Source organism: Pseudomonas sp. LD120 (genome assembly GCF_009861525.1).
Classification (GTDB): domain Bacteria; phylum Pseudomonadota; class Gammaproteobacteria; order Pseudomonadales; family Pseudomonadaceae; genus Aquipseudomonas.
In genome coordinates this window covers 113184-170124 of the sequence record NZ_WVHL01000005.1, presented here as the reverse complement: position 1 = coordinate 170124, position 56941 = coordinate 113184, and the positions used below count along the sequence as shown (strand labels likewise).

54 protein-coding genes and 1 pseudogene (2 of these 55 only partly in view) are annotated in these 56941 nt (G+C 60.4%); 18 read left to right on the top strand and 37 right to left on the bottom strand.

Features of this window, described 5'->3' with window-relative positions; all coding sequences use genetic code 11:
• Nucleotides 1-327: the 5' portion of an Lrp/AsnC family transcriptional regulator gene (locus tag PLD_RS15070; protein WP_159894005.1), read on the bottom strand. The gene continues 147 nt to the left of window position 1, outside the view; the window shows 327 of its 474 coding nt (coding positions 1-327); it begins with the start codon at nt 325-327; the stop codon falls past the left edge of the window.
• 144 nt (nt 328-471) lie between these two features.
• Here PLD_RS15070 and PLD_RS15065 point away from each other — a divergent pair, with 144 nt between their 5' ends.
• Nucleotides 472-1101 (top strand): LysE family translocator, encoded by a 630-nt coding sequence (locus PLD_RS15065; RefSeq protein ID WP_159894003.1) that lies wholly within the window; start codon nt 472-474, stop codon nt 1099-1101.
• Between the two features lie 419 nt (nt 1102-1520).
• Here PLD_RS15065 and PLD_RS15060 read toward each other — a convergent pair whose 3' ends face one another.
• From PLD_RS15060 to PLD_RS14945, 24 genes are all read right to left on the bottom strand, one after another.
• Nucleotides 1521-3656 carry a hypothetical protein gene (locus PLD_RS15060; protein ID WP_159894001.1) on the bottom strand — a complete coding sequence of 712 codons (2136 nt, stop codon included), beginning with the start codon at nt 3654-3656 and terminating at the stop codon, nt 1521-1523.
• The gene (locus PLD_RS15055; RefSeq protein WP_159893999.1) at nt 3643-4845 is read right to left on the bottom strand and encodes a DUF3142 domain-containing protein; all 1203 of its coding nucleotides are present in this window, start codon (nt 4843-4845) and stop codon (nt 3643-3645) included. Before PLD_RS15055 ends, PLD_RS15060 begins: the two co-directional genes overlap by 14 nt.
• Before the next feature lie 135 nt (nt 4846-4980).
• Nucleotides 4981-7020, bottom strand: coding sequence for a pyridoxamine 5'-phosphate oxidase family protein (locus tag PLD_RS15050; RefSeq protein ID WP_159893997.1), 2040 nt, complete (start codon nt 7018-7020; stop codon nt 4981-4983).
• A gap of 25 nt (nt 7021-7045) precedes the next feature.
• Entirely contained in the window at nt 7046-7675 is a 630-nt protein-coding gene (locus PLD_RS15045; RefSeq protein WP_159893995.1) for a glutathione S-transferase family protein, read from the bottom strand.
• 125 nt (nt 7676-7800) lie between these two features.
• Complete coding sequence (locus tag PLD_RS15040) at nt 7801-8703, bottom strand: LysR family transcriptional regulator (protein WP_159893993.1); 903 nt, start codon at nt 8701-8703, stop codon at nt 7801-7803.
• Between the two features lie 72 nt (nt 8704-8775).
• Complete coding sequence (locus PLD_RS15035; protein WP_159893991.1) at nt 8776-9096, bottom strand: hypothetical protein; 321 nt, start codon at nt 9094-9096, stop codon at nt 8776-8778.
• A gap of 98 nt (nt 9097-9194) precedes the next feature.
• Nucleotides 9195-11027, bottom strand: a complete 1833-nt coding sequence (gene glmS / locus PLD_RS15030) for a glutamine--fructose-6-phosphate transaminase (isomerizing) (protein WP_159893989.1) — start codon at nt 11025-11027, stop codon at nt 9195-9197.
• Between the two features lie 10 nt (nt 11028-11037).
• Nucleotides 11038-11805: a DeoR/GlpR family DNA-binding transcription regulator gene (locus PLD_RS15025; protein WP_159893987.1), complete on the bottom strand. Its 768-nt coding sequence runs from the start codon at nt 11803-11805 to the stop codon at nt 11038-11040.
• A gap of 185 nt (nt 11806-11990) precedes the next feature.
• Nucleotides 11991-13358: a bifunctional UDP-N-acetylglucosamine diphosphorylase/glucosamine-1-phosphate N-acetyltransferase GlmU gene (glmU, locus tag PLD_RS15020; RefSeq protein ID WP_159893985.1), complete on the bottom strand. Its 1368-nt coding sequence runs from the start codon at nt 13356-13358 to the stop codon at nt 11991-11993.
• Nucleotides 13359-13473: 115 nt separating this feature from the next.
• The gene (locus PLD_RS15015) at nt 13474-13899 is read right to left on the bottom strand and encodes a F0F1 ATP synthase subunit epsilon (RefSeq protein ID WP_011064380.1); all 426 of its coding nucleotides are present in this window, start codon (nt 13897-13899) and stop codon (nt 13474-13476) included.
• Between the two features lie 45 nt (nt 13900-13944).
• Complete coding sequence (gene atpD, locus PLD_RS15010) at nt 13945-15321, bottom strand: F0F1 ATP synthase subunit beta (RefSeq protein ID WP_011064381.1); 1377 nt, start codon at nt 15319-15321, stop codon at nt 13945-13947.
• 27 nt (nt 15322-15348) lie between these two features.
• On the bottom strand, nt 15349-16209 hold the full coding sequence (atpG, locus tag PLD_RS15005) for a F0F1 ATP synthase subunit gamma (protein WP_011064382.1): 861 nt from the start codon (nt 16207-16209) through the stop codon (nt 15349-15351).
• A gap of 50 nt (nt 16210-16259) precedes the next feature.
• Nucleotides 16260-17804 carry a F0F1 ATP synthase subunit alpha gene (atpA, locus tag PLD_RS15000; protein ID WP_159893983.1) on the bottom strand — a complete coding sequence of 515 codons (1545 nt, stop codon included), beginning with the start codon at nt 17802-17804 and terminating at the stop codon, nt 16260-16262.
• A 21-nt stretch (nt 17805-17825) separates the two neighbouring features.
• The gene (locus PLD_RS14995) at nt 17826-18362 is read right to left on the bottom strand and encodes a F0F1 ATP synthase subunit delta (RefSeq protein WP_102862413.1); all 537 of its coding nucleotides are present in this window, start codon (nt 18360-18362) and stop codon (nt 17826-17828) included.
• A gap of 12 nt (nt 18363-18374) precedes the next feature.
• Complete coding sequence (locus tag PLD_RS14990) at nt 18375-18845, bottom strand: F0F1 ATP synthase subunit B (RefSeq protein WP_011064385.1); 471 nt, start codon at nt 18843-18845, stop codon at nt 18375-18377.
• Nucleotides 18846-18902: 57 nt separating this feature from the next.
• On the bottom strand, nt 18903-19160 hold the full coding sequence (gene atpE / locus PLD_RS14985; protein WP_002555987.1) for a F0F1 ATP synthase subunit C: 258 nt from the start codon (nt 19158-19160) through the stop codon (nt 18903-18905).
• A gap of 133 nt (nt 19161-19293) precedes the next feature.
• Entirely contained in the window at nt 19294-20166 is an 873-nt protein-coding gene (atpB, locus tag PLD_RS14980) for a F0F1 ATP synthase subunit A (protein ID WP_159893981.1), read from the bottom strand.
• Between the two features lie 16 nt (nt 20167-20182).
• Entirely contained in the window at nt 20183-20590 is a 408-nt protein-coding gene (locus PLD_RS14975) for a F0F1 ATP synthase subunit I (RefSeq protein ID WP_016964883.1), read from the bottom strand.
• Between the two features lie 147 nt (nt 20591-20737).
• Complete coding sequence (locus PLD_RS14970) at nt 20738-21610, bottom strand: ParB/RepB/Spo0J family partition protein (protein WP_159893979.1); 873 nt, start codon at nt 21608-21610, stop codon at nt 20738-20740.
• A gap of 9 nt (nt 21611-21619) precedes the next feature.
• The gene (locus PLD_RS14965; RefSeq protein WP_159893977.1) at nt 21620-22417 is read right to left on the bottom strand and encodes a ParA family protein; all 798 of its coding nucleotides are present in this window, start codon (nt 22415-22417) and stop codon (nt 21620-21622) included.
• Between the two features lie 18 nt (nt 22418-22435).
• Nucleotides 22436-23071, bottom strand: a complete 636-nt coding sequence (gene rsmG / locus PLD_RS14960; protein ID WP_178116224.1) for a 16S rRNA (guanine(527)-N(7))-methyltransferase RsmG — start codon at nt 23069-23071, stop codon at nt 22436-22438.
• A gap of 5 nt (nt 23072-23076) precedes the next feature.
• A complete protein-coding gene (gene mnmG / locus PLD_RS14955; protein ID WP_159893973.1) occupies nt 23077-24969 on the bottom strand; it encodes a tRNA uridine-5-carboxymethylaminomethyl(34) synthesis enzyme MnmG in 1893 nt (630 codons plus the stop codon).
• Nucleotides 24970-25651: 682 nt separating this feature from the next.
• Nucleotides 25652-26473, bottom strand: coding sequence for a phytanoyl-CoA dioxygenase family protein (locus tag PLD_RS14950; protein WP_159893971.1), 822 nt, complete (start codon nt 26471-26473; stop codon nt 25652-25654).
• Between the two features lie 10 nt (nt 26474-26483).
• Nucleotides 26484-27890 carry an amino acid permease gene (locus PLD_RS14945; protein ID WP_159893969.1) on the bottom strand — a complete coding sequence of 469 codons (1407 nt, stop codon included), beginning with the start codon at nt 27888-27890 and terminating at the stop codon, nt 26484-26486.
• Nucleotides 27891-28564: 674 nt separating this feature from the next.
• Between PLD_RS14945 and PLD_RS14940 the strand changes: the two are divergent.
• A pseudogene (locus PLD_RS14940) lies at nt 28565-29232 on the top strand (phosphatase PAP2 family protein).
• A gap of 275 nt (nt 29233-29507) precedes the next feature.
• On the opposite strand, the gene mnmE reads toward PLD_RS14940, so the two are convergent.
• From mnmE to rpmH, 5 genes are all read right to left on the bottom strand, one after another.
• Nucleotides 29508-30878 (bottom strand): tRNA uridine-5-carboxymethylaminomethyl(34) synthesis GTPase MnmE, encoded by a 1371-nt coding sequence (gene mnmE, locus PLD_RS14935; RefSeq protein WP_159893967.1) that lies wholly within the window; start codon nt 30876-30878, stop codon nt 29508-29510.
• A 79-nt stretch (nt 30879-30957) separates the two neighbouring features.
• The gene (gene yidC, locus PLD_RS14930; RefSeq protein WP_159893965.1) at nt 30958-32658 is read right to left on the bottom strand and encodes a membrane protein insertase YidC; all 1701 of its coding nucleotides are present in this window, start codon (nt 32656-32658) and stop codon (nt 30958-30960) included.
• Between the two features lie 2 nt (nt 32659-32660).
• The gene (gene yidD, locus PLD_RS14925; RefSeq protein ID WP_003213574.1) at nt 32661-32906 is read right to left on the bottom strand and encodes a membrane protein insertion efficiency factor YidD; all 246 of its coding nucleotides are present in this window, start codon (nt 32904-32906) and stop codon (nt 32661-32663) included.
• Nucleotides 32899-33300, bottom strand: coding sequence for a ribonuclease P protein component (rnpA, locus tag PLD_RS14920; RefSeq protein ID WP_218575872.1), 402 nt, complete (start codon nt 33298-33300; stop codon nt 32899-32901). The genes yidD and rnpA overlap by 8 nt, the downstream gene beginning before the upstream one ends.
• A gap of 16 nt (nt 33301-33316) precedes the next feature.
• Nucleotides 33317-33451, bottom strand: a complete 135-nt coding sequence (gene rpmH, locus PLD_RS14915; protein ID WP_003213577.1) for a 50S ribosomal protein L34 — start codon at nt 33449-33451, stop codon at nt 33317-33319.
• A 565-nt stretch (nt 33452-34016) separates the two neighbouring features.
• On the opposite strand from rpmH, the gene dnaA reads away from it, so the two are divergent.
• From dnaA to PLD_RS14865, 10 genes are all read left to right on the top strand, one after another.
• Complete coding sequence (gene dnaA / locus PLD_RS14910) at nt 34017-35558, top strand: chromosomal replication initiator protein DnaA (RefSeq protein WP_159893961.1); 1542 nt, start codon at nt 34017-34019, stop codon at nt 35556-35558.
• A gap of 38 nt (nt 35559-35596) precedes the next feature.
• Nucleotides 35597-36700 carry a DNA polymerase III subunit beta gene (gene dnaN / locus PLD_RS14905; protein WP_009046209.1) on the top strand — a complete coding sequence of 368 codons (1104 nt, stop codon included), beginning with the start codon at nt 35597-35599 and terminating at the stop codon, nt 36698-36700.
• A 20-nt stretch (nt 36701-36720) separates the two neighbouring features.
• Nucleotides 36721-37824, top strand: coding sequence for a DNA replication/repair protein RecF (gene recF / locus PLD_RS14900; protein ID WP_159893959.1), 1104 nt, complete (start codon nt 36721-36723; stop codon nt 37822-37824).
• Between the two features lie 4 nt (nt 37825-37828).
• Nucleotides 37829-40246, top strand: coding sequence for a DNA topoisomerase (ATP-hydrolyzing) subunit B (gene gyrB / locus PLD_RS14895; RefSeq protein ID WP_159893957.1), 2418 nt, complete (start codon nt 37829-37831; stop codon nt 40244-40246).
• A gap of 113 nt (nt 40247-40359) precedes the next feature.
• On the top strand, nt 40360-40875 hold the full coding sequence (locus PLD_RS14890; protein ID WP_159893955.1) for an Imm21 family immunity protein: 516 nt from the start codon (nt 40360-40362) through the stop codon (nt 40873-40875).
• Nucleotides 40876-41358: 483 nt separating this feature from the next.
• Nucleotides 41359-41871, top strand: coding sequence for a DUF4265 domain-containing protein (locus PLD_RS14885; protein WP_159893953.1), 513 nt, complete (start codon nt 41359-41361; stop codon nt 41869-41871).
• Nucleotides 41868-42251, top strand: a complete 384-nt coding sequence (locus PLD_RS14880; RefSeq protein WP_159893951.1) for an Imm10 family immunity protein — start codon at nt 41868-41870, stop codon at nt 42249-42251. Before PLD_RS14885 ends, PLD_RS14880 begins: the two co-directional genes overlap by 4 nt.
• 57 nt (nt 42252-42308) lie before the next feature.
• Nucleotides 42309-42794 (top strand): DUF4265 domain-containing protein, encoded by a 486-nt coding sequence (locus tag PLD_RS14875; protein WP_159893949.1) that lies wholly within the window; start codon nt 42309-42311, stop codon nt 42792-42794.
• A 23-nt stretch (nt 42795-42817) separates the two neighbouring features.
• Nucleotides 42818-43159 carry a hypothetical protein gene (locus PLD_RS14870; RefSeq protein ID WP_159893947.1) on the top strand — a complete coding sequence of 114 codons (342 nt, stop codon included), beginning with the start codon at nt 42818-42820 and terminating at the stop codon, nt 43157-43159.
• An 11-nt stretch (nt 43160-43170) separates the two neighbouring features.
• A complete protein-coding gene (locus tag PLD_RS14865; RefSeq protein WP_178116180.1) occupies nt 43171-43494 on the top strand; it encodes a hypothetical protein in 324 nt (107 codons plus the stop codon).
• A 27-nt stretch (nt 43495-43521) separates the two neighbouring features.
• Here the strand turns inward: PLD_RS14865 and PLD_RS14860 are convergent, their stop codons facing one another.
• On the bottom strand, nt 43522-44250 hold the full coding sequence (locus tag PLD_RS14860) for a response regulator transcription factor (protein ID WP_159893943.1): 729 nt from the start codon (nt 44248-44250) through the stop codon (nt 43522-43524).
• 232 nt (nt 44251-44482) lie between these two features.
• Here PLD_RS14860 and PLD_RS14855 point away from each other — a divergent pair, with 232 nt between their 5' ends.
• The 3 genes from PLD_RS14855 to PLD_RS14845 all read left to right on the top strand — a co-directional run bounded on the left by PLD_RS14855 (nt 44483) and on the right by PLD_RS14845 (nt 48502).
• Nucleotides 44483-44770 carry a hypothetical protein gene (locus PLD_RS14855; protein ID WP_159893941.1) on the top strand — a complete coding sequence of 96 codons (288 nt, stop codon included), beginning with the start codon at nt 44483-44485 and terminating at the stop codon, nt 44768-44770.
• Between the two features lie 399 nt (nt 44771-45169).
• Entirely contained in the window at nt 45170-46168 is a 999-nt protein-coding gene (locus PLD_RS14850) for a FecR domain-containing protein (protein ID WP_159893939.1), read from the top strand.
• Nucleotides 46169-46186: 18 nt separating this feature from the next.
• Nucleotides 46187-48502: a CHASE2 domain-containing protein gene (locus PLD_RS14845; RefSeq protein WP_159893937.1), complete on the top strand. Its 2316-nt coding sequence runs from the start codon at nt 46187-46189 to the stop codon at nt 48500-48502.
• A gap of 304 nt (nt 48503-48806) precedes the next feature.
• Here PLD_RS14845 and PLD_RS14840 read toward each other — a convergent pair whose 3' ends face one another.
• The 4 genes from PLD_RS14840 to glyQ all read right to left on the bottom strand — a co-directional run bounded on the left by PLD_RS14840 (nt 48807) and on the right by glyQ (nt 53215).
• Nucleotides 48807-49577, bottom strand: coding sequence for a 1-acyl-sn-glycerol-3-phosphate acyltransferase (locus PLD_RS14840; protein WP_159898153.1), 771 nt, complete (start codon nt 49575-49577; stop codon nt 48807-48809).
• Between the two features lie 82 nt (nt 49578-49659).
• Entirely contained in the window at nt 49660-50199 is a 540-nt protein-coding gene (gmhB, locus tag PLD_RS14835) for a D-glycero-beta-D-manno-heptose 1,7-bisphosphate 7-phosphatase (RefSeq protein ID WP_178116179.1), read from the bottom strand.
• Nucleotides 50200-50210: 11 nt separating this feature from the next.
• A complete protein-coding gene (gene glyS / locus PLD_RS14830; protein WP_159893933.1) occupies nt 50211-52265 on the bottom strand; it encodes a glycine--tRNA ligase subunit beta in 2055 nt (684 codons plus the stop codon).
• The gene (gene glyQ, locus PLD_RS14825; protein ID WP_003177094.1) at nt 52262-53215 is read right to left on the bottom strand and encodes a glycine--tRNA ligase subunit alpha; all 954 of its coding nucleotides are present in this window, start codon (nt 53213-53215) and stop codon (nt 52262-52264) included. Before glyQ ends, glyS begins: the two co-directional genes overlap by 4 nt.
• Nucleotides 53216-53296: 81 nt before the next feature.
• Between glyQ and PLD_RS14820 the strand changes: the two genes are divergently transcribed.
• The 3 genes from PLD_RS14820 (at nt 53297) to PLD_RS14810 (ending at nt 55103) form a co-directional block, all read left to right on the top strand.
• Nucleotides 53297-53860 carry a DNA-3-methyladenine glycosylase I gene (locus tag PLD_RS14820; RefSeq protein ID WP_159893931.1) on the top strand — a complete coding sequence of 188 codons (564 nt, stop codon included), beginning with the start codon at nt 53297-53299 and terminating at the stop codon, nt 53858-53860.
• Between the two features lie 44 nt (nt 53861-53904).
• Nucleotides 53905-54792 carry a lysophospholipid acyltransferase gene (locus PLD_RS14815; RefSeq protein WP_159893929.1) on the top strand — a complete coding sequence of 296 codons (888 nt, stop codon included), beginning with the start codon at nt 53905-53907 and terminating at the stop codon, nt 54790-54792.
• Between the two features lie 71 nt (nt 54793-54863).
• Nucleotides 54864-55103: a PilZ domain-containing protein gene (locus tag PLD_RS14810; RefSeq protein WP_159893927.1), complete on the top strand. Its 240-nt coding sequence runs from the start codon at nt 54864-54866 to the stop codon at nt 55101-55103.
• A gap of 172 nt (nt 55104-55275) precedes the next feature.
• Here PLD_RS14810 and PLD_RS14805 read toward each other — a convergent pair whose 3' ends face one another.
• Together PLD_RS14805 and trkA are read right to left on the bottom strand one after the other, a co-directional pair.
• Nucleotides 55276-55593 (bottom strand): tetratricopeptide repeat protein, encoded by a 318-nt coding sequence (locus tag PLD_RS14805; protein ID WP_159893925.1) that lies wholly within the window; start codon nt 55591-55593, stop codon nt 55276-55278.
• 104 nt (nt 55594-55697) lie between these two features.
• Nucleotides 55698-56941: the 3' portion of a Trk system potassium transporter TrkA gene (gene trkA, locus PLD_RS14800; protein WP_159893923.1), read on the bottom strand. It continues 130 nt past the right edge of the window; the window shows 1244 of its 1374 coding nt (coding positions 131-1374); the start codon falls outside the window, past its right edge — the gene reads right to left on this strand; the stop codon is at nt 55698-55700.

Below are 56941 nucleotides of genomic sequence, written 5' to 3'. Positions count from 1 at the left end.
CTGCAACAGAAAATCCGACTCGCCAGACACCAGGAACGCCGAGATCACTTGCGGAAGTCGCAACACCGCCTGGCGGAAGGCTTCGGCCTCGGCGTCGTTGTGTCGCTCCACCTTGACCCCGACGAACACCGTCAATCCCAGCCCCACTTCATCGCGGTCCAGGGTCGCCTGGTAGCCGCGGATCACCCCGGCCTCCTCCAGCATTCGCACCCGGCGCAGGCAGGGTGACGGCGACAGGCCGATCTCCTCAGCCAGTTGAACGTTGCTCAAGCGGCCATCACGCTGCAGGGCGGCGAGAATCTTGCGGTCGTAGGCATCGAGTTTCATGTTTGGCATATCCGGCTGGTCATTCCATTGAGAACTGAAATTTTATGCCAATTTCCACCCCATTGCTGGCTGATTACGCAAGCACCTGCCCGGCCCCATGGCCCTAAACTGAGCCCACCGACTCGACGAACAAAAGGGGGCAACGTGGCGCAACTGTGGCTGTATTTTCTGGCGTTGGCGGTGGTCTATCTGCTGCCTGGCCCCGACATGATCCTGCTGCTGCAGACCGGCGCCCGCCAGGGTAAGAACCAGGCCCTGGCCACCGCCCTGGGCCTGGCGATCTCCCGGGGCTGCCATGTGGCCCTGGCCGCCCTGGGCCTGGCGGCGCTGTTCAAGGCCGCGCCCTGGACCTTCGACCTGGTGCGCCTGGCGGGCGCCGCCTACCTGCTGTGGATCGGCATCCAGTGCCTGCGCGCCAACCTGCTGCCCAGCCTCGACAGCGCCGGCGCGGCAGCCACGCCCCTGCGCTGGCGCCAGGCGATCCAGCGCGGCCTGCTGACCAACCTGCTGAACCCCAAGGCGCTGCTGTTCTGCTCGGTGCTGCTGCCGCAGTTCATCAATCCACACACCGGTGCCGTGGGCGCGCAATTCTTCACCTTGGGTCTGCTGCTGGTGGCGGTGGGCGGGCTGTTCGACTGCTGCTATGCACTGACTGGCGCCGGACTGGGCCGCTGGATGCAGCGCAACCCTTCGGCGCAGCGCTTGCAGCAATGGCTGTTCGGCAGCCTGCTGATCGGCTTTGCCGTGCGCCTGAGCTTTGTCCAACAGGCCTGACGACGGCCAGGACCGCGACTGCATCGATCTTTGCTATATCGATCTCTGTAGCCGCTGCTGAGCCATAGCGAAGCTGCGAAGAGGCCGGCAGGGCTTTGTTTGGTAACCCCAGGCCCCCGTGTTCCTTCGACGGAGTGCCGCTTAGACCATTCGCAGCCTGCGGCAGCGGCTACACCAGGCGAAGCTGCGAAGAGGCCGGCAGGGCTTTGTTGGGTAACCCCAGGCCCCCGTGTTCCTTCAACGGAGTGCCGCTTAGACCATTCGCAGCCTGCGGCAGCGGCTACACCAGGCGAAGCTGCGAAGAGGCCGGCAGGGCTTTGTTGGGTAACCCCAGGCCCCCGTGTTCCTTCGACGGAGTGCCGCTTAGACCATTCGCAGCCTGCGGCAGCGGCTACACCAGGCGACGCTTTGCCGGGGTTTTATGCCGTCTTTGCGCGGCGGCGCCACATCAAATAGGCGGCTCCCAGTACCACGCCGGCCCCCGCGCCCGCCGCCAGCTTGTGCTCGCTCAGCGCCGAGCGAGAGACCGACAGCCACTGGGTCAGGTAGCGCTTGTTGGCGCTGCCGAAGTCCGGCTCCTGGCAGTTCATGCCGAAATTGCCGGCCCATTCCACAAAGGGACCGTTCTTCACGTAGCGCCGGTAGTAAGCGACCTCGGCATCGCTGCCGCGGGTCCAGCGCGCCGCCTTGCACAGCACCGCGGCATAGGCCTGGCTGGTGTGAGGCAGGAAATCCGCCGCTCGGTTGCCCAGTTCACCGGCCACGTAGCGGTAGTGGTAGCGCATGTCGGGCTCGGCGGTGGTGGCTTGCTGACGCTGCACTTCATCGGCGCTGACAAAGGGCCCGGCCTGTACCGGCGGGATCTCCAGACTGTAGCTGCCCCAGAGGCTGTGATAGTCAGGACCCATTTCGTAACCCAGGATCTCCATCCCCGCCGCCCGGGCCAGCTTGCCAGCCTGGTAATAAGCCTCGGCCCGGCGCGTGGGCAGCCAGGCCGACTCGGCCCGGTGCCGGTACTCGCCGTAGGCCTTGGCGATGGCCTGACGCTCGGGGGTGTAGAAGTAGCCCCAGCCCTCTTCGTAGCGGCCCTCACGCAACAGCCTCCGGCCAAGCAGTTCGCGCACCTGGGCGGCAATCGGCAGGCTCTCGTAGTAGGCATCGGGTTGCTTGGGCGTCGGCGGTGGCGCGGGAACCTGAGTGTCGACGAACCGCTTGAGTTCATCCAGGGTCAGCACCCGCTCCGCCACGGTGGCTGCGTCGTGCCAGTAGATGTCGCCACTGCGGTAGAGCAGCTCGAAGGCTTGCACGTAGTCGCCACGATCCAGGGCCAGCAAGGCGCTCTCGCCTTCAACCCGGCAGCCGGGCTTGAGGTCTTCGTAATTGCCGTCGTAATCACCGCGAACCCCCCAGCTCTCGTCTCGGGGGAAGGCTGCGGCGGCCTTGGCGTAGGCCGCCGCAGCCGCCACCTTGTCGCCGTTGCGCAGGGCCATCTTGGCCCGCAGCCACCAGGCCAGGCCGCCGTCGCCGGCATGCTCGAGCAGCTGCTGGGTGGTGGCGAAATCGCCATTCTGATAATTCAGCGCCGCCAGCCGGTCGGCGTTGTCGAAGCTGCCGGCGGTGCCCTGGGTCAGCAGCTTGATCAGCTTCAGCTCGGACTCCGGCCGCTCGCCGAAGGACCAGCCCTGGTGCGAGACCAGCGAAGCGGTGAGCAAGCGCGCCACCAAAGGCTGCTTGAGCTGCTCCCGCAATTGCGCGTCCGACAAGCCGCCCAACTCGCCCACCACCTGCTTCAGCGAGCTGTAGCCGACGTCCGAACCCAGCAGGTTCTGGCTGGCATAGAAGTCGATGGCCTCGCTCCAGTGGTTCTGGCTCTTCAGAATGCGCGCCTCTTCCCCCAGGCTGGCGATGCCCAGGTCCAGGGGGTCGCTGAAGCCGTCGATATTCAGTTGGCGGGTCTGGGCGAAGGCCCGGCGTGCCGCCAGCAAGGTGTCGCTGCGCCCCTGATCATCCAGCTCGTTGGCTTCTTCACTGATGGCTTGCAGGGCCCGGCCCAGGGAGTAGGCGGCCCAGGTACTGCGCAGGGCGCGCTGCTCGGCGGGCAGCGCCAGCACCTGGCGGAAATACTCCGCCGCCAGTGCATGATCCCCGGCGCCAAAAGCCACGGCGCCGGCGGTGTAGAGGTTGATTTCCGGCGGCAGGCTGGCCCCTTGCTGCTGTGCCAGGCGCGCGTCATCGAGCTTGCGCAACTGGCCAACCAAGACTTGCTGTGCCGGGGCCAAACCTTGCCGTTCGGCCCAGTCGCGCGCTTGCACCGAGTAGCTGTCGGGCAGGCTGTAATCGACTTGGAAGGCGCTCTGGGTGATCGCCTTGAGCCCGGCGATGGGCTGCCCCAGGCGACTGATTTCGAAGCGGAAACTGCCTTCGGGCAACTGCGCCAGATGCTGTGGCCGGTCGTCCAGCAGGCGCATGGGGAAAGTCGGCCCACAGGCCAGGGCCGGGGCCAGGGGCAGGCACAGGCTCAGACACAGCAGGTGACGGGATCTAGGGACGAACATGCGCAGCTCCTTGGTCGATTTTTGTGCAGCGGGCCCAGCCCACGGCGCGGCTGGCGCCTGCGGCCAGACGGCCGCTGCGTTGCCGGGTCAACAGCAACTGGCCGTCGCGCAGCTGTGCGGAATAGCCGCCCAGCCCGTCGAATCCGTCGCATTGGGCAACAGCCAGGGTCAGTTGTTCAGGCAGCGGACGGTCGAGGTTGCCCGAGTTGCTCAGACGGATATCGAACAGGCCGCCCTGTTCCTCCAGGCGGATGCCCAGTTGGCCGGCCAGCGCATCGCCCCGGGCCACCGCCCGCAGGGTCTCCAGGCTCCAGGCCCGCACATCGCCCTTGAGCGGCAGGCGAAACCAGATCAGACCGGCCAGATGGGGCGGCGGATCGGCGCGCAGGCTCCGGCCCAGTTGGCTCAGTTGCTCGGGATCGGCCATCAGCTCCTGGCGCTCGCCCGCCCGCTGCAGCGGCGCCTCGCTTTCCACCAGGGGCGCGCCTTCGGCCCCGGGGAGTAAGGCGACGCCGTAGGCGGGCAAGGCCAGATAGAAGGGTTTGGCGCTGATCCGCGCCCACCGCCGGGCCCATTGCTCGGCTTGCAGTGGATCGAACAGGCCGCGCCGTGGATCGCTCACGGCGTGCACCTGGAGCACGCTGCTGTCGACCCTGGCCAGCACGCCGGGCAACTCGCGACTGTCGAGCCAGGCCGGCAAGGCGGTGATGCTCAGGGCCAGGTTGGTCGGCAGCGCCGCCCGCAAGTGCTCCAGCAGCTTGGCGTAGGCAGGTAGGCGCGCGGTGCCGGCATCGTGGTCGATCTCGACCCCGGCCAGGGTCAGGCCCTGCTCCTGCCAGTGCGCCAGCAGTTGCTGGACTTGGCGGATGATCTCGTCCTGATCCAGGGACGGCAGTTGACCGTCGAGGCGCACCACCGCGATCAACGGCCGCCCATCCTGCTTGAGCAAGGCAGCGTCGATCCGCGCACGGCTCCAGCCGGCCTGTGGAAAAGCCTGCAGGGCCAGGACCCGGACTGTGGAGAAGTCGGCCCGGGACTGGGCCAGCGCGGCGGCGTGGGCCGGGGTCCACTGGCGTTGCCAGATGTAGAGTTGCTGGTCCAGCGCCGGCTGATGGTCATTGCCGCAGGCGCTGAGCAGCAAGGCGCAAAGCAACAGGGCACAGAAGCGGAGAAAGGCCCGGGGGAGCATGAATCGTTGATTCCCTTTAACGCGAAAAAGACCCTGGAGCGCCGGGTGCGAGGCCAATACCCGGCCTTGAGATCGCGCCAGCCTACTCAGGGCCGGGGCCGGCGGCAATCGCTGGCGAGGAGTTTTTTTGCCCTGCTACAGGTCGAGGATCAAAGGCGCGGCGTCGTTATCCACAGCCGCCGGAACGGCGCAGCAAATCAGCACCTGGCCGGGTTCGGGCCTCTGCGCTGGCACCTGTGGATAACTGACCTGACCGCTGATCAGCCGGGTCTGGCAGGTGCCACAGGAACCACCCCGGCAACTGAACTCCGGGCGCAGGCCGGCGCTTTCCGCCAGTTGCAGCAGGCTGCCGCTGGCGGGCTGCCAGCTCAGCTCTCTAGCCGCCTGCTGGAAACGCACCAGCACCGCTGCGGTGGCCGCCGGCGGCTGGTCGAAGGCTGGCGCCAGGGGATCGGGCCGACGGCGCAGGGTCGAGGGGCCGAAGGTTTCGGCGTGGATCTGCTCATCGTTGATGTCCAGGTCCCGCAGGCTGTCGTACAGATCCTGAGTAAAGGCGCCGGGGCCGCAGAGCACGAAGTCGGCACTGTCGAAGTCCAGATCCGGCTGTGCCAGTAGCTGTTGAACGTGCATGCGGCCAACCCCATCGAAATCGACGCCCGGCCGCGCCTGCGCTTCCGGCTGGCTGAGCAGGCGCAGCAGCCGCAACGCTCCCCCGGCCTGCGCCTGCAGGGCTTGCAGCTCGGCGGCAAAGGGTTGCTCGGCGAGACTGCGCGAACTCTGGATCAGCCAGCAGGGCCGGCTGCGGCGGGTACGCAGGCCCTGGTACACCACCTCCCGCAGCATCGATAGCAAGGGAGTGATACCAACCCCGGCCGCCAGCAGCACCAGCGGTCGCGATGCCAGCGGATCGGCGCTGAAGCGGCCCTGGGGCGAACGCACCTCCAGCAGGTCGCCCACCTCAAGCTGCCGGTGCAAATGGCTGGAGAAGCGCCCTTCACGCTTGACGCTGATCCGCAAGAAAGCGTCGGATGGCGCACTGGACAGGCTGTAGGTACGGATCAGCGGCTGGCCGTCGATCGTCAACCGCAACGGCAGGTGCTGGCCCGCCAGGAAGCCTGGCGCTCCGGCAGTGTCGGCCGGCTCCAGGTAGAACGAACGGATGCTGCGGCTTTCGTCCTCGATACGCGTCACCCGCAAGGGCCGCCATTGCTGACCCAGGGCCGCCGCCCGCAGCCGTGCCTCGGCCTGGGGCCAGTTGCCGGTCAGCAGGCTGTTGGGGGAAAAGTCCCGAAGCTCCCCGCGCAGGGACAGGGCGCCCGGTCGGCGGACCATCTGCTCCGGGTAAAAGCGCCACACCCGCTCGGCGCCCTGAAAGGCGGCGATCAGCGGCCCGTCGAGAATGAGCTCGGTGCGCCCGCTGAGCTGCAGCAGCTCGCCGCTGCGAAAATCGATGAACAACAAGCCCGCCCGCGGATTGAGCAGCAGGTTGCCCAGGGTGTTGAAGTGCAGGTTGCCGGCAAAGTCGGGAATCGTCAGGCAGTTACCCTCGACCCGGACAAACCCCGCCTGCCCGCCACGGTGCGACACGTCCACCGCGCGCTGGCCATCAAGGTCGACGTAGCTGGCCACGAAGAAGGTGTCGGCAGTGCCGATCAGCGCCCGGGCCGCCGGGTCCAGGTCCTGGCGACGCTGAACCGGACGACTGGCGGGGTCGCTCAGGGCCACCTGCCGCAGCTCGCGCAGTTGGATGTACTGCGGGCAATTGCCGAAGGACTGCTCCACCTTCACGCTGAAACCGTCGCGATCCAGGGTACCGATCCGGCCATTGAGGCGGTTGCGCCGCCGGGTATGCAGCTCGATCCCCAGCAAGCCCACCGCCGCCCCTTCGTGCAAAACCAGCGGATCGTCGGCGGTGGGCAGGCTGTCCAGGCGCAACAGACCGGCCTGGGGCGCTTGAGCGAAGCCGGGTGGACCTTCCAGCACGCTCGCCCAGGGATGGCCCTGCTCATCCACCGCCCCCACCAGGATCAACGGCAGTTGCTGGTAGAAATGCCGGTGCTGGTCGGGCATTGCCGGACGGATGATCTTGGCGCCGAAGGCTTGCATGCGCTCGGCCACCCCGGTCAGGGTCTGAAGCTGCCGCTCGCCGGCATGCCAGGGTGATTGGGTGTTCATGGGCAAGCCTCCGCCGGATCCGCCGTCAGGCGCTTTTCAAACCCGCCGCAGTGGACGGCATGGGGACAAAACCGGGCAGCGCCTCGATCCGCGCCAGCCAGGCCCGTACATGGGGGTAAGGCTCCAGTGACACGTTGCCTTCCGGGGCGTGGGCGATGTAGCTGTAGCCCGCGACATCGGCAATGGTTGCCTCCTGCCCTACCAGGAAGGGCCGGCTCGCCAGCTCCTGGTCCATGATCTTGAGCAAGGCGTGGGCCCGGGCGATGACTTCCTCGGCATTGAACGAGGCGCCAAACACCGTGATCAGCCGCGCCGCCGCCGGCCCAAAGGCGATCGGTCCTGCCGCCACCGACAGCCAGCGCTGCACCTGAGCCGCGCCCACGGGATCGCTGGGCAACCAGCGGCCCTGCCCATAACGCTGGGCCAGATACACCAGGATGGCGTTGGAATCGGCCAGCACCACGCCCTGATCATCGATCACCGGCACCTGGCCAAAGACGTTGAGGGCGAGGAAGTCCGCCTGCTTATGAGCGCCCTTGGCCAGGTCAACCAATAGGGTTTCGCAGGGCAGGTCCAACAGGGACAGCATCAGTTCGACCCGATGGGCATGCCCGGAACGGGGAAAGTTGTAGAACTTGATAGGTGGCTGAGACATGGTCGACTCCGCTAACGAGGCGCGGTCGAAGTGCCGCGCTGGGAGCCCTATCTTGGTCCTCGGAGAAAAACAACAGAATCACCAGAAATCGCAATCCATCCTTTCATCCAGCGCAATAAAGCCGATCAGGGATTGAGCGATGGGTGTTCTCGCAAGGCCTGCACGGCGAAGTCGACGAAGCTGCGCACCCGCGCCGGCGCCTTGCGCCCGCCCTGGTACACCACATGGATCGGCAAGGGCGCCAGCTCGAAGGCCTGGAGGACGATTTCCAACTGCCCCGCCGCAACCTGGCCGGCGACCTGATAGGACAGCACCCGGGTCAGCCCCAAGCCCAGGCAGGCGGCACTGATAGCCGCCTGATTGGCGCTGACCAGCAATCGCGGGTCGGGCCGCACGCTCAGTACCCGGCCGTTGTCATTGAACTGCCAATTGCGTGTCTGACCAATGGACGAGGGCGCAATCACCGGTGCCTGGCGCAGCTCATCGGGATGTTGCGGACGCCCATGGGCCGCCAGGAACTGCGGCGCGGCGCACACCACCCGGCGCACCTCACCAACACGGATACTGTGCTGACCGCTGTCGGCCAGCTCGCCGATGCGCACCGCCACATCGATGCCCTCCTCCACCATGTTCGCCACCCGGTCCAGCAACAGGGCGTTGACGCTCACCTGTGGATAACGTTGCAGGTAGCGCACCAGCAGAGGCGTGACGAACAAATCGCCGAACAACACCGGCGCGGTCAGGGTCAACTGGCCCCGGGGCTGAGCATGGATACCGGCGGCCGAGGCCTCGGCATCCTGGACCTCGGCCAGAATGCGCCGGCAATCCTCCAGATAACGTTGCCCGGCATCGCTCAGGTGCACACGGCGGGTGGTGCGGACCAACAGTTGAGTGCCGATTCGCTGTTCCAGGGCCGCAACCGCCCGAGTCACGCTGGCAGCCGACAAGTTCAGACGCCGCGCGGCAGCGGCGAAGCCCTGCTCCTGAGCGACACACACGAACACCTGCATTTCCTGGAACCTGTCCATTGCCTACCTCGGCTGTCAGCGCCCCGGGGCTGGGACGCCGGGCCCTCCGCAGCATAATCCAGGTCCCCGATTTCAGGGGAGACACCAGGTGCCGACATCGTGCCGATCGAATCCCGGGCACGGGTTGTTCTTGGCAATCAGCCGGTAAGGTTGATCTTCAGCGTAGGAAAAATAGAAATAGAACTGCCGATCTTCCCCGTACAACCAATAGGAAGAAGAGCCCTGATTGATCAGAGTCGGATCAAAGGTCCAGATCGACGATTCAGCAGGAATGAAGTTGTGCCGGTCCATCATCAGCAACAGGCTGTTGGACAGCACCGGCGTCAGCCCGCCGAGCAATAGAACAGCCAACAGCAAAGCAATCGTCCATCCATGACAAAAACGCAACTGCATAGGTTTTCCACAGAGCAATGAAAAAGTCCCGGTCGGTGTGCAGACTGGGACTTTTTCGGGTTGGGTTCAGCGCTGCGGTGCAATCAGCTGTGGATAACTCACTCCACCGTCACTGACTTGGCGAGGTTGCGCGGCTGGTCGACGTCGGTGCCCTTGAGTACGGCAACGTAGTAGGAAAGCAGCTGCAGCGGGATGGTGTAGAGGATCGGCGAGAGGATGTCGTGGATGTGCGGCATCTGGATCACGTGGGTGCCTTCGCCATTGGTCATGCCGGCCTGCTCATCGGCGAACACGATCAGCTCGCCGCCACGAGCCCGCACTTCCTGCAGGTTGGACTTGAGCTTTTCCAGCAGCTCGTTGTTCGGCGCCACGGTGACCACCGGCATGTCGTTATCCACAAGCGCCAGGGGACCGTGTTTGAGCTCACCGGCCGGGTAGGCTTCGGCGTGGATGTAGGAAATCTCCTTGAGCTTGAGCGAGCCTTCCATCGCCACCGGGTACTGGGCGCCACGACCGAGGAACAGGGTGTGATGTTTGTCGGCGAACAGCTCGGCGGTCTTTTCCACCACGCCGTCCATGGCCAGGGCTTCGCCCAGGCGGGTCGGCAGGCGCCGCAGTTCTTCCACCAGTTCGGCTTCGACGCCGGCTGCCAGGGTGCCACGCACCTGGCCCAGGGACAGGGTCAGCAGCAGCAGGCCCACCAGCTGGGTGGTGAAGGCCTTGGTCGAGGCCACGCCGATCTCGCGGCCGGCCTGGGTCAGCAGGGTCAGGTCGGACTCACGCACCAGGGAGCTGATGCCGACGTTGCAGATCGCCAGGCTGGCGAGGAAACCCAGCTCCTTGGCGTTGCGCAGGGCCGCCAGGGTGTCGGCGGTTTCGCCGGACTGGGAAATGGTCACGAACAGGGTGTCGGGCTGCACCACCACCTTGCGGTAGCGGAATTCGCTGGCCACTTCCACCTGACAGGGGATGCCGGCCAGTTCTTCCAGCCAGTAACGGGCGACCATGCCGGCATGGTAGCTGGTGCCGCAGGCGACGATCTGCACATTGCGCACCTTGGCGAACAGCTCGGCGGCTTGTGGACCGAAGGCCTGGACCAGCACCTGATTGGCGCTCAGGCGGCCTTCCAGGGTGCGCTGCACCACGGACGGCTGTTCATGAATTTCCTTGAGCATAAAGTGGCGGTACTCGCCCTTCTCTGCCGCTTCGGCGCCGTCGCGGTACTGCACCGCTTCACGCTCCACGGCCTGGCCGTCGATGTCCCAGATCTGCACGCTGTCGCGGCGAATCTCAGCGATATCGCCCTCTTCCAGGTACATGAAGCGGTCGGTGACCTGACGCAGAGCCAGTTGGTCGGAAGCGAGGAAGTTCTCTCCCAGGCCTAGGCCAATCACCAATGGGCTGCCGCTGCGGGCTGCGACCAAGCGGTCCGGCTGGTTGGCGCTGATCACCGCCAGGCCGTAGGCGCCGTGCAGTTCTTTCACGGTGGCCTTGAGGGCTACAGTGAGATCACCCAGCTCCTTGAGCTTGTGGTCCAGCAGGTGGGCGATGACTTCGGTGTCGGTGTCAGAGGTGAACGCGTACCCCTGGGCGCTGAGCTGCGCGCGCAGGGCTTCGTGGTTCTCGATGATGCCGTTGTGCACGATCGCCAGGTCGCCGGAAAAATGCGGGTGAGCGTTACGCTCGCACGGTGCGCCATGGGTGGCCCAGCGGGTGTGAGCAATGCCCAGACGGCCGACCAGCGGCTCGCTGATCAGGGCCTGTTCCAATTCGCTGACCTTGCCCGGACGGCGCATGCGTTCAAGCTTGCCGGCGTTGGTGTAGACCGCGACACCGGCGCTGTCGTAGCCACGGTATTCAAGACGCTTGAGGCCTTCCAGCAAAATGGCGGTGATATTGCGTTCAGCAACGGCGCCAACAATTCCACACATGGTTTCTCTCCTAGCTGACAGCCGCGCAAATCAGGGTTATGCCGCGGGACTGGATTTGGTCGCGGACCTCACAAGGCAGGCGATCATCGGTAATAAGGGTATGGATGCTGCTCCATGGCAGCTCCAGGTTGGGAATCTTGCGGCCGATCTTGTCGGACTCGACCATCACCACCACTTCGCGGGCCACTTCGGCCATCACCCGGCTCAATCCCAGCAGCTCATTGAAGGTGGTGGTGCCTCGGGCCAGGTCGATACCATCAGCCCCAATGAACAACTGGTCGAAATCGTATGAGCGTAGAACCTGTTCGGCCACCTGCCCCTGGAAAGACTCGGAATGCGGGTCCCAGGTACCACCGGTCATCAACAGCACCGGTTCGTGTTCCAACTCGCTCAGGGCGTTGGCCACATTCAACGAATTGGTCATCACCACCAGCCCCGGTTGCAGGCCCAGTTCAGGGATCATTGCGGCGGTGGTGCTGCCGCTGTCGATGATGATGCGCGCATGTTCACGGATGCGCTGCACGGCGGCCCGAGCGATGGCTTGCTTGCCGTGGGATACCGGTTGCGCCGGGTCGCTGACCAGTTCCTGGGGCATGGTGATGGCCCCGCCGTAACGACGCAGCAGCAGACCATTGCTTTCCAGGGCGGCCAGATCCTTTCGAATCGTAACTTCAGAGGTTTCGAAACGCTTGGCCAAGGCATCAACGCTCACTTCGCCCTGTTCATTGAGCAAGGCGAGAATATTGTGGCGACGTTGGGGAGTGTTGCGCTTCGACATGGCGGCTTAAGTTTCGATTCGAAAGATAACGGGCGCAATAAAAACCCATGATCGAAACTTCGTCAAGCGCAGGACGCAAAAAAACCAGATATCCGCTCAAGAGTTATCCACATCCACGATGTTTTGCATTCGCAGGCAAGCCACTGCTGGAGTGGCTTGCCGACCAATCAGGTCTGTGGATAACCTCAGTCTTTTTTGATCTTCTCCGGCCGTTTCCAGTCGTCGATGTTCTTCTGCCGCGCGCGGCCCACTGCCAACTGGGCCGGTGCTACGTCCTGGGTAATGGTGGAACCGGCTGCCGTGGTGGCTCCAGAAGAGATATCCACAGGCGCCACCAGTGAGTTGTTGGAACCAATGAACACGTCTTCGCCCATGACCGTCTTGTGCTTGTTCACCCCGTCATAGTTGCAGGTGATGGTGCCAGCGCCGATGTTGGTGCGCGCGCCAATCACCGCGTCCCCCAGGTAAGTCAGGTGACCGGCCTTGGCGCCCTGGCCCAGGTGGGCATTCTTCAGTTCGACGAAGTTACCCACATGGGCACGGGCCTCCAGCACAGTGCCGGGACGCAGACGAGCGAACGGGCCGGCATCGCTGCCCTCGCCCAGTACCGCGCCGTCGAGGTGGCTGTTGGCCTTGATCACCACGCCCTTGCGCAGGGTGCTGTCCTTGATCACGCAGTTGGGGCCGATCACCACGTCGTCTTCAATGACCACTTGGCCTTCGAGGATCACGTTGATGTCGATCAGCACGTCGCGACCAACGGTTACCTCGCCACGCACATCGAAACGCGCAGGGTCACGCAGGGTCACGCCCTGGGCCATCAGCCGACGCGCAGCGCGCAACTGGTAGTGACGCTCCAATTCCGCCAATTGCTTGCGATCGTTGGCGCCCTGTACCTCCATGGCGTCGTGGGGTTGCTCGGTGGCGACGATCAGGCCGTCGCTGACTGCCATGGCAATCACGTCAGTGAGGTAATACTCACCCTGGGCGTTGTTGTTGGACAGGCGACCGGTCCAGTCGCCGAGACGCCCGCCGGGAACCGCGAGAATCCCGGTGTTGCCTTCGGTGATCGCGCGTTGGGCTTCGTCGGCGTCCTTCTGCTCGACGATGGCGGTGACCTTGCCACTGGCGTCACGGACGATGCGCCCGTAGCCGGTCGGGTCATCCAGCTCGACGGTGAGCAGGCCCAGTTGCTCCGGCCCCGCTTGCTTGAGCAGGCGCTGCAGAGTCTCGACTTCGATCAGCGGCACGTCGCCGTAGAGGATCAGCACGGTGTCGGCGGTAATGAAGGGGACAGCCTGAGCCACGGCGTGGCCGGTACCGAGCTGTTTGTCCTGCAAGACGAAATTCAAATCATCGGCCACCAGGCGCTCACGCACCGCATCCGCGCCGTGGCCGATCACCACGTGAATGCGCTGTGGATCAAGCTGCCGGGCGCTGTGGATAACATGCCCGAGCATGGAGTTGCCGGCGACCGGGTGAAGCACCTTGGGCAACGCCGAACGCATGCGAGTGCCTTGGCCTGCGGCGAGGATAACGATTTCGAGAGACATGACTGGCTACCAATCCTGGAAGGTCAAACTGCGACCAAGAGGGGGGTGAATGGCGGAAAATAAAAAGGGTAGCCGAGGCTACCCTTTCTAATCAATCGCACAGAAAGCCTGCGGCTTAGCCGCCGAACTTCTTGCGGATCTGCTGGACGGTGCGCAGCTGAGCTGCGGCCTCGGCCAGACGTGCAGCAGCAGAGCCGTAGTCGAAATCTGCGCCTTTTTCATTCAGGGCCTTCTCAGCAGCCTTGACGGCTTCCTGAGCGGAGGCTTCGTCCAGGTCGGCAGCACGTTGCACGGTGTCGGCAAGAACCTTGACCATGTTCGGCTGAACCTCGAGGAAACCACCGGAGATGTAGAACACCTCGGCTTCCCCGCCCTGCTTGATCAAGCGGATCGGACCTGGCTTCAGGTTGGTGATCAGCGGTGCGTGACCTAGAGCGATACCAAGATCACCCAGTTCACCGTGCGCAACCACCATCTCCACCAGACCGGAGAAAATTTCCCCTTCCGCGCTGACGATATCGCAATGGACTGTCATAGCCATCTGCTTGCCTCAACCTAAATTAGCGCCCGTTGCCGGGCGCTGGGATTACAGTTTCTTGGCTTTCTCGATCGCTTCGTCGATGCCGCCGACCATGTAGAACGCTTGTTCTGGCAGGTGGTCGTAGTCACCGTTGAGGATGCCTTTGAAGCCAGCGATGGTGTCTTTCAGGGAAACGTATTTACCTGGAGAACCCGTGAAGACTTCAGCCACGAAGAACGGCTGCGACAAGAAGCGCTGGATCTTACGAGCGCGGGATACCAACTGCTTGTCGGTTTCCGACAGCTCGTCCATACCCAGGATCGCAATAATGTCCTTCAGCTCTTTGTAACGCTGCAGTACGTACTGAACGCCGCGAGCGGTCTCGTAGTGCTCGTTGCCGATCACGTTCGGGTCCAGCTGACGGGAAGTCGAGTCCAGTGGGTCTACCGCTGGGTAGATACCCAGGGAAGCGATGTCACGGGACAGAACGACGGTGGCGTCCAAGTGGGCGAAAGTGGTCGCTGGCGACGGGTCGGTCAAGTCGTCCGCAGGTACGTATACCGCTTGGATCGAGGTGATCGAGCCTTGTTTGGTCGAAGTGATACGTTCTTGCAGAACGCCCATCTCTTCAGCCAGGGTCGGCTGGTAGCCTACTGCGGAAGGCATACGGCCCAGCAGTGCGGACACCTCGGTACCGGCCAGGGTGTAACGGTAGATGTTGTCGACGAACAACAGAACGTCGTTACCTTCGTCACGGAACTTCTCGGCCATGGTCAGGCCGGTCAGTGCTACGCGCAGACGGTTTCCTGGTGGCTCGTTCATCTGGCCGTAGACCAGAGCAACCTTGTCCAGAACGTTGGAATCCTTCATCTCGTGGTAGAAGTCGTTACCCTCACGAGTACGCTCACCCACACCGGCGAACACGGAATAACCGCTGTGCTCGATGGCGATGTTACGGATCAGTTCCATCATGTTGACGGTCTTGCCTACACCGGCACCACCGAACAGACCGACTTTACCGCCCTTGGCGAACGGGCAAACCAGGTCGATTACCTTGATCCCGGTTTCCAGCAGGTCGTTGCCGCCTGCCTGTTCTGCGAAGGAAGGTGCTGGACGGTGGATGCCCCAACGCTCTTCTTCACCGATAGGACCGGCTTCGTCGATTGGGTTGCCCAGTACGTCCATGATCCGGCCCAGGGTCGCTTTACCGACCGGTACGGAGATGGCTGCGCCAGTGTTGTTGACGTCCAGACCGCGCTTCAAGCCTTCGGTGGAGCCCATCGCAATGGTACGCACCACGCCGTCGCCCAGCTGCTGCTGAACTTCCAGAGTGGTTTCGGCGCCTTGAACCTTCAAGGCGTCGTAGATGCTCGGTACGCTGTCGCGTGGAAATTCCACGTCGATAACGGCGCCGATGATTTGAACGATACGTCCGCTACTCATAGCTGGATCCTCTGAATATTTGAACCGTTAAACCGCGGCAGCGCCGCCGACGATTTCCGAGATCTCTTGGGTGATCGCAGCCTGACGCGCCTTGTTGTAGATCAGCTGCAAATCGCTGATCAAATCACCGGCGTTGTCGGTAGCGTTCTTCATTGCGATCATCCGCGCGGCTTGTTCAGCTGCGTTGTTCTCGACCACCGCCTGGTAGACCTGCGACTCCACGTAACGGACCATCAAGCCGTCCAGCAGCTCCTTGGCATCCGGTTCGTAGAGGTAGTCCCAGTGGTGCTTGAGTTCTTGATCCGGGGTGGCCTCCAGTGGAATCAACTGCTCCACGGTCGGCTGCTGGGTCATGGTGTTGATGAACTTGTTGGATACCACGGACAGGCGGTCAATCCGGCCTTCCAGGTACGCATCCAGCATCACCTTGACACTGCCGATCAGGTCATTGATCGACGGCTCTTCACCCAGATGGCTGATAGCTGCAACGACGTTACCGCCGAAGTTGCGGAAGAAGGCCGCACCCTTGCTACCGACCACACACAGATCGATCTCGACGCCTTGTTCGCGGTTTACCGCCATGTCCTTGACCAGGGCCTTGAACAGGTTGGTGTTCAAGCCACCACACAGACCACGGTCACTGCTCACCACAACGTAACCGACGCGCTTGATAGCACGGTCGATCATGAACGGGTGACGATATTCCGGGTTGGCGTTGGCCAGATGACCAATAACCTGGCGGATGCGCTCCGCATAAGGACGGCTAGCAGCCATGCGCATTTGTGCCTTGCGCATTTTGCTGACCGCCACTTTTTCCATGGCGCTGGTAATTTTTTGCGTGCTTTTGATGCTCGCAATCTTACTGCGAATCTCTTTTGCGCCTGCCATGTAACACCTATCAGGTTAGCAAGCGGGAGCCTTGCGGCTCCCGCTGCGGCTTACCAGGTTTGGGTGGCTTTGAACTTCTCGATACCGGCTTTCAGGCCAGCGTCGATTTCGTCATTGAAGTCACCCTTCACGTTGATCTTCGCCATCAGGTCGGCGTGATCGCGGTTGAAGTAAGCAATCATGGCCTGTTCGAAGCTACCAACTTTGGCAATCTCGACGTCCGACAGGAAGCCACGTTCAGCGGCGTACAGGGACAAGGACATGTCGGCGATGGACATCGGCGCATATTGCTTCTGCTTCATCAGCTCGGTAACGCGCTGACCATGCTCAAGTTGCTTACGGGTCGCTTCGTCCAGGTCAGAAGCGAACTGGGCGAATGCCGCCAGTTCACGGTACTGAGCCAGAGCGGTACGGATACCACCGGAGAGCTTCTTGATGATCTTGGTCTGAGCGGCACCACCCACACGGGATACCGAAACACCGGCGTTCACAGCCGGACGGATGCCGGAGTTGAACATGGCCGATTCCAGGAAGATCTGACCGTCGGTGATGGAAATCACGTTGGTCGGAACGAACGCGGAAACGTCGCCAGCCTGGGTTTCGATGATCGGCAGAGCGGTCAGGGAACCGGTCTTGCCAGTCACTGCGCCGTTGGTGAACTTCTCTACGTACTCTTCGGAAACGCGGGATGCGCGCTCCAGCAGACGGGAGTGGAGATAGAACACGTCACCTGGGTAGGCTTCACGGCCTGGTGGACGGCGCAGCAGCAGGGAAATCTGGCGGTAAGCCACTGCTTGCTTGGACAGATCGTCATAAACGATCAGCGCGTCTTCACCGCGGTCGCGGAAGAATTCGCCCATGGTGCAACCGGAGTACGGTGCCAGGAACTGCAGTGCCGCCGATTCGGAAGCACTGGCAGCAACGATGATGGTGTTAGCCAGGGCACCGTTTTCTTCCAGCTTGCGAACCACGTTGGCGATGGTCGATTGCTTCTGACCGATCGCTACGTAGACGCAGAAAATGCCGCTGTCTTTCTGGTTGATGATCGCGTCGATCGCCAGAGCGGTCTTACCGATCTGACGGTCACCGATGATCAGCTCACGCTGGCCACGGCCGACAGGGATCATGGCATCGACCGCCTTGTAGCCAGTCTGTACAGGCTGGTCTACCGACTTACGCCAGATCACGCCTGGAGCAACTTTCTCGACCGCGTCGGTCTCGGTGTTGTTCAGCGGACCTTTGCCGTCAACTGGGTTACCCAGTGCGTCGACTACGCGACCCAGCAGTTCCTTACCAACCGGAACTTCGAGGATGCGGCCGGTGCACTTGGCGCTCATGCCTTCAGCCAGACTGGTGTACGCGCCCAATACAACGGCACCTACGGAGTCTTGCTCCAGGTTGAGGGCCATACCGTAGACGCCGCCCGGAAACTCGATCATCTCGCCGTACATGACGTCGGCCAGACCGTGAATCCGCACGATGCCGTCAGATACGCTGACGACAGTGCCTTCGTTACGGGCTTGGGAGGTCACATCGAGCTTGTCGATGCGGCCCTTGATAATTTCACTTATTTCGGAAGGATTGAGTTGCTGCATTGCTCTGCTGCCCCTTCAAACTCAAGATTTCAATGCTTCGGCAAGGTTCGCGAGTTTGCCGCGAATCGAGCCATCGATAACCAGGTCGCCGGCGCGGATTACGACGCCACCAATAAGGCTGGCATCCTCCGCAGCGTGCAGTCGCACTTCCCGGCCGAGCCGTGCACTGAGAACCTTGGCGAGTTTGTCTTGCTGTTCTTGGTTCAATGCGAACGCACTGGTTACATCCACATCCACCGATTTTTCTTGCTCGGCCTTGTACAGGTCGAACAGAGCGGCGATCTCCGGCAACAGCAGGAGACGGTCGTTCTCGGCGGCAACGTGAATGAAATTCTGTGCCTGTGCATCAAACTTGTCGCCACACACTTCGATAAAAGTGTTGGCCTTTTCTGCGCTCGTCAGTCGCGGGGCCTTAAGCACGCGCTGCATGGTGTCATCTTGTGACACCGCTGCAGCCAGGCCGAGCATGGCTGACCAAGAGGCCAGCTGCTGGTGGGCCTGAGCGTGCTCGAAGGCCGCCTTAGCGTAAGGTCGGGCCAACGTGGTCAGTTCTGCCATGATCGCCCTCGCTTAAATTTCAGCAGCCAGTTTGTTAACCAGCTCTGCGTGCGCGTTTTGATCGATTGTGGCACCCAGGATCTTCTCTGCGCCGTTGACTGCCAGGCTACCCAGTTGGGCACGCAGCGCGTCTTTGACACCGTTCAGTTCCTGTTCGATCTCGGCCTGAGCCTGAGCCTTCACACGTTCAGCTTCGACACGAGCCTGTTCACGGGCTTCGTCGACGATCTGAGAACCGCGCTTCTTGGCTTGCTCAATGATTTCAGCTGCCTGAGCTTTTGCTTCGCGCAGTTGCTGACCCGCTTTATCTTGGGCCAGTTCCAGGTCACGAGCTGCTCGGCTGGCAGCGTCCAGTCCATCCGCGATCTTCTTTTGACGTTCGTGCAAAGCAGCAATGACCGGAGGCCAAATGAACTTCATGCAGAACAGTACAAAAATTAAGAACGCAACGGACTGGCCAATCAGGGTTGCATTAATGTTCACGCCAACACCTCGCTCGTTCGTTGTCCGTCACACCAATCAACTCGAATACTCGAGTGATTAACCAGCGAGTTGACCAACGAAGGGGTTTGCGAAGGTGAAGAACAGAGCGATACCAACACCGATCATGGTTACGGCGTCGAGCAGACCGGCAACGATGAACATTTTAACTTGCAGCATTGGAACCATTTCTGGCTGACGCGCAGCGCCTTCCAGGAATTTGCCGCCCAGCAGGCCGAAACCAATTGCGGTACCCAGTGCGCCCAGGCCGATCAACAGTGCAACAGCGATAGCGGTTAGACCAACTACAGTTTCCATCTTTCCTCCCGACTTTTACGTCGTATGGTTTAGGTTTTTTAGATTAAAGCGGTAAAACAAATCGTTTCATCAAGCCCGAAAAGGGCCACCTCTCGCCGCAACGAGAGGGACATCAGACTAGTCGAGACTGGTCTTAATGATTTTCTTCGTGTGCCATCGACAGGTAGACGATGGTCAGCATCATGAAGATAAAGGCCTGCAGGGTGATGATCAGGATGTGGAACACAGCCCACGCCCATTGCAGAACGACACCCATGCCGCTGAGCCACAGCAGACCGCTGCCGAACATCACAGCGATCAGGATGAACACCAGTTCGCCGGCATACATGTTGCCGAACAGACGCAGTGCCAGAGAGATCGGCTTGGCAATCAAGGTCACGAATTCCAGCAGGAAGTTCACTGGAATCAGCAGCGCCTGAACCAGGATGTTCTTGCTGCCGAACGGATGCAGGGTCAGCTCGCCGATGAAACCGCCGATGCCCTTGATCTTGATGCTGTAGAAAATGATCAACGCGAACACCGACAGCGCCATGCCCAAAGTGGCATTCGGGTCAGTGGTGGAAACCGCGCGGAATGGAATGTGCTGATCGCCGGAGATCAACATGGCCAACTGAGGAATCCAGTCAACCGGCACCAGGTCGATGGCGTTCATCAGGAACACCCAGACGAAAATGGTCAGAGCCAGCGGCGCAATTACCGGGCTGCGGCCGTGGAAGCTGTCCTTCACGCTGCCATCGACGAAGCCAACCATGACTTCAACGAAGTTCTGCAAAGCGCCCGGCACACCGGAAGTCGCCTTCTTGGCCGCCATGCGGAACAGAAGAATGAAGATCACACCCAGTGCGACAGACCAGCCGAGGGTATCGACGTGGAATGCCCAGAAGCCCATTTCCTTGGCTTCTGCTGCGGAGTGGGCAAAGCCCCAGCTCCCATTGGGTAGCTGACCGAAGGTCAGGTTCTGCAAGTGGTGCTGGATATAGCCCGAAGCGGTTGTTTCTGCTGACATGGTTGCCTCAAACGCCCTAAGGTCTCGAAAGTCTTGTTCTCATAAGCAGGGGAGCGAACCAGCTGACCAGTTGGGTCAACACGAAGACGCCGAATACAGCCAGCGGCGCCAATGGCTTCACACCTGCAAACGTCAGTGCAAACAGCACCGCAGTCAAAATCAGTTTGCCCGCCTCGCCGGCATAAAAAGACCGGACTATGGCTTGGGCCGCTCGGGCGCCGGAAAACCGAAATGCCCTGTGAGCGAAATACACATTGGGTAGCAAGGCTATCAGCCCTCCGCAGAGGCCTGAGTATCCGGCTACGACTCCACGCCATTGCCAGAGCGCCAGAGCGGCTATCAGTAAAATGACCAACTGAGCCAATAGAACTGGAAAAACCGCCAAACGATGAAACGGCAAGCGGTTTGGCGTGCGGGTTTCCATCGCTTTGCTCCTCAAGGGTCGGCTGCCAGAATTCAATAACTTGGCATAATTTGTGCCGACAAAATGCGCGCAGAGTATAGGGGCGGTTCAGCCCCTATTCAACTGCCGGGTAGTGATTTCCGACTGCACGCTACATGAGGAAATGTTTCAACGGATGTGGGCGAGAACACCCTGCAGCTCATCCAGGGAGTTATAGCCAATCACCAACTGGCCTTTCCCCTTCTTCCCGTGGCGGATCTGCACCGCAGAGCCTAGGCGCTCGGCCAGACGCTGCTCAAGGCGGGCGATGTCCGGATCTGGCTTGACCGGTTCAGCAGGCTCCTGTTTTCCACTCAGCCACTGGCGAACCAGAGCCTCGGTCTGGCGCACGGTGAGGCCTCGTGCGACAACATGTCGCGCCCCTTCAACCTGTTGATTTTCCGGTAATCCGAGCAAGGCACGGGCATGACCCATTTCCAGGTCGCCGTGGGACAGCATGGTCTTGATCACCTCAGGCAGCGCGATCAAACGCAGCAGGTTCGCCACACTGACACGGGACTTGCCCACCGCCTCGGCCACCTGCTGCTGAGTCAGCTGGAACTCCTGCTGCAGACGCTGCAGGGCCACCGCTTCCTCAATGGGGTTGAGGTCTTCGCGCTGGATGTTCTCGATCAGCGCCATGGCAATGGCGGTCTCATCCGGCACGTCACGAACCATGGCAGGAATGGTTTCCTGGCCCGCCTGCTGACTGGCGCGCCAGCGGCGTTCGCCCGCAATGATTTCAAAACGACCGGCGCCGATGGGGCGCACCACGATCGGCTGCATCACGCCTTGGCTTTTGATTGAGCTCGCCAGTTCTTCCAATGCCTGGGGATCCATGTCACGGCGCGGCTGATACTTGCCGCGCTGGATCAGATCCAGCGGCAAGTGTTGCAGTTCACGCTGATCGGCTTGCACGGCTTGTTCTTCCAGGGCACTGACAGTCGGACCACTCAACAGTGCATCCAGTCCACGTCCGAGACCTCGTTTCTTGACGGCCATGGGGATTCCTTAAGTTGGCTGGGCGGCTGCGACGCGGGATTGTTTACGTTGTCGGCGAACCATCTCGCCCGCCAGGGCCAGGTAGGCCAGCGCGCCACGGGATTGTTTGTCGTACGCCAATGCCGGCATACCGTAACTCGGCGCCTCGGCCAAACGGATGTTGCGCGGAATCACGGTGTCGTAGAGCTGATCACCAAAGTGCTCCTTGAGCTGTGCGGAAACATCGTTCATCAGGCTCAACCGCGGATCGAACATGGTCCGCAGCAAGCCTTCGATCTTGAGCTGCGGATTGAGCAGTTCAGCAATGCGCTTGATGTTATCCACAAGGTCGCTCAAGCCTTCCAGCGCGTAGTACTCGCACTGCATGGGGATAATCACCCCATCGGCGGCCACCAGGGCATTGAGGGTGAGCATCGACAGCGACGGCGGGCAGTCGATCAGGATGTAATCGTAGTTCTCACGGATCGGCGCCAGGGCGCTGCGCAGACGGCTTTCCTTCATCTGCATTTCCAGCAACACCACTTCCGCGGCAGTCAGGTCGCGGTTGGCCGGCAGCAATTGATAACCACCGTGCTCGGAGAAGTGCATGGCCTGGGCCAGGTCGCATTCGCCGATCAACAGGTCATAGACCGAGTTTTCCAAACCGTGTTTATCCACACCGCTACCCATGGTGGCGTTGCCCTGTGGATCAAGATCGATCAACAGCACCCGGCGCTTGGTCGCTACCAGGGATGCCGCGAGGTTGATGCAGGTGGTGGTCTTGCCCACGCCACCTTTCTGGTTCGCTATCGCGAATACCTTAGCCATTCTTGCTTGTGTTCCCAATCATGCCGTGCGGCGCAGTATCAGCAGATGGCGTTGGCCTTGGCAACCGGGTACAGCCAAGGCGTGTTCGCTATCAAGGTGGAAGTCTGCCGGCAATGCTAACAGCTCATCAGAGGGATGGACGCCCTTCATTGCCAGCCAGCGTGTATCGCAGTCGCCCAGGTGGCGGGTCCAGCCGGTGAAGTTCTCCATGCTGCTGAACGCCCGGGAAATGATCCCTGTGAATGGCTGTTCAGGGGTGAAGGCCTCGACCCGACTGTGGATAACTTGCAGGTTATCCAGTTTGAGTTCGAGTTTGACCTGAGTCAGGAAGCGGGTTTTCTTGCCATTGCTGTCCAGGCAGGTGACTTGCGACTCGGGAAACAGGATTGCCAGAGGGATACCGGGCATCCCGCCGCCGCTGCCAACATCCAGCCAGCGGCCGTTTTCGATGAACGACATCACGCTCAGGCTGTCGAGCAGATGGCGAGAGACCATTTCGTCCGGATCGCGCACCGCAGTCAGGTTGTAAGCCTTGTTCCACTTGATCAACAGGGCCAGGTAACCCAGCAACAGTTCGTGCTGGGTGGTGCTCAGATTGACACCGAGCTGACGTGCACCTGTGGATAACTCGTCCGCGTGTTGCGAAGTGACCATTGAACTCAAGCGCTTTGCTCCAACTGACGGCCCGCGCCGCGTTTTTTCAAGTGAATCATCAACAGGGAAATCGCTGCCGGAGTCACGCCGGGGATCCGCGAGGCCTGGCCCAGGGTTTCCGGCCGGGTCGCACCGAGCTTGCTCTGGATTTCCTTCGACAGCCCGGAAATGCCGGTGTAATCGATATCCACAGGGAGTTTGGTGTCTTCACTGGCGCGCAGACGGGCAATTTCGTCCTGCTGACGATCGATGTAACCGGCGTATTTGGTCTTGATCTCGACCTGTTCCGCGACCTGCGGATCTTCTGCGCCCTGCCCGGTCACTTCGACCAGACCAGCGTAGTCGATTTCCGGGCGACTCAGCAGGTTCAGCAGGTTGTACTCATGGGTCAGCGGTGTGCCGAATTTTTGCGCAATGGCATCGCCCTGATCGGTGCCCGGGCGAACCCAGGTGGACTTCAAGCGCTGCTCTTCTTGGGCAATGCCCTCACGCTTCTTGCAGAACGCGGCCCAGCGCAGGTCATCCACCAACCCCAGCTCGCGACCTTTTTCGGTCAGCCGCAGGTCGGCGTTGTCTTCACGCAGGATCAAGCGGTATTCCGCCCGGGATGTGAACATCCGGTAGGGTTCCTGGGTGCCCAGGGTGATCAGGTCGTCAACCAATACGCCGATGTATGCTTCATCGCGACGCGGGCACCAGCTGTCTTTGCCCTGAGCACGCAGCGCAGCGTTGGCCCCGGCCAGCAACCCCTGGGCACCGGCCTCTTCGTAACCGGTAGTACCGTTGATCTGGCCTGCGAAGAACAGACCAGCGACCACCTTGGTTTCCAGGCTGTACTTCAAGTCTCGGGGATCGAAATAGTCGTACTCGATGGCATAACCAGGGCGCACGATATGGGCGTTTTCCATGCCTCGGATCGATTGCACGATCTGCAACTGCACGTCGAACGGCAAGGATGTGGATATACCGTTCGGATAAAGCTCGTGAGTGGTCAGGCCCTCAGGTTCGATGAACACCTGATGGCTTTCCTTGTCGGCAAAGCGATGGATCTTGTCTTCGATCGAGGGGCAGTAACGCGGGCCGATGCCTTCGATGACCCCGGAATACATCGGTGAACGATCAAGGTTCGAGGCGATGATTTCGTGGGTGCGGGCGTTGGTGTGAGTAATCCAGCAACTGACCTGTTGTGGATGCTGTTCTTTCGAGCCCAGGAACGACATCACCGGAATCGGTGTATCCCCAGGCTGTTCGGTCATGACCGAGAAATCCACAGAACGGCCATCGATACGCGGTGGCGTACCGGTTTTCAAGCGGCCGACACGCAACGGTAGTTCCCGCAGACGTTGCGCCAGGGCAATCGAGGGCGGATCACCGGCGCGGCCACCGGAATAGTTCTGCATGCCAATGTGGATAAGTCCACCGAGGAAGGTTCCAGTGGTCAGCACCACGGATTCCGCAAAGAAACGCAGGCCCATCTGAGTCACAACGCCGCGGACTTGATCCTGTTCAACGATCAGGTCATCAGCGGCTTGTTGAAATATCCACAGGTTGGGCTGGTTCTCAAGAATCTCGCGAACCGCAGCCTTATACAGAATGCGGTCGGCCTGAGCGCGGGTAGCGCGCACGGCTGGGCCTTTACGGCTGTTCAACACGCGGAACTGAATGCCGCCTTTATCGGTAGCCATGGCCATCGCGCCGCCCAGGGCATCGATTTCCTTGACCAGATGGCTTTTGCCAATGCCGCCAATCGCGGGATTGCAGCTCATGGCACCGAGGGTTTCCACGTTATGCGTCAGCAACAGGGTTTTTGCCCCCATGCGTGCTGATGCAAGTGCTGCCTCGGTACCGGCATGACCGCCGCCGATGACGATCACTTCAAAACGGGAAGGGAAATCCACCACGCACCTCGTGCCTGCTTCAAGTAGGAGTAATTAGGAGTAGTTGTCGGGTTGGTTTTTGGACCAAGGCGGCAAGTATAGGGACTTCGACCTTTCTAAAGAACCCTTTGCACAAAATTTAACCAGCTGTGGATGACTGGCGGACAATAGAAATTAAAAGAGAGAAATTTATTAAATCTTTGTTTTTATGTTTATTCTTATGCACATGCCTTTCTGTGGATAGATCTCTACAGGCCTTTATATTCAATGTGTACAGAGGTTTTAAACTCTGTGGTTAGGTGCCAATGAGGCCCTTGGATAAGCGCTTTAAACCTGTGGATGAATGGGGTGGTTATCCACAGACATGGTTTTCCTCAGCTTTGAAGCCAGGTTATCAACTGAGCTGAAGGGCAGTTATTCACAGGGCTTAATTCACAGAAGTCATCCGCTCTGGCTGAAAAACGCCCACGCCGAATGGCTTCGCGGGAATCGATTCCGGCAAAGCTTCAGTCAAAAGACGTCAGATAAACGAGGCAGACAGGTCGTCTTTGACCTGTCTGTGGATAATCGATCGGTAAGGGGGCGCCGCTGTCAGGGAAGGTCTATCGGTGATGCCTGATGTTTAAGCCCGAACACCATGGACTCTTGTACCGTCGGGTTGTTTGTCCACAGCGCCCCGAGCCGAACAGTGGATAACGTTTGCTCAGGCCTGCTGCCGAGGCCAGATCTGTGGAAATAGCTCATGCTGCAGAGGCGCGCCGGCTGGCAGTTGCTCGCTCAAGCCGGGGAACTCGGGAGAGGTTCGCCAGGGCCTTGGTGTATGTCGCATGTCCTCGCCCAGAAAACGTAGGGAAAAGGCACGCCGCCGCCGATCTCCACCGACACCACCGGCTGCATGCAAGGTCAGCATGTGGAAAAACACTGCATCCCCGGGCTGCAGGTCCCAGCCAAGAATGCTCCACGCGGCTCGATCGGCCTCAATATCCGGTAGATCCGCCAAACTGCCTTCCGGAAACCATTTGGCCTGGTTGTCCATAAAGGTTCGCGGCATCAGCCAGGGCCCCTGGTGCGAGCCGGCGATAAACTCCAGGGTCGACTCCCGCGCAACTGGGTCCACGGGCATCCACATGCTGCAGTTCTGCTGCCCTTCAACGTTGTAGTAAGGCTGATCCTGGTGCCAGGGCGTGCGCTGTCGGGTATTGGGTTCCTTGACCAGCAGATGGTCGTGATAAAGCCTGACGTGTTCACTGCCCATCAACTGGGCTGCCACATGGCCAACTCGGCTCTCGAAGATGAACCGCCGATAGGCCGAGTTCTCCTGCCAGTTGCAGAAATCCTCGAAAAACCAGCCTGGATCGTCTGGTTGGCTGGCGACCTTGGCCCGCTCGCTGGGGTGCGCCAGATTGTGTTCGATACCCAGCTCCAACAGCCCCACTTCATCTGCGCTGAACAACTGACGAATGCAGATCGCACCGTCGCGCTGGAAGGCTTCTACTGTGGCAGGCGGCAACTCGAATGTTCGCATGGACGTATCCCTATTCATGAGCTTCAAGGCAGGGCTCGGTCCTCCCCCTGTGCAACGCGTCCGGTCTGATCCAGATCCAGTAGGCCAGCGACAGCAGTGCCAGCCAGCCCACTCCCACATACAACGCCAGCCGGGTATCAGGAAAGGCACCCAGCACCACGAATACAAACAGCATGAAGACCACCGCGCACATCTGCCCGACGTTGCCCAGGGGCACTGGAAAGTGCAGCGCTTCGATCTCGCTCTGGCTCATGCTGCGGCGCATGGCCATTTGCGACAGCAGGATCATCAACCAGACCCAGACCACCGAAAAGGTCACCAACGAAGCAAAGATCAGGAACAGTTCCTGCGGGATCCAGTAGTTCAGCAGTACTCCCAGCAACAACGCCACGGACATCACGAGCACAGTCATCCAGGGCACGCCGAACCGTGACGTACTGGCAAACACCGCCGGCGCCTGACCAATGGCCGCCATGCCGTACATCATGCGTCCAGCACTGAAGATATCGCTGTTGATGGCCGAGACCACGGCGGAAATCACCACGATGTTCAGCACCGTGGCCGCCGAATCTATTCCCAGGCTGCTGAAGATCTGCACGAACGGGCTGCCCTGGTTACCGATGCTCCACCAGGGGGCCAGCGTCAACAGGATCAGCAAGGTGAGCACGTAGAAGATCAAGATGCGCAGTGGGACCGAGTTGATGGCCTTGGGGATCATGCGTTGCGGATCCTTGGCCTCGCCGGCAGTAATGCCTATGACTTCGATTCCGCCAAAAGCGAACATGACAATGGTGAAGGAGGCGATCATGCCCTCGACACCATTCGGGAAAAAACCGCCGTACTCCCAGAGATTGCCCAGCCCCCCACGGCGTTGTTCGTCTCCGAGCTGGATGCCGAAGAACAGCAGGGTAAAGCCGCCGACGATCATGGCCACGATGGCACCAACCTTGAGCAGCGACAGCCAGAACTCCAGCTCGCCGAACACCCGGACGCTGCACAGGTTCAAGGCGCCGATTCCCAGGACGATGCTCAGTACCCAGATCCACCTGGGGGTTTCGGGAAACCAAAGGCCCATGTAGACGCCAAAGGCGGTGACGTCCGCCAGGCATACCATGAGCATCGAGAAGGCGTAGCTCCAGCCGGTCAGGAAACCCGGGAAACGCCCCAGGTAGGTGCTGGCGTATTGTCCGAAGGAGCCGGAAACCGGCGTCCTCACCGCCATCTCCCCCAGGGCACGCATGGTCAGGTAGATGGCTGCGCCGCCAAGCAGGTATGCCAGCAGGACCGAGGGTCCGGCTTTCTGGATCGCGGCCGCCGAACCGTAGAAAAGGCCTGTGCCGATGGCAGAACCCAACGCAATGAAGCGGATATGCCGGGTACTCAAGCCACGGTGCAATGCAGAATTCGCGCTAGCCATTTCTACTCCTTGAATGCCTGGCTGGTTCCTCAGGTGTACAAGCCTGTCCATCCTCCAGGATGCAAATCAGGGACCACTTTGGAAACTCATTTAAAAGCGGCCAAAAAAGCCGATTAGTCAGAAAAATTAAGGGGAAAATGCCTATCTTCGAAATGGCGCTGTTACTCAAGACCGCAGGTTTGTCGGCTGCAGCCTGTGAAGGGGGTAAAGGTAACGTCGCTCGCCCTTGGGCCCGGTAAAAATCGCACAGTCTGCAAATCTGCTTTGCGCGCTTGGACATACATCCATGTTCTAGCGCTTCATGGGCGGCTGTGGATAACAGAAAGCGAGCCATTCGCTGCGGCGTCTGTCCGGTGAGCACCGTCAAGCTGTGTTGGATGAGTTGCAAGTTCATGTGTAACGGGGGGAAAGCAACAACCAAACCGGACAGGCTCCCCGCCAAGAGTCCGACACCACATCAACAATGTGGCGAGGTGGTTTGTGTTTACGTGCCACTGATTCATGACGTTGGCAGACGTAGGCAAGATTACTGATCGAGGAAGACGGACAGTTTGCTCAGTGGCCGCAAAAAACGGGCATTGAACAGGCCTGAAAGTCCACGTCTCGACTGTGAGGAAGACTGTTTATGAATACGTTCCCCCCGTTCGCTGTTGCTGAGCCCATTTCTGCTGCCGGTGTTGGCAGCCCATGCCGATACAGCGGTCACGTCCTATGCACTAAAAGAGCAACTGCAATTGGCGGGCTACCTTCCCCCTCCGCCGCAGGCGAACTCTGCCATGGCGCGTGGTGACCTCAAGGGGGTTCTGGATGTGCAAAAGGGCCGTACTGCAGAACAAACACGCCGAGTACAAGCGCACGACCTGTGGGAAGACAACGTGTTTCCCTTCGCCAGGGATATTCTCGGTGACGCCTTCGACAAGGAGCGCTTGCCATTGACCCGGCAATTTTTCCTGCGGGTTCAGGAGAACCTCGTCGAGGTGTTGATGCCAGCCAGAAAGTACTTCGCAAGACCGCGCCCTTATGAACAGGAGCCAACCGTCAAACCGGTCCTGCCCCCTCCCGAAGGCAATTCCTACCCGAGCGGCCATTCCATGGATAGCTACCTCAATGCGACCCTGTTGAGCATTGCGGTGCCAGAGAAACATGGCGAACTCTTTGCTCGGGCCAAGTCTCACGCGGACAGTCGCGTCCTTGCCGGTGTGCACTACCCGAGCGACCTCCAGGGCGGGCAAATTGCCGCGGCAGCCCTGGTTGCGGCGTTGCTGGCTGATTCCAAGTAGCCGCCGATTTCGCGCAGGTCCGGCAGGAGCTTCGCAAAGCGCTGGTGCTTGCTGAGCGATAGCGGTAACGCTCGATCATACGACCCGTTGCAAACCGCGGTCATCTCCGACCGTATAGGTCTTGTCCCTGGGCTTGAGAGCCTTCAGGACGGCGTCGGTAAGTGCCGTCTTCTCCCCGTATGTCCAAGTAGCGGATGGCTCCTGCCAATACCACGACTTGGGCATCAATTCAGACGGCTGTCGGCGTGCTTCGCAGGGCTTGATAAGCAAGCAATCCAGTATTCATGCGGGTTTCAAGGCGATTTGTGGACCTTGATGAAGCCCGGTGGACGTCAGGTTACTTGCCGATGCAGAAACTGGAGAAGATTCGCCCTAGCAGGTCATCGGAACTGAAGGCTCCGGTGATTTCCCCCAGCGATTGCTGAGCCTGGCGCAGGTCTTCGGCCAGTAATTCGCCGGCACCGGCCAGGGTCAGCTGTGCCCGGCCATGTTCCAGGGCCGCACTGGCGTAGCGCAATGCCTCCAGGTGCCGACGGCGTGCACTAAAGCTGCTTTCGGAGGTCTGTTCATAACCCATGCAGGCTTTCAAGTGGTCACGCAGAAGCTCTAGCCCGCTACCGGCAGCCATGGCACTGAGGCTGATGGTGACGTGGCCGTCATCACAGGTTTCCAGGGCGATGGGTTCGCCGGTCAGATCGGCCTTGTTGCGAATCAGCGTGACCTTGGCCGGGTCTGGCCGCTGCTCGAGAAACTCTGGCCACAGGGCGAAGGGGTCCGCCGCTTCAGCCGCGGTGGCGTCCACCACCAGCAACACCCGGTCGGCCTCGCTGATGGCCTTGAGTGCCCGTTCGACACCGATTTTTTCCACCTGATCCTCGGTATCCCGCAGGCCGGCCGTATCCACCACATGCAGTGGCATGCCATCGATGTGGATATGTTCGCGCAGGATGTCCCGGGTGGTGCCGGCGATATCGGTGACGATCGCCGCCTCGCGCCCGGCAAGAGCATTGAGCAGGCTGGATTTGCCGGCGTTCGGGCGCCCGGCGATCACCACGGTCATACCATCACGCAGCAAGGCGCCCTGCCCGGCTTCGCGCAGCACTGTGGATAACTCATCGCGCACCGCGTCGAGCATGCTCAGTACATGGCCATCGGCGAGGAAGTCGATTTCCTCCTCGGGAAAATCAATCGCCGCTTCGACATAAATCCGCAAGGCGATTAGTTGTTCGGTCAAGTTATGCACACGCTGGGAAAACGCACCTTGCAGCGAGCGCAGGGCGTTACGGGCAGCTTGGGCGGAGCTGGCCTCGATCAGGTCGGCGATGGCTTCGGCTTGGGCCAGGTCGAGTTTATCGTTGAGGAAGGCACGCTCGCTGAATTCACCTGGCCGGGCCAGGCGGCACCCCAGCTCCAGGCAGCGCTGCAGCAGCATGTCGAGAACAATCGGACCGCCATGGCCTTGGAGTTCCAGTACATCTTCTCCCGTGAAGGAGTTCGGCCCCGGGAAATACAGGGCGATGCCTTCGTCCAGGACTTCTTTCCGGGCATTGAGAAACGGACCGTAATGGGCAAATCGCGGCTTGAGCTCGCGACCGCTGATGGCTTTGGCCGCCGCGCCCGCCAGGGGCCCGGAAATCCTTACGATGCCCACGCCGCCGCGACCTTGGGCGGTGGCGATGGCGGCGATGGTTTCACGAGGGACATTCATAACCCGACATCCAGACAAAAGTGACAGATAGCAAAACGCCCCACTAGGGGGCGTTTTGTGTGGTTATCCACAGCGTAGGTCAGGCCGCTTCTTTTTTGGTAGCCGCTTCGATCTTACGAGTGATGTACCACTGTTGTGCGATCGACAGGCAGTTGTTCACAACCCAGTACAGCACCAGACCGGCCGGGAACCACAAGAAGAAGAAGGTGAAGATGATTGGCATCATTTTCATCACCTTGGCCTGCATCGGATCCGGAGGCGTCGGGTTCAACTGCTGCTGAATAAACATGGTGGCGCCCATGATGATCGGCAGAATGAAGAACGGATCCTTGATCGACAGGTCGGTGATCCACAGCATGAACGGCGCCTGGCGCATTTCCACGCTTTCCAGGAGTACCCAGTACAAGGACAGGAAAACCGGCATCTGCACCAGGATTGGCAAACAGCCACCCAGCGGATTGATCTTCTCTTTCTTGTACAGCTCCATCATCGCCTGGGACATTTTCTGACGATCGTCGCCGAATTTTTCCTTCAGCGCGGCCAGTTTAGGTGCCACTGCACGCATGCGCGCCATGGACTTGTAGCTGGCAGCCGACAGGGGGAAGAAGATCCCTTTGATCAGCATGGTCAGGAAAATGATCGACCACCCCCAGTTACCCACCAGGCTGTGGATATGTTGCAGCAGCCAGAAGATGGGTTGGGCGATGAACCACAGGAAACCGTAATCGACAGTCAGCTCCAGACCTGGGGACAACTCTTTCAGTACGGCCTGGCTTTTCGGACCGGCGTACAGGATAGCGCTGGTTTCGGCCTTGGCACCTGGGGCAACGGTCATCGAAGGGCCGGTGTAGCCAATGATGTAGTTGCCTTTGCTGTCTTTACGCGCCAGAACCTGGTTGTTCTCGCCTTTTGGCGGAATCCAGGCGGTCACGAAGTAGTGTTGCAACCAAGCGACCCAACCACCCTGAACACTTTCAGTGATCGGTGCCTTGGTCTTGTCCTCGTTCACCTTGTCCATGTCTTTCATGGACACTTTTTTGTACGGTTCGGAACTTGTCCACAGGGCTGCGCCCAGGTAAGTCGCGGTGCCGGTGGCGGTGCTGGAGGACGGATCGGAACTGGCGTCACGCTTGAGCTGAGCGAACATCGCGCCAGTCCAGGGTTGTGCACTTTCGTTGTCGATCAGGTAGCTAACGGTGACGTCATACAGGCCGCGTTTGAGAGTGAAACGCTTGATGTAGTTGACGCCGTCCTTGCTGAACTTCAGGTCGACGACCAGTTGATCCTGGCCATCAGCCAGTTGATAACTTTTCTTTTCCGACGAGTAGATCGGACGACCAGCCGGGTTGGCGTCTGGACCATTGCTGCCGATCAGACCGCTTTGTGCCAGGTAAGTCCGCTCGCCGCCGTTATCGAACAACTGGAAAGGAATTTCCGGATGGTCCTGACGACGTGGATACAGTGGCAAACGCAGTTGTGCGATATCCCCACCTTGTGGATCGACAGCCAGGTCGAGCACATCCGTTTTGATCTGGATGAGGTCTTTGCTTGCCGCGACCGGCGCTTCGGCAGGTGCAGTGGTATCGCTTGCCGCGCGCGGAATGTCGTCATTAGCAGCGGAAGTGCCTGTTGGCGCATCCGGCAAGCCCGGGGCGGTCGTGCTGGAAGCAACATTCTGAGTCGGCAGGGCAGCTTGGCCATAATCCTGGTTCCATTTAAGAACCATGACGTAGGACACGATTGCCAGGGCGACGATCAGGATCGTGCGTTTGATATCCATGATTACTCGGCCATCGAAGAAGAACGGGAGGTAGGGATAGGTGGAACCGGGTCATAACCACCGGGATTCCACGGATGACAGCGACCTAAACGACGAAAGGTCAGCCAGCCACCGCGCAGAAGGCCATGATTTTCTATGGCTTCTAACGCGTAGCAGGAACAACTGGGGTAGAAACGACAGTGATTGGCCATCAGAGGACTAATGGCATAGCGGTAAAACTGGATCGGAACGAGTGCCAGTTTACGCATCAGGACTGTCTACCCCTACAGTTTCGGATTTGACTGCTGGTACCGGCTTGTTGCGCGCCAGACGTTTCCAGAGTTTGCCGAAATGCTGAATCAATTCGGGGTTTTCTACATCGCCCAAACCTTTACGCGCGACGATAACAATATCCCATCCGACCAGTGAATCCTGGTGGAGACGAAACGATTCGCGCATTAGACGCTTGAGGCGATTGCGCTCAACGGAGAGCTTGACGCTCTTTTTCCCGATCACGAGCCCCAGACGGGGATGATCAAGATCGTTGTTGCGCGCAAGGAGCAGGAGATTTTTCCCCGGAACCTTGCCGGTAGGGGAGTCAAAGACCGCCTTGAAGTGCCGGGGTGTAAGCAGGCGCTTTTCCCGACTGAAGTCCTGACTCACCTCCAGTGCCGGATTATCAAACTGCCAGACGCGCACGACCTTTGGCGCGACGACGCGACAGGACGGCACGACCGTTCTTGGTAGCCATGCGAGCACGGAAACCGTGGGTACGAGCGCGTTTGATAGTGCTTGGTTGGAAAGTACGTTTCATGTCGTGTTACCTGGTTCGTCCACAATGGGCCGGAATGGCCCCCGTTTTAAGAGACCGGCGATTCTAGAGAAAGCAAGCCTCTAGGTCAATTTCCAACCAGCTTTTCCTTTCTCTATGTATGTCCGTGTTCGGGGGGTGAGACAAGGTTGGATAGATATAAAAATAAAGAAGGAAAGTATTTAAAGCTTTTCTGTAAAGCTTATAAAAGCTAAGGCGGCCAGAATCTGTGGATAAGTTACTCTAGGCCTTCTAATCCGTACTGTACAGAGAATGACAACACGGTTGAGAAGCGGTGCTCTGCCTGTGCTGCGCTGTCGGAAAAGCTGTGTGTGGAAAGGTCAGTTATCCACAGACGAGTTATCCACTGAGTTCCCCTCCGAGTTGTGCAACGACCTTAAGTAGGGTTATCCACAGAGCTTATGCACATACCATTGGTCGTGTTTATTCAGGATAAGACGTTGATTCTTAGTGTCCTCAGGGCACGCTACATGTGGATAAGTGGACGGCTGATCGCTACAATGGCCGCTTGTTTTTGCCTCACCGGCTTTCAACTTAGGGGTTATCCGTGTCAGTGGAACTTTGGCAGCAGTGCGTGGAGCTTCTGCGTGATGAGCTGCCTGCCCAGCAATTCAACACTTGGATCCGTCCACTACAGGTCGAAGCCGAAGGCGACGAGTTGCGTGTCTACGCACCGAATCGTTTTGTTCTCGATTGGGTTAATGAAAAGTACCTGGGGCGCGTGCTCGAGCTGCTGGATGAACACGGCAACGGCAGTGCACCAGTTCTTTCCTTATTAATAGGCAGCAAACGCAGTTCGGCGCCTCGCGCCGCACCTAATGCGCCACTGGCCGCCGCTGCCTCGCAAGCGCTGCAAGCGGCGGCAGCCAATGCCACCCCGGCGACGGCTCCTGCGCCAACTCCGACACCCACTTCCGCTCCGGCCAAGAAAGCCGCAGCGCAGAAGAGTGCCGAGGTCAGCGAAGAACCCTCTCGTGACAGCTTCGACCCGATGGCGGGCGCCAGCTCGCAGCAGGCACCGGTACGCGCCGAGCAACGTACCGTCCAGGTGGAAGGTGCGCTCAAGCACACCAGTTACCTGAATCGCACCTTCACCTTTGAGAACTTCGTCGAGGGTAAGTCCAACCAATTGGCTCGCGCAGCGGCCTGGCAGGTGGCGGACAACCCCAAGCATGGCTACAACCCGTTGTTCCTGTATGGCGGCGTCGGTCTGGGTAAGACCCACTTGATGCACGCTGTGGGTAACCACCTGTTGAAGAAGAATCCGAATGCCAAGGTCGTGTACCTGCATTCCGAGCGCTTCGTGGCGGACATGGTCAAGGCCTTGCAGCTCAACGCGATCAACGAATTCAAGCGCTTTTACCGTTCGGTCGACGCCTTACTGATCGACGACATTCAGTTTTTCGCCCGCAAGGAGCGTTCCCAGGAAGAGTTTTTCCACACCTTCAACGCGCTGTTGGAAGGCGGTCAGCAGGTGATTCTTACCAGCGACCGTTATCCGAAGGAGATCGAAGGCCTGGAAGAACGCCTCAAGTCCCGCTTTGGCTGGGGCTTGACGGTAGCGGTCGAACCGCCTGAGCTGGAAACCCGGGTGGCGATCCTGATGAAGAAGGCTGATCAGGCCAAGGTTGATCTGCCCCACGATGCGGCGTTCTTCATTGCCCAGCGGATTCGCTCCAACGTTCGAGAACTGGAAGGTGCGCTCAAGCGGGTCATCGCCCACTCGCACTTCATGGGGCGTGATATCACCATCGAGTTGATTCGCGAGTCCCTGAAGGACCTGCTGGCACTGCAGGACAAGCTGGTGTCTGTGGATAACATCCAGCGCACCGTCGCCGAGTACTACAAGATCAAGATTTCCGATCTGCTGTCCAAGCGACGTTCGCGTTCGGTGGCTCGCCCGCGTCAGGTGGCCATGGCCCTGTCCAAGGAACTGACCAATCACAGCCTGCCGGAAATCGGCGATGTGTTCGGCGGCCGCGACCACACCACGGTGCTGCACGCCTGCCGCAAGATCAATGAACTTAAGGAATCCGACGCGGACATCCGCGAGGACTACAAGAACCTGCTGCGTACTTTGACCACTTGATGACTCCAACGCAGCTTATTAAGGCAAGGGACTAGACCATGCATTTCACCATTCAACGCGAAGCCCTGTTGAAACCCCTGCAACTGGTCGCCGGCGTCGTCGAACGTCGTCAGACCTTGCCGGTGCTTTCCAACGTGCTGCTGGTTGTCGAAGGCCAGCAACTGTCGCTGACCGGTACCGACCTGGAAGTCGAGCTGGTCGGTCGTGTGCAACTTGAAGAGCCGGCCGAGCCGGGGGAAATCACCGTTCCCGCGCGCAAGCTGATGGACATCTGCAAGAGCCTGCCCAACGACGCGCTGATCGACATCAAGGTCGATGAGCAGAAGCTGGTGGTGAAGGCCGGGCGTAGCCGCTTCACTCTATCGACCCTGCCGGCCAATGACTTCCCGACTGTGGAAGAAGGCCCGGGCTCGCTGACCTGCCAACTGGAGCAGAGCAAGCTGCGTCGCTTGATCGAACGCACCAGCTTCGCCATGGCCCAGCAAGACGTGCGCTACTACCTCAACGGCATGCTGCTGGAGGTGTCCGCGGGGATCATCCGCGCCGTGGCCACCGACGGTCACCGTCTGGCTATGTGCTCAATGCAGGCGGATATCGGTCAGCCGGATCGTCACCAGGTGATCGTGCCGCGCAAAGGTATCCTGGAACTGGCGCGCTTGCTCACCGAGCCGGACGGCAACGTCAGCATCGTTCTGGGTCAGCACCACATCCGCGCCACCACCGGCGAGTTCACCTTCACCTCCAAACTGGTGGACGGCAAGTTCCCGGACTACGAGCGCGTGCTGCCCAAAGGCGGTGACAAGCTGGTGCTGGGCGACCGTCAGGCCCTGCGTGAAGCGTTCAGCCGTACCGCGATCCTGTCCAACGAGAAGTACCGCGGCATTCGTCTGCAACTGGCCAATGGTCAGCTGAAAATCCAGGCCAACAACCCGGAGCAGGAAGAAGCGGAAGAAGAAGTGGGCGTGGAATACAACGGCGGCTCGCTGGAAATCGGCTTCAACGTCAGCTACTTGCTAGATGTGCTGGGCGTCATGACCACTGAACAGGTGCGCCTGATCCTGTCCGATTCCAACAGCAGTGCGCTGGTGCAGGAATCCGACAACGACGACTCGGCTTACGTTGTCATGCCGATGCGCCTGTAATCATGCTCAGCAGAAGCTAGATGTCCCTCAGTCGCGTCTCGGTCACCGCGGTGCGCAATCTGCACCCGGTGACCTTCTCCCCCTCTCCTCGCATCAACCTTCTCTATGGCGCCAACGGCAGTGGCAAGACCAGCGTGCTGGAGGCCATCCACTTGCTGGGGCTTGCCCGCTCGTTTCGCAGTGCTCGCCTGTTGCCGGTGATCCAGTATGAACAGCTGGCCTGTACCGTTTTTGGTCAAGTTGAGTTGGCCCAGGGTGGGCACAGCAGCTTGGGGATATCCCGGGATCGTCAGGGGGAGTTTCAGATCCGCATCGATGGCCAGAATGCCCGCAGCGCGGCGCAGCTGGCGGAAATCCTGCCGCTGCAGTTGATCAACCCTGACAGCTTTCGCTTGCTGGAGGGCGCACCGAAGATCCGCAGGCAGTTTCTGGACTGGGGAGTGTTCCATGTGGAACCTCGCTTCATGTCCACCTGGCAACGCTTGCAGAAGGCCCTGCGGCAGCGGAACTCATGGCTGCGGCATGGTACACTTGATGCCGCTTCGCAAGCGGCCTGGGACCGGGAACTGTGTCAGGCCAGCGCTGAAATCGATGAATACCGCCGCGCTTACATCAAAGCCTTGAAACCAGTCTTTGAGCGGACCTTGAGCGAGCTATTGGCGCTCGAGGGCCTGACGCTTAGCTATTACCGTGGTTGGGATAAGGAACGAGAACTCAGTGACGTTCTCGCGACCGCCCTGCACCGTGATCAGCAAATGGGTCATACCCAGGCCGGCCCGCAACGTGCTGATTTGCGTCTGCGCTTAGGTGGACACAACGCCGCGGACATCTTGTCCCGTGGTCAGCAGAAGTTGGTGGTCTGTGCCTTGCGCATTGCCCAGGGGCATTTGGTCAGCCAGGCCCGCCGCGGTCAGTGTATTTATCTGGTGGATGATTTGCCGTCCGAGTTGGACGAGCAGCACCGCCGCGCACTTTGTCGCTTGTTGGAAGACTTACGCTGCCAGGTGTTTATCACCTGTGTAGACCACGAATTATTGAGGGAAGGCTGGCAGACGGAAACGCCAGTCGCTTTGTTCCACGTGGAACAAGGCCGTATCACCCAGACCCACGACCATCGGGAGTGAAGGCATGAGCGAAGAAAATACGTACGACTCGACCAGCATTAAGGTGCTGAAAGGTTTGGATGCCGTACGCAAACGTCCCGGTATGTACATTGGCGACACCGATGACGGCAGCGGTCTGCACCACATGGTGTTCGAGGTGGTCGATAACTCGATCGACGAAGCTTTGGCTGGCCACTGCGACGACATCAGCATCATCATCCACCCGGACGAATCCATCACCGTGCGCGACAACGGTCGCGGTATCCCGGTGGATGTGCATAAAGAAGAAGGCGTTTCCGCAGCAGAGGTCATCATGACCGTGCTCCACGCCGGCGGTAAGTTCGACGATAACTCCTATAAAGTATCCGGCGGTCTGCACGGTGTAGGTGTATCGGTAGTGAACGCGCTGTCCGAAGAGCTGATTCTCACCGTGCGCCGCAGCGGCAAGATCTGGGAACAGACTTACGTCCACGGTGTTCCGCAAGAGCGGATGAAGATCGTTGGCGACAGCGAAACCACCGGTACCCAGATCCACTTCAAGCCGTCGGCTGAAACCTTCAAGAACATCCACTTCAGCTGGGACGTCCTGGCCAAGCGGATTCGCGAGCTGTCCTTCCTCAACTCTGGTGTCGGCATCGTCCTTAAGGACGAGCGCAGCGGCAAGGAAGAGCTGTTCAAGTACGAAGGTGGTCTGCGTGCCTTCGTTGAATACCTGAACACCAACAAGACCGCGGTCAACCAGGTGTTCCACTTCAGTGTTCAGCGTGAAGACGGCATCGGCGTGGAAATCGCTTTGCAGTGGAACGACAGTTTTAATGAGAACCTGTTGTGCTTCACCAACAACATTCCACAACGCGATGGCGGTACCCACTTGGTGGGCTTCCGTTCCGCACTGACTCGTAACCTGAACAACTACATCGAGCAGGAAGGCCTGGCCAAGAAGAACAAGGTTGCCACCACCGGTGACGACGCTCGTGAAGGCCTGACCGCGATCATCTCGGTGAAGGTGCCAGACCCGAAATTCAGCTCCCAGACCAAGGACAAGCTGGTGTCTTCCGAAGTGAAGACCGCGGTCGAACAGGAGATGGGCAAGTACTTCTCCGACTTCCTGCTGGAAAACCCCAACGAAGCCAAGTTGGTGGTGGGCAAGATGATCGACGCTGCACGTGCTCGTGAAGCGGCGCGTAAAGCCCGTGAAATGACCCGTCGCAAAGGTGCGCTGGATATCGCCGGCCTGCCGGGCAAACTGGCGGACTGCCAGGAAAAGGACCCTGCCCTGTCCGAACTCTACCTGGTGGAAGGTGACTCTGCTGGCGGTTCCGCCAAGCAGGGACGCAACCGCAAGACCCAGGCGATCCTGCCGCTCAAGGGCAAGATCCTCAACGTAGAGAAAGCCCGCTTCGACAAGATGATCTCCTCGCAAGAGGTCGGCACCTTGATCACCGCGCTGGGCTGCGGCATCGGCCGCGAAGAGTACAACATCGACAAGCTGCGTTATCACAACATCATCATCATGACCGATGCTGACGTCGACGGTTCGCACATCCGTACCTTGCTGCTGACCTTTTTCTTCCGTCAGTTACCGGAGCTGATCGAGCGCGGCTACATCTACATTGCCCAGCCGCCGCTGTACAAGGTCAAGAAAGGCAAGCAAGAGCAATACATCAAGGACGACGAGGCCATGGAAGACTACATGACCCAGTCGGCGCTTGAAGATGCCAGCTTGCACTTGAACGAAGAGGCACCTGGCATCTCCGGTGAAGCGCTGGAACGTCTGGTCAACGATTTCCGCATGGTGATGAAGACCCTCAAGCGCCTGTCGCGCCTGTACCCACAGGAGCTGACCGAGCACTTCATCTACTTGCCGGCCGTGAGCATGGAGCAATTGTCCGATCACGCCGCCATGCAGGATTGGCTGGCCAAGTACGACGCCCGCCTGCGCACCTCCGAGAAGTCGGGCCTGGTCTACAAGGCCAGCCTGCGCGAAGACCGTGAGCGTAATGTCTGGCTGCCAGAGGTCGAGCTGATCTCCCACGGCCTGTCGAACTACGTCACCTTCAACCGCGACTTCTTCGGCAGCAACGACTACAAGACCGTCGTCTCCCTCGGCGCTCAATTGAGCACCCTGCTGGACGAAGGCGCGTATGTGCAGCGTGGCGAACGTAAGAAAGCGGTCACCGAGTTCAAGGAAGCCCTGGACTGGCTGATGGCGGAAAGCACCAAGCGCCACACCATCCAGCGATACAAAGGTCTGGGCGAGATGAACCCTGACCAGCTGTGGGAAACCACCATGGACCCAAGCATGCGCCGCATGCTCAAGGTGACCATCGAAGACGCCATCGGCGCCGACCAGATCTTCAACACCCTGATGGGTGATGCGGTCGAGCCGCGTCGCGACTTCATCGAAAGCAACGCCCTGGCGGTGTCCAACCTGGACTTCTGATCCGCAGCGGCACCTAAAAAGCCAACGCCTAGCGTTGGCTTTTTTTTGCGCGGACATCACGGCGTGTCTTTGGATCATGTAGTTGTTCTGCTCAGCAGGAAGGCAAGGAGCCTATGAGTCGACTCAAGATTTCTCCCTGGCTGTCCAGTTCCGGTGGCCCCCTGGTGGTGATAGGTGAAGGCTTGGCCGGTATGTGGCGTGGCCTCGACGGCCATCCCTCGGATTACCACAGGGCGTGTCAGATTGATGACCATGCCGGCCGGCTGGAGGGTGTCGATGGCGACATTCTTGTCCTGGGTGACGAGCCTTCGGACACGGCGATTGCCACGGCAGACAACGCCTTGCTGATTATCCGATGGATTTGCGCCCCATCTGAGGCCGAGGTGCTGGCGCAGCTTGAGCGGCTTGAGTTTGGTTCACTGACCCCGATCGAGCGGTTGAGTATTGATTGGTCAAGCGACGCGCTGGTGCTGTTTGATGGGGTCGACGGCTTTGATCCACAGGTTTGTCTGCGCCTTCAACTGTTGTCGCTGTACAGTGAGGTAACGACATTCCGCTACCAGCTCACGCCCGATACTGCCCTGTTGATCCACCAGATAGAGCCTCGTCAGTGGGCCCATCCGTACTGAGGTTTGGCATGTATGGATAGGCAGCATTCCCTTTTTGATGAGCAACGCTACCCCATTGCCCGGCGGTTCGAGGCTCGGGATTGTGGGTTGTCTGGTCGCGACAAACAGCGTCTGTGCTTGTACCAGCAGGCGCAGTCCCAGGCGCTATGGGGTGTGGATTCCGGTTTCGTACCTGATGAGCGCCAGTGTCGGGACGTTCCAGGTCAGCGTAACGCCCCCCTGGATTTCAAGCGTCGGGCAGACGGCGCCGTTTTTTTTACAAGACCCTAGAGGGTGAAGAATGACTCTGGTTGTCTTGGGGCAGGCGCAGCGCAGGTGCCCAGGGAGATTTTTATAAAATACTGGGACGACTTTTTCTATCCGTCCGATGAGAATACGGGGTCCTGGTCATGCCGGGCAGTGCAGAGGTTTCATATTTCCCTTCGAGGGAACTTCTTTTACGGACAGTTTGTGAGGCCCATGGCGGCGCCTCTGTGAGATGGAATGGATAACTCGACAGCGCAGTTTCACAAGATCATTTTCAAGCTCACCCACGACGCCGACGGTTACCCTCCGGTGGAGTATGAATCGCTGTGGGGCATTCAACGCGGCGCAGGTGTCTACGAGTTGGATAACACGCCCTACTATCTCTACGGCGTGAGCAAGGGGGACTGGGTGCTGACTCGCGCCGAGGCCCAGGAGCTGATCGCGACTGGCGTGGTGCGGCAATCCGGGCACTCGACGCTGCGGGTTTTTGCCGAGCGCGAGTCAGAGCGCTTGAGCATGGTGCAGCACCTGCGCGACCTCGGCGCCCGGTGTACGGTTACCCGGGGCCTGTCGCTGGTCACTGTGGATATAGCGCCCGAGGTCAATTTTTGCGCAATTGATCAATACCTGTCCTCCATCATCGACGACCAACATATCGCCTATGAAGATGCCTGTTTGCAGCACGGGGCCATTGAGCCTGGGCGCAGGAGCGAGTGCTTAACGCTGGCTGCACTTGAGGTTCAAGCATGACGGTTGAATGGCTTGCCAGTTATTTCAGCGCAACCCTGGAAGACGATGTATGGCTTGTGGCGTTTGCCGATGCCGCCGATGAGCCGGAGCACTACCTGTTGTTGCAACGCAGCACTGAATGCGACGAACAGGACGCCGCTCTGGGCCAGGACACCTACCACCTCGAAATCTCCAGCCCTGCCCTCTGCGGCTATGGCGGGGTTGCACAAGTGCGTATCGAACAGGACCGCATCATTTTCAGCATGGCCAGCTCCGTCGCCTGGTGTGCGGGCCTGGATCGGTTGGTGCTGTTGCTGGCACCTGAACTGCAGGACGACCCGGCCATTGAACCGGCGCTTCGAGACGTGTTCATCGAGCAGTCGATCCCACTACGCGGCTGAGCGCGGCTCGGTTCCTTTCACTCTGTGTAAAAGCAGCAATCGCTTGGAAATGTGTTTATGGATGATGAAAACCAGGAAATATCGATTCGGGTTGTGGCGGGGCAAAACGACCATGGTCCGGTCTATGAGCCGCTGCATGTCCGGCAGATCGATGAGGACCGTTACGAGATTCTCTACTCACCGGGGCTGACACTGAACTTGGCCAAGGGCGACATTATCTCGATCAAGGACCCGCAGGCCCCCGCCGTAGTGCTCAAGCGAGGCGGCAACTTCTGCATCCATATTTATGCGGATCACATTCCTGAGGACGACATTACCGCCCTGGCGGCGGATGTAGCGACCGAACTGGGCGGCATGCTCGACGGGCGCTACAAAGGCAATCTGACACTGTCGGTGCCGGCGCGAAACGGCATGGACAACATCGCGCTGTTCTTCAACCGCTTCCGCCAGACCACGGGCATTGAGTGGTACTACGCCAATATCTATAAAAACCTCGATGACATCGATGACGAGACCTTGCTCAATTGGTGGCTGGATAGCTGACCGCGAACGGAGTGAAGACGAGCATGAGCTACGAATATCGGCTGCTATTTGATGACTCGCTGGACGCGCGGCAGGTCCTGTATAAACTGCGCGGCAGTGCGGATTGTGTGCGGGCTACAGAGCAGGTGGTCGAGTTCAAGGACCCTGGGCTGGGCAGCGGCGCCGACTATGATCTGCGCCTGACCTTCGAGAGCGACTATACGCTCTGGATGGAGTTGCTGTTCCGGACCGCGGCGTTGCATGAGTGCCTGGAGCCGGCCCTGCAGGGGCGCCGTTTCAGGTGTTTCGAAGACGCTGACAGCGAAGACGAGGTTGCACTCGAACAAATTTTTGCGCTGGGCAGGACTCTGCCTATTTTCCCTTGATGGCAGGCCCAATGAACGAAAGACAGCAGCTTATCTGTGAACGCTACGACCTTGCTCCCCAGGCGCCGGAGCCGATGATTGCACTGGCCACCCGCTCCCTGGCGCAGTCGCCCATCTATGGCACCCGGGTCGAGTTGCCGGAGAACGGCACGGTCAGTTGGTTTATCCACTGCGGCGAACATTCCACAGCCGTGGATTTCTACCAGCCTCTGTGTGTCGAGCATCTGCTGGAGCTGGTGCCGGAGGTGATCGATTACCTGTATCTGCCGAGCGGTACGCGTTTCATCATCGACCGCGACGGCTATGAAGATGTCTGGCAGCAGGACCCGGAATGATATCAAGCCGCTGTTGACAGCAAGCTGTCAGCTGCCCTGCTGGTCGGGCGCCGCAACACTTTCCAGCCGGTAGCCATAGCCATAGATGGTCAGCAACTGCCAACCGCGATCCGCGGTCAGTCCCAGCTTGTTGCGCAGGCGGTAGATGTGGGTGTCCAGGGGCCGCGAGGAAGCAATTTTCTCATGGGTCCAGAACCGTTCGTACAAGTACTCCCGAGACAGTGGCCGGCCCAGATTGGCGAACAGGCAGCGGGCCAGGCGGTATTCGCGCTCGGTCAGGCTGATGGGGGCGCCGGCGCGGGTGACGGTCAGTTCGGCGTCACCGAAACTCAAGTCATTGAAGGTCAGGACCTCCTCGCTGTTGCTGCGCTGCAGGCCGTGGCGGCGCAGCACCGCATTGACCCGGGCCTTGAGTTCGTTGGGACGAAAAGGCTTGCTCAGGTAGTCATCGGCGCCGGTGTTCAGGGCCTGGACGATATCGCTCTCGGCATCACGGCTGGTGAGCATGATGGCCGCCGGAGGCGAGTCCATGTGCTCGCGGGTCCAGCGCAGCAACGACAGGCCGCTGAGGTCCGGCAGTTGCCAGTCGAGAATCAGCAGGTCGAAGGTTTCCCGCCGGAGCTGACGTAGCAGGTCTTCGCCCCGTTCGAAGCGATGCAGGGTCCAGGCGGTGTCGCCGGGGCCGGGAATTTCTCGCAGTGTCTGTTCCACCCGTGCCAGTTCTGCGGGTTCGTCATCCAGTATCGCGACACGCATGCCAGGCAGTTCCTTATGGTTCGAAGAGCACCTGAGACAGAGATCCAGCGGCTTCAGGCTGGGGGAAGTTTAGGTGTGTTACCTGATTCTGAACAATTATGGCGAATTGCTCTTGAGCCCCTGCTGCCTCGGTACGCTGATATCAAATAGCCGGTAAGGCACCTGGAGCACGGGTGCCTGGGGGGCTATCGCAGCAGCACGATACCGGCTCGCTCAAGCAAGGAAAAGAACCATGGGGAACATGTTCAGCAAAGGCCAGGTCGCGCTGGTCAGAATGTTCAGCGGCGATGATCCGCTGCGCCTGGTCTGCTTGATGCTGGCGGCTTATCTGGGGATCAGTGCCAGCGGGTTGCCGTCGTCGTCCGCCTCCTGCTGTGAGGCAGCCAAGGGCGAGGCTTACTCGACGCTAGCCTCGCCCGACAGCCATGAAGCCAGCCTGACTCTGGATGCCGAACCGCTACTGGACCGGACAACCCTGCCTGCGGATTGGCAGTCACCGGCACCCCGCTGGATCTTTTAGAACGCTTGGCGATGATTCTGAACAAATATTGCAAATTCGTCGCAGCCTCTCGGCCAGCGTTACATTGTTCCTCGCTGAGTGGCACACGGGGGCACCTGGAAGTGCTCCGACACAGGGAGTGTCAACCGCCAGGCTGGCGGCACAACGCGCGCTTGCGTGCGTCGTTGAAGGGGAATGCAGGGAGTGCCTCCTCAGGACTTTGGGCCGGGCGACCTGTCGTCCCGGTTCCGACACAGGGACGTGTCACTTTCTTGGGTTCCTGTGCTCCTCCCTCTCGGTTCCGATTCGCCCCCTCTCCCTGGGCGACGCCCCGCAGCCCCCGGCATTCTGCCCATGCGCGGCCTCAGGTATGGTGTGTAGGATTTCGCCGTGGTTTTCCCAAAGGCTCAAAGCATATCCATGAATGACCTCTGCCCTTCTCCGTCCGTTGGCCGGTTGCAGGTGGCGTGCACCGCATTGCTGCTAGCGGGTCTGATCCTGCCATCCTGCGCCTTGCAGGCTGCCCCGCAACGCCTTCCCTATATAGATGACAACCAGCAATGCCGTGGCCAGCCCTTGCCGGCTACCGTCGAGCACCTGACGGGTGATGCCTGGAAGCTGGACGCCCAGGGCCGCGAGGTGGCCCTGGAAGAAGGCATGAGCATCGATGAGCAAGAAGGGGTGAAAACCTCGCCATCGGCTTTCGTCAGCCTGTCCCTCGGGGATGGTTCGCGCGTGGTATTGCCCTCCAGTTCCCAGGTCACCTTGCAACTGAATACGCAATACAGCATTCCCCGGGTGGTCCTGGAACAGGGACAGATCGAATCCTATGTGATCAAGCGCAACAGCGACCATGACCGTTTCCAAATCGTGACCCCCGTAGGCGTGTTGGGGGTACGGGGGACTCACTTCCGGGTGCGCAACGACGATCAGCAATCCCTGGTGGAAGTGCTCAATGGTCAGGTGGCGGTGAGCCGTGATGAGCCGGCCTCGGGCAAGGTTTCGGCTCGCTCAGGCACGCGCGCTGTGGATAAAACCGCAGGCCAGGAGCCAGAGCAAGTTCAGGTCATGGCGCGCCAAGGGTTGCGCATTCAGAAGCAGGGTGAGTTGAAGCCGGTGGACCTGCTGGCCGCCCCGCGTTTGCTCGGGCAAGCCGGACAAAGGGGCGACCTGCCGGTCTGGCAACTGATTCTGCAACCCTTGCCCGGAGCTCGCCGCTATCGGGCCCAGGTGGCCACCGACAAGGACTTTCTGAATATCAAGCAAGAGCAGTTCTCCAGTACCCCTCACGTCAATTTCACGGGGTTGCAGGCGTTTTTCTATCATGTACGTCTCTCGGCATTCGACGAGCATGGCCTGGAAGGAGAAACCGGGGTCTATGACATCTTTTATTACCCCAGCAGTTCCCGTGTTCAATAACCAGCCGGCACGCTGGCGATGAGGGGCTGGAAGCACCGCGATGGTCGTGAACCGACCCAGGCCCAGCGCCTGTTCCGGCGCCTGGTAAGGGAGTGGCTGGGGGTCAGCCTGATCCTGCTGCCGCTGACGGCGGTGCTGTCCCTGAGCCACGGCCTGTCGCTGAACAATCTGGTCTATGACAACGTGCGGCGGTTCACCTCATTGCCGGTGGATCCGCGCATTCTGTTGGTGACCATCGACGACTACAGCCTCCAGCAATTGGGGCGCTGGCCTTGGCCTCGGGCAGTGCATGGCCAGTTGCTGGACCGTCTGAGTGCGGCCGAGGTCAAGGGCGTGCTGTTCGACGTGATTTTCAGTGAGCCGGGCAGAACGCAGGAAAATGATACGCGTCTGGCCGCAGCCCTGTGCCGCGCCGGCAATGTGTATCTGCCGGTGCTGCGCGAGGGCGTCGCACGCTATGGCCAGGCGCTGGGGGAAATCCCGCCGGTGCCGCTGCTGGGCAACTGCGCCAGGGGCCTGGGCCATATCAATGCCGAGGCCGATGCCGACGGCACGGTACGCAGCGTCTATCTACGTGAAGGGCCGCAGCAGGCGCCGCGGGCGCAACTGAGCTGGTTGCTCTACCAGCTCACCGAAGCAGACCCACTGTCTGTCTCGATGCCGGGAGGGGAGGACATCCAGGTGGTCCAGGGTTGGCTGCGGGCCCATCCGGTGCGTATCCCGTTTATCAGCAAGGCTGCGGGGTTTCCCAGTGTGCCTTACGTCAGCGTGCTGCGCGGCGAAGTGCCGCCGCAGTTGCTGCGTGATCGGCTGATTCTGGTCGGCTCCACTGCCCCAGGATTGGGGGATCGCTACGTGACACCGCAATCCGGTACCCAGGGCACTACGCCGGGCGTCGAAATCCAGGCCAACCTGCTCAACGGCTTGTTGCAGCATCGCAGTATCCTCGCGCTGGGCGAATGGTCGGGGATGCTGCTGTCCATGGCCCTGACCGCGGCGTTGCTCGGTCTGTTGCTGTGGCGCCCGCGCCACGCCTTGTGGATAACCCTGGGCTGCATGGGCCTGGCATTGGTGGGCTCAGTGCTGATGCTGCGCGTGGGGGTCTGGTGGTCGCCGGTGGCCAGCTTGCTGGGCATGCTCTTGGCGTACCTGATCTGGAACTGGCGCCGGCTGAGCGTGATCCTGGCCTATTTCGGTTGGGAGCTGGAGCGCCTGGACAGTGAGCCCAAGGTGTTGCCGGAAAGGCGCCGTCACCAGACACCGGCCGGGGATGTGCTGCAAGGACAGATCGTTGCCCTGGAGCAGGCCCTGGGGCGAACCCGCGACACTCGGCGCTTTATCGCCGATGGCTTGGAGTACCTGCCGGTGGCGACCTTGATCAGTGACCCGGACGGCAAGATTCTGCTGGCCAATCGCAATGCCCGGGAGGTGTTTGCCCATTCACTGGTGGGACACGCGTTGATCCCGCAATTGGCGGCCCTGGGTTACCCCGGGCTGACGGACCCGACGCTGTACCCGACACTTGAGCAATTACCCGCCGTGGAGTTTCGCGATGTTCAGCAGCGCAGCCTGCGCATGGAACTGGCGCCCCTGTTGCCGGTGGACAGCGACACCGCCATTGGCTGGTTGTTGAGCCTTACCGACCTCAGCGTCGAACGCGATGCTGAACAACAGCGTGGGGTGCTGCTGCGCTTCTTGTCCCACGATCTGCGGGCGCCCCACTCGGCGATCCTTGCGTTGCTGGATGTGCAGCGGCACCAACCCGCGCCGCCCGAACAGGTCTATGCGCAGATCGAACAGCAAGTGCGGCGTGCCCTGGCGCTGACTGAGGCGTTCGTGCAACTGGCCAAGGCCGAGTCGGAGGCTTATCAGTTCGAGCCGAGCCTCTTCGCCATGCAGGTGCTGGACGCTTTCGACCAGGCCGCCACCTTGGCCCAGTTGAACAATATCCGGCTGCGCCATGACCTGGATGATGAGGCTGAGAGCCTGATCCTGGCGGACCCGTCATTGCTGACCCGAGCCTTGTTCAATCTGCTGGAGAACGCCATCAAGTACAGCCCGGCCGGCTCCACCGTAAGCGTGCAGGTCAGTTGCGCCAAGGGCTGGCTGCGCTGTGAGATTGTCGATGAAGGCCAGGGCATTGCCGCTCAAGAGTTACCGCAGTTGTTTGGCCAATATCAGCGTTTTGCCTCGGCTAAAGGCACTGAAGGGCTGGGGCTTGGTTTGTCGATGGTCAAGGCAGTGGTGGACCGGCATCAGGGGCGGATCAGTTGCCAGAGCGCGGTGGGCCAGGGTTCTCGATTCATCCTTGAGCTGCCCCTGTTGGAAGAGTGAAGGCTGAGGGATATCGATCGCGGGCAAAAAAACCGCACTTGTGCGAGTCCGATCGCAATGCTCATGCACCACCAGTAACGTCGCACGCGACCCCCGGCCATTGTGCCCCTGTCTTTGCCGTGTCTTGCCTTCGGTTGCGAGGTTTGGCGCCGCGCCCGATAAGAGGCCGGTTTTTTAGCAAGGCAAAAACTTATGCACCTTTTTCAGTATTTTATTAGCTTGAGAAATATACATATAAATCAGTGAGTTATACGTTTATTTCTGCCTCTGTGAGATAAATCGCACACAGGTTATCCACAGATCCTCAAACGGCCACTTGCTCCGTGGAGGTGGCCGCTGCGGGCAATGAGCCCATATCCCGCTGGGCCTGTTCGTTCCAGGCGGCTACGCGGTCATTGAGCTCGGCGATTGCCCGTGGACCGCTGCCCTCGGCGTACATCGGCGCGCCAATGGTTACAGTGATGGTGCCGGGGCGCTTGGCCCAGCCGGTCTTCGGCCAGAACTTGCCGGCATTGTGGGCGATCGGCAGCACCGGCAGATCGGCGTTCACCGCCAGGGCACTGCCGCTGCGGGAAAACTTACCGACCGTGCCGTATGGCACGCGGGTGCCCTCTGGGAAAATCAGCACCCAGACATTGTCCCGGAGCAGCTCGTCGCCCTTGCTCGCCACTTGCTTGAGGGCGGCCTTGGGGTTGTCCCGATCGATTGCGATGGGCCGCAGCATGGCCATTGCCCAGCCAAAGAACGGCACATACAGCAGCTCGCGCTTGAGCACTTGGCTCAGGGGCTCGAAGTAGGCAGAGAGAAAGAACGTTTCCCAGGTGCTTTGGTGGTTGGAGACGATCACGCAGGGCCGCTCGGGAACGTTTTCAGCCCCCTTCACTTGCACATGAATATTCAAAAACACCTTGGTCAGCCACAGCGCGCAGCGACACCAGTAGACATTGATAAAGCGATAGCGCGCCTTGAACGGCAGAAACGGCGCGATAAAAAAGCTCAAGGAGCACCACAGCAAGGAACTGGTGCCCAGCAGCAGGTAAAAGAAAAAGGTTCTGATGGCCTGCAGGATCGACATAGCGGCGTTTACCATTGCGGGCATGCCCGCCTGTTAAAAAGCGCTCTCCCGAACAGTCCTTGGGCAGGATGCCAGAAGAGGCCTAATTGTGGATAAGTTCAGCGGCAACGGCCGCCAGGTCATCAAAAATCAAGGTGCCTACCGGTAGGGTTTTCCCCAGAGTCTTTTCGCCTTTCCCGGTCTTTACCAATACTGGCTGAGAGTCGACGGCTTTTGCGGCTTCCAGGTCACCGAGGCTGTCACCGACAAACCATAGACCGCTCAGATCTGCCTGGTAATGTTCGGCGATGGTTTGCAGCATGCCCGGTTTCGGTTTGCGGCAGGCGCACCCTTCGTCGGGACCGTGAGGACAATAGACGATCAGCCCGACCTCGCCACCCTGCTCCGCCACCAACTCGCGCAGGCGCGCGTGCATGGCCTCGAGGGTGGCCAGATCGTAGTAGCCGCGAGCAATGCCGGACTGGTTGGTGGCGATTGCCACTGTCCAGCCGGCCTTGCTCAACTGCGCGATGGCTTCGATCGAGCCGGGAAGTGGAATCCACTCCTGCACCGATTTGATGTAGGCATCGGAGTCGTGATTGATCACCCCGTCACGATCGAGTATCAACAGTTTCACAGCCATTCCCTACTTGATCAGCTCAACACCGAAATGTCGGCCACGCCCAGGAACAGCCCGCGCAGGCGCGCCAGCAGCGCATAGCGGTTGGCCCGTACATTGGCGTCCTCGGCATTGACCATCACCGCCTCGAAGAAGGCGTCCACCGGTTCGCGCAGGGCAGCCAGGCGGGCCAGGGTTTCGCTGTATTGACGAGCGGCGGCCATCGGCTGCACTGCCTGGTCCGCTTGCTGGATCGCCGAATACAGAGAGAACTCGTTGGCGTTGTCGAAGTACTTGGCTTCGACGGTGGTCGGCACATTGCCTTCGACCTTGCTCAACAGGTTCGACACGCGCTTGTTCACGGCGGCCAGGGCAGCGGCTTCCGGCAACTTGCGGAACGCTTGCACGGCTTGCACGCGCTGGTCGAAGTCCAGGGCCGAGCCCGGCTTCAGGGCGCGGACCGACAGGTAGGTGGCGACATCCACGCCTTCGTCTTCGTAACGGGCACGCAGCCGGTCGAAGACGAACTCCAACACCTGATCGGCCAGGCCGGCGGCCTTGACCTTGCTGCCGAAGGCGCTGACGGCGAAGGCCACGGCGTCGTTCAGGTCGAGGTCGAACTTCTTCTCGATCAGAATCCGCAGTACACCCAGGGCCGCACGACGCAGTGCGTAGGGGTCTTTGCTGCCAGTGGGCAGCATGCCGATGCCGAAGATCCCCACCAGGGTGTCCAGCTTGTCGGCGATGGCCACCGCAGCACCGGTGATGGTGCTGGGCAGTTCGGCACCGGCGCCACGTGGCATGTACTGCTCGTTCAGGGCCAGGGCCACGTCTTGCGGCTCGCCGTCATTGACGGCGTAGTAGTAACCGGCGATGCCTTGCATCTCAGGGAACTCGCCGACCATCTCGGTGGCCAGGTCGCACTTGGAGAGGATGCCGGCGCGGGCTGCGCGCTGGGCGTCGCCACCGATGCGCGGGGCGATGAACGCGGCCAGCTTGGCAATGCGCTCGGCTTTGTCGTAGACGCTGCCGAGTTTTTCCTGGAAGACCACGTTCTGCAGACGCAGGTTGAAGTCTTCGAGCTTCTGCTTCTTGTCCTGCTTGAAGAAGAACTCGGCGTCGGTCAGGCGCGGGCGCACGACTTTCTCGTTGCCCTCGATGATCTGGCGCGGGTCCTTGCTTTCAATGTTGGCCACGGTGATGAAGCGCGGCAGCAGCTTGCCATCAACGTCCAGCAGGCAGAAGTACTTCTGGTTGTCCTGCATGGTGGTGATCAGGGCTTCTTGCGGCACGTCGAGGAAACGCTCCTCGAATGAGCACACCAGCGGCACTGGCCATTCCACCAGGGCGGTGACCTCATCCAGCAGGTCTGCCGGGACGATTGCCGTGCCTTCTTGCAGGGTCGCCAGTTCCGCGGTGCGCTTGCTGATGAGCTCACGGCGCTCATTGGCGTCGGCCAACACATAGGCGGCCCGCAGGTCGTTGAGGTAGTTGGCCGGCGAAGTGATGCGCACGCTTTGCGGGTGGTGGAAGCGGTGACCACGGGAGTCGCGGCCGGCCTTCTGGGCGAGGATGGTGCAGTCGATGACGTCGTCACCCAGCAGCATCACCAGCCATTGGGTCGGACGCACGAACTCTTCCTTGCGCGCGGCCCAGCGCATGCGCTTGGGAATCGGCAGGTCGTTCAGCGAGTCTTCGACGATGGTCGGCAGCAGGCTGGCGGTCGGTTTGCCCTTGATACTCTGGCTGTAGCGCAGTTTCGGGCCACTCTGGTCGATCTCGCTGAGGTCGACGCCGCACTTCTTGGCAAAGCCCAGGGCCGCCTGGGTCGGGTTGCCTTCAGCGTCGAACGCCGCTTGGCGTGGCGGGCCGTCGAGGTTGATGCTGCGATCCGGCTGCTGGGTGGCCAGCTGAGTGATCAGCACCGCCAGGCGCCGTGGCGCGGCGTACACATGCTTGGCCTGAAAGCTCAGGCCGGCGCTCTGCAGGCCTTTCTCGATGCCGGCCAGGAAGGCTTCGGCCAGGGTGTTCAGGGCTTTGGGTGGCAGTTCTTCAGTGCCCAGTTCAACCAGAAAATCTTGCGCACTCATTGTGCCGCCTCCAGCTTAGCCAACACTTCATCACGCAGATCCGGGGTCGCCATCGGGAAGCCCAGCTTGGCACGGGCCAGCAGGTAGGCTTGCGCAACGGAACGCGCCAGGGTGCGGACACGCAGAATATATTGCTGGCGCGCGGTGACCGAGATGGCACGGCGGGCATCCAGCAGGTTGAAGGTATGGGAGGCCTTCAACACCATTTCATAGCTCGGCAACGGCAGCGGCTGATCCAGCTCGATCAGGCGCTTGGCTTCGCTTTCGTAGAAATCGAACAGTTCGAACAGCTTTTCGACGTTGGCGTGTTCGAAGTTGTAGGTCGACTGCTCCACTTCGTTCTGGTGGAACACATCGCCATAGGTGACCTTGCCGAACGGGCCGTCGGCCCAGACCAGGTCGTACACCGAGTCCACGCCCTGCAGGTACATGGCCAGGCGTTCCAGGCCATAAGTGATTTCGCCGGTCACCGGGTAGCACTCGATGCCACCGGCCTGCTGGAAGTAGGTGAACTGAGTCACTTCCATGCCGTTGAGCCAGACTTCCCAGCCCAGGCCCCAGGCGCCCAGGGTCGGCGATTCCCAGTTGTCCTCGACGAAACGGATGTCGTGCACCAGCGGGTCCAGGCCCACGTGCTTCAGGGAACCCAGGTACAGCTCCTGGAAGTTCTCCGGGTTGGGCTTCAACACCACCTGGAACTGATAGTAGTGCTGCAGGCGGTTGGGGTTTTCGCCGTAGCGGCCGTCAGTCGGGCGACGACTGGGCTGCACATAAGCGGCGTTCCAGGTTTCCGGGCCGATGGCCCGCAGGAATGTAGCGGTGTGGAAAGTGCCGGCGCCTACTTCCATATCGTAGGGCTGAAGTACCACACAACCTTGCTCGGCCCAGTACTGCTGGAGGGCGAGGATCAAGTCTTGGAAGGTACGCACGGCTGGCGTAGGCTGGCTCACGAAATTCACCTGTTACTTGGGCTGCGATTTAAGGAGCGGGAGTATACCCGATTCAATCCTGCGCACGCCCCCTGGAGCCTTATGCCACGCTGCTTTTGGTGTTCCGACGATCCGCTGTACATGGCTTATCACGATCAGGAGTGGGGCGTGCCGCTGCGCGATGGGCAGCGTCTGTTCGAGTTGTTATTGCTCGAAGGGTTCCAGGCCGGCTTGTCCTGGATCACCGTGCTGAAGAAGCGCGAGCGCTATCGCCAGGTGCTGTTCGGCTTCGATGTGCAGCGCGTGGCGCAGATGAGCGACGCCGAGATCGAAGACCTGATGCAGGATCCGGGCATCATCCGCAACCGCCTCAAGCTCAACGCCGCCCGGCGCAATGCCCGGGCCTGGCTGGAGCTGGAAGACCCGGTGGCCTTTCTCTGGTCCTTCGTTGGTGGCGTGCCGAAGATCAATCACTTCAACGACCGCAGCGAAGTCCCGGCGGTGACCCCGGAGGCCGAAGCCATGAGCCGCGCTCTGGTCAAAGCCGGCTTCACTTTTGTCGGCCCGACCATCTGTTATGCGCTGATGCAAGCCTCGGGCATGGTCATGGATCACACCCGCGACTGTGATCGCTACGCCATCCTCGCCAACCCGCGGTTAGAATAGCCGGCTCGCGACACGCTTCATGACCGACAGATCAGGAGTCATTTGTGGATAAGTTCAAAGGCGCCCTGCTGGTGGGCGCTCTGCGGTTGTTTGCCCTGTTGCCCTGGCGCGCGGTGCAGGCGGTCGGCGCGGCCATCGGCTGGATCATGTGGAAAACCCCCAACCGTTCCCGCGACGTGGTGCGTATCAACCTGGCCAAGTGTTTTCCACAGATGGACCCCGCCGAGCGCGAGCGCCTGGTGGGCCAGAGCCTGAAAGACATCGGCAAGTCGCTGACCGAAAGCGCCTGCGCCTGGATCTGGCCGGCGCAGCGCTCCCTCGCCCTGGTGCGCGAAGTCGAGGGCCTTGAGGTGCTCAAGGACGCCCTGGCCTCGGGCAAGGGCGTGGTCGGCATCACCAGCCACCTGGGCAACTGGGAAGTGCTCAACCACTTCTACTGCAGTCAGTGCAAGCCGATCATTTTCTATCGTCCGCCCAAGCTCAAGGCGGTGGACGAACTGCTGCGCAAGCAGCGAGTGCAACTGGGCAACCGCGTGGCAGCCTCCACCAAGGAAGGCATTCTCAGCGTCATCAAAGAAGTGCGCAAAGGCGGTGCAGTGGGGATTCCCGCCGATCCGGAACCGGCTGAATCCGCCGGGATCTTCGTGCCCTTCTTCGCCACCCAGGCCCTGACCAGCAAGTTCGTGCCGAACATGTTGGCCGGCGGCAAGGCGGTGGGCGTGTTCCTCCATGCCCTGCGCCTGCCCAACGGCTCGGGCTACAAGGTGATCCTCGAAGCGGCCCCGGACGACATGTACAGCACCGACACCGAAACCTCCTGTGCGGCCATGAGCAAGGTGGTCGAACGGTATGTCGGGGCGTACCCGAGCCAGTACATGTGGAGCATGAAACGCTTCAAGAAGCGCCCGCCGGGTGAGGCGCGCTGGTACTGACAAGGTTGGCACGGTCTGTGGATAATCCCCGCGAGCAGTTATCCACAGCACATTGAACGAGGGCGCTGAAAATGTCCGATCACCGCAAGTCGTTTCGTATCAAGATTCAGCACGAAAGCTTTGGCGAATGCCTGGGACAGACGCGCAATCTGACGGCCTGCGGCGTCTATGTGCAAAGCCCAGCCCTGGCGCAATTGCCCAAGGGCGCGGTGGTCTATGGCCAGGTGCAGGGCTTGCCGGCGGCGGCGCCCAGGGTGCGCATGGAAGTGGTCCAGGCGGACGCGGAAGGCATCGCCCTGCGCTACCTGTGAATTACACCGTGTAGCCGCTGCCGAGCCCGCGAGGCTGCGAAAAGAACCGAAGGGCCTTGCTTGGCGATCTCTTGTCGAGCCTGTGTTGGTCTTCAGAGCTAGCGAGCGCTGCGTCGGAGTGCCGCCCAGCTCGTTCGCAGCCTGCGGCAGCGGCTACAGAGGATGGGTGGGGTCAGCCTTGAGACTGGCGGTCGAGTTTTTTCAGGAACACGGTCATTTCCTTTTCTGCCTGTTTGTCGCCATGCCCCCGGGCCGCTTCCAGGCCCTGTTCCCAGGCCTGACGCGCTGCCGCCGGGTCGCCCTGTCCCTGGCAGGCCTTGCCCAGCAGCTTCCAGGCCGCTGAATACTTGGGATCGAAACTCACGCAGTGTTGCAGGTGCTCGGCAGCCTTGGCGTACTCGCCCTGATCCAGATATCCCTTGCCCAGGCCGAAGCGCAGCAGGGCGTTATCCACACCCTTGGCGAGCATTTTCTCCAGCGATTCAAGCATCGGTGTCACTCCTGTGGACTTTTGTGGTCGCTGCCGCTGCGGTAAGGCCCGCCGGTTTTTCAGGGACCTTAACAGCAGGCCGCCTTCGGCAACGCACTATGGGCTCAGAAGAAGCTCAGGCCCACGTGGAACAGTTTTTCCACATCGCGGATGTACTTCTTATCCACAAGGAACAGGATCACGTGGTCGCCGGCTTCGATCACCGTATCGTCGTGGGCAATCAGTACTTCTTCATCGCGAATGATCGCGCCGATAGTGGTCCCCGGCGGCAGGTCGATGTTCCCGATGGCGCGGTCAATGACCTTGCTCGACTTGGCGTCGCCGTGGGCGATGGCTTCGATGGCTTCAGCCGCGCCCCGACGCAAGGAGTGGACGCTGACGATGTCGCCGCGTCGCACGTGGGTCAAAAGGGTGCCGATGGTGGCCAACTGCGGGCTGATGGCGATGTCGATGTCGCCGCCCTGAATCAGGTCGACATAAGCCGGGTTGTTGATGATGGTCATCACCTTCTTCGCCCCCAGCCGCTTGGCCAGCAGCGAGGACATGATGTTGGCTTCGTCGTCGTTGGTCAGGGCCAGGAAGATGTCGGCGTCGGCGATGTTTTCTTCCAGCAGCAGGTCACGGTCCGAGGCGCTGCCCTGCAGTACCACGGTGCTGTCCAGGGTGTCGGATAGATAACGGCAGCGGGCCGGGCTCATCTCGATGATCTTCACTTGGTAGCGGCTTTCGATGGCCTCGGCCAGGCGTTCACCGATTTGCCCGCCTCCGGCGATGACGATGCGCTTGTAGGACTCCTCGAGACGGCGCATCTCGCTCATCACCGCGCGGATGTGCGCCTTGGCGGCGATGAAGAACACTTCGTCGTCAGCCTCGATGACCGTATCGCCCTTGGGCATGATCGGCCGGTCACGACGGAAGATCGCCGCCACTCGGGTGTCGACGTTGGGCATGTGCTCGCGCAGTTGGCGCAATTGCTGCCCCACCAGCGGACCACCGTAGTAAGCCTTGACGGCCACCAACTGGGCCTTGCCTTCGGCGAAGTCGATGACCTGCAGGGCACCGGGGTGTTCGATCAAGCGCTTGATGTAGTTGGTCACCACCTGTTCGGGGCTGATCAGCACATCCACCGGGATCGCGTCGTTGTCGAACAGGCCGGCACGGGTCAGGTAGGCGGCTTCGCGCACCCGGGCGATCTTGGTCGGGGTGTGGAACAGGGTGTGGGCGACCTGGCAGGCGACCATGTTGGTTTCGTCGCTGTTGGTCACCGCCACCAGCATGTCGGCGTCGTCGGCGCCGGCCTGGCGCAGCACCGTGGGAAAGGAGCCACGGCCTTGCACGGTGCGGATGT

Excerpts from the sequence above, each read along its gene's own strand:
- PLD_RS15060 (WP_159894001.1), bottom strand. The coding sequence starts at position 3,656 with ATGTTCGTCCCTAGATCCCGTCACCTGCTGTGTCTGAGCCTGTGCCTG.
- PLD_RS15055 (WP_159893999.1), bottom strand. The coding sequence starts at position 4,845 with ATGCTCCCCCGGGCCTTTCTCCGCTTCTGTGCCCTGTTGCTTTGCGCC.
- PLD_RS15050 (WP_159893997.1), bottom strand. The coding sequence starts at position 7,020 with ATGAACACCCAATCACCCTGGCATGCCGGCGAGCGGCAGCTTCAGACC.
- PLD_RS15045 (WP_159893995.1), bottom strand. The coding sequence starts at position 7,675 with ATGTCTCAGCCACCTATCAAGTTCTACAACTTTCCCCGTTCCGGGCAT.
- PLD_RS15040 (WP_159893993.1), bottom strand. The coding sequence starts at position 8,703 with ATGGACAGGTTCCAGGAAATGCAGGTGTTCGTGTGTGTCGCTCAGGAG.
- PLD_RS15035 (WP_159893991.1), bottom strand. The coding sequence starts at position 9,096 with ATGCAGTTGCGTTTTTGTCATGGATGGACGATTGCTTTGCTGTTGGCT.
- glmS (WP_159893989.1), bottom strand. The coding sequence starts at position 11,027 with ATGTGTGGAATTGTTGGCGCCGTTGCTGAACGCAATATCACCGCCATT.
- PLD_RS15025 (WP_159893987.1), bottom strand. The coding sequence starts at position 11,805 with ATGTCGAAGCGCAACACTCCCCAACGTCGCCACAATATTCTCGCCTTG.
- glmU (WP_159893985.1), bottom strand. The coding sequence starts at position 13,358 with ATGTCTCTCGAAATCGTTATCCTCGCCGCAGGCCAAGGCACTCGCATG.
- PLD_RS15015 (WP_011064380.1), bottom strand. The coding sequence starts at position 13,899 with ATGGCTATGACAGTCCATTGCGATATCGTCAGCGCGGAAGGGGAAATT.
- atpD (WP_011064381.1), bottom strand. The coding sequence starts at position 15,321 with ATGAGTAGCGGACGTATCGTTCAAATCATCGGCGCCGTTATCGACGTG.
- atpG (WP_011064382.1), bottom strand. The coding sequence starts at position 16,209 with ATGGCAGGCGCAAAAGAGATTCGCAGTAAGATTGCGAGCATCAAAAGC.
- atpA (WP_159893983.1), bottom strand. The coding sequence starts at position 17,804 with ATGCAGCAACTCAATCCTTCCGAAATAAGTGAAATTATCAAGGGCCGC.
- PLD_RS14995 (WP_102862413.1), bottom strand. The coding sequence starts at position 18,362 with ATGGCAGAACTGACCACGTTGGCCCGACCTTACGCTAAGGCGGCCTTC.
- atpE (WP_002555987.1), bottom strand. The coding sequence starts at position 19,160 with ATGGAAACTGTAGTTGGTCTAACCGCTATCGCTGTTGCACTGTTGATC.
- atpB (WP_159893981.1), bottom strand. The coding sequence starts at position 20,166 with ATGTCAGCAGAAACAACCGCTTCGGGCTATATCCAGCACCACTTGCAG.
- PLD_RS14975 (WP_016964883.1), bottom strand. The coding sequence starts at position 20,590 with ATGGAAACCCGCACGCCAAACCGCTTGCCGTTTCATCGTTTGGCGGTT.
- PLD_RS14970 (WP_159893979.1), bottom strand. The coding sequence starts at position 21,610 with ATGGCCGTCAAGAAACGAGGTCTCGGACGTGGACTGGATGCACTGTTG.
- PLD_RS14965 (WP_159893977.1), bottom strand. The coding sequence starts at position 22,417 with ATGGCTAAGGTATTCGCGATAGCGAACCAGAAAGGTGGCGTGGGCAAG.
- rsmG (WP_178116224.1), bottom strand. The coding sequence starts at position 23,071 with ATGGTCACTTCGCAACACGCGGACGAGTTATCCACAGGTGCACGTCAG.
- PLD_RS14950 (WP_159893971.1), bottom strand. The coding sequence starts at position 26,473 with ATGCGAACATTCGAGTTGCCGCCTGCCACAGTAGAAGCCTTCCAGCGC.
- PLD_RS14945 (WP_159893969.1), bottom strand. The coding sequence starts at position 27,890 with ATGGCTAGCGCGAATTCTGCATTGCACCGTGGCTTGAGTACCCGGCAT.
- mnmE (WP_159893967.1), bottom strand. The coding sequence starts at position 30,878 with ATGAATGTCCCTCGTGAAACCATCGCCGCCATCGCCACCGCCCAAGGT.
- yidC (WP_159893965.1), bottom strand. The coding sequence starts at position 32,658 with ATGGATATCAAACGCACGATCCTGATCGTCGCCCTGGCAATCGTGTCC.
- yidD (WP_003213574.1), bottom strand. The coding sequence starts at position 32,906 with ATGCGTAAACTGGCACTCGTTCCGATCCAGTTTTACCGCTATGCCATT.
- rpmH (WP_003213577.1), bottom strand. The coding sequence starts at position 33,451 with ATGAAACGTACTTTCCAACCAAGCACTATCAAACGCGCTCGTACCCAC.
- dnaN (WP_009046209.1), top strand. The coding sequence starts at position 35,597 with ATGCATTTCACCATTCAACGCGAAGCCCTGTTGAAACCCCTGCAACTG.
- recF (WP_159893959.1), top strand. The coding sequence starts at position 36,721 with ATGTCCCTCAGTCGCGTCTCGGTCACCGCGGTGCGCAATCTGCACCCG.
- gyrB (WP_159893957.1), top strand. The coding sequence starts at position 37,829 with ATGAGCGAAGAAAATACGTACGACTCGACCAGCATTAAGGTGCTGAAA.
- PLD_RS14890 (WP_159893955.1), top strand. The coding sequence starts at position 40,360 with ATGAGTCGACTCAAGATTTCTCCCTGGCTGTCCAGTTCCGGTGGCCCC.
- PLD_RS14885 (WP_159893953.1), top strand. The coding sequence starts at position 41,359 with ATGGATAACTCGACAGCGCAGTTTCACAAGATCATTTTCAAGCTCACC.
- PLD_RS14880 (WP_159893951.1), top strand. The coding sequence starts at position 41,868 with ATGACGGTTGAATGGCTTGCCAGTTATTTCAGCGCAACCCTGGAAGAC.
- PLD_RS14875 (WP_159893949.1), top strand. The coding sequence starts at position 42,309 with ATGGATGATGAAAACCAGGAAATATCGATTCGGGTTGTGGCGGGGCAA.
- PLD_RS14870 (WP_159893947.1), top strand. The coding sequence starts at position 42,818 with ATGAGCTACGAATATCGGCTGCTATTTGATGACTCGCTGGACGCGCGG.
- PLD_RS14865 (WP_178116180.1), top strand. The coding sequence starts at position 43,171 with ATGAACGAAAGACAGCAGCTTATCTGTGAACGCTACGACCTTGCTCCC.
- PLD_RS14860 (WP_159893943.1), bottom strand. The coding sequence starts at position 44,250 with ATGCGTGTCGCGATACTGGATGACGAACCCGCAGAACTGGCACGGGTG.
- PLD_RS14855 (WP_159893941.1), top strand. The coding sequence starts at position 44,483 with ATGGGGAACATGTTCAGCAAAGGCCAGGTCGCGCTGGTCAGAATGTTC.
- PLD_RS14850 (WP_159893939.1), top strand. The coding sequence starts at position 45,170 with ATGAATGACCTCTGCCCTTCTCCGTCCGTTGGCCGGTTGCAGGTGGCG.
- PLD_RS14845 (WP_159893937.1), top strand. The coding sequence starts at position 46,187 with ATGAGGGGCTGGAAGCACCGCGATGGTCGTGAACCGACCCAGGCCCAG.
- PLD_RS14840 (WP_159898153.1), bottom strand. The coding sequence starts at position 49,577 with ATGTCGATCCTGCAGGCCATCAGAACCTTTTTCTTTTACCTGCTGCTG.
- gmhB (WP_178116179.1), bottom strand. The coding sequence starts at position 50,199 with ATGGCTGTGAAACTGTTGATACTCGATCGTGACGGGGTGATCAATCAC.
- glyS (WP_159893933.1), bottom strand. The coding sequence starts at position 52,265 with ATGAGTGCGCAAGATTTTCTGGTTGAACTGGGCACTGAAGAACTGCCA.
- PLD_RS14820 (WP_159893931.1), top strand. The coding sequence starts at position 53,297 with ATGCCACGCTGCTTTTGGTGTTCCGACGATCCGCTGTACATGGCTTAT.
- PLD_RS14810 (WP_159893927.1), top strand. The coding sequence starts at position 54,864 with ATGTCCGATCACCGCAAGTCGTTTCGTATCAAGATTCAGCACGAAAGC.
- PLD_RS14805 (WP_159893925.1), bottom strand. The coding sequence starts at position 55,593 with ATGCTTGAATCGCTGGAGAAAATGCTCGCCAAGGGTGTGGATAACGCC.